The organism is Streptococcus oralis (assembly GCF_001578705.1).
Taxonomy (GTDB): domain Bacteria; phylum Bacillota; class Bacilli; order Lactobacillales; family Streptococcaceae; genus Streptococcus; species Streptococcus oralis_J.
In genome coordinates this window covers 476,784-520,949 of record NZ_KQ969037.1, presented here as the reverse complement: position 1 = coordinate 520,949, position 44,166 = coordinate 476,784, and the positions used below count along the sequence as shown (strand labels likewise).

The following is a 44,166-nucleotide window of genomic DNA, read 5'->3' as shown; positions in this document are numbered from 1 at the left end:
CCCAAATCTTTCCTAGTCCCGTTTTAAAGTGACTCAGAGGGCTTTTTTTGTTATAATAGAAAGGATCGTAATTATTAGAAAGAGGTCAGTATGAAAGAATTACAAACTGTACTGAAGAAGCGTTTTGCAATCGAATTTGCAGACAAAAACTTACTGGAAACGGCCTTTACTCATACGAGTTATGCCAATGAGCACCGCCTCTTAAAAATTTCACACAATGAGCGCTTGGAATTTTTAGGAGACGCTGTTCTGCAATTATTGATTTCAGAATATCTGTATAAAAAATATCCTAAGAAACCAGAGGGAGATTTGTCCAAGCTCCGTGCCATGATTGTCCGTGAGGAAAGTTTGGCTGGTTTTGCGCGTGATTGCCAGTTTGATCAGTTTATCAAGCTGGGTAAAGGAGAAGAAAAGTCTGGTGGGCGCAATCGTGACACCATTCTCGGTGATGCTTTTGAAGCCTTTCTGGGAGCGTTGCTTTTAGACAAGGATGTTTCTAGGGTAAAAGAGTTTATCTATCAGGTCATGATTCCCAAGGTTGAAGTAGGTGACTTTGAAATGATTAAGGATTACAAGACACACCTGCAAGAGTTGCTCCAGGTCAATGGGGATGTGGATATTCGCTACCAGGTGACTTCTGAGATGGGGCCTGCCCATGACAAGGTTTTTGATGTAGAAGTTCTAGTTGAGGGCAAGAGTATCGGAAAAGGTCAAGGCCGTTCTAAAAAATTAGCAGAGCAAGAGGCCGCAAAAAATGCCGTTGAAAAGGGGCTTGATTCATGTATTTAAAGGAAATTGAGATCCAAGGATTCAAGTCCTTTGCTGACAAGACCAAGGTCGTCTTTGACCAAGGTGTGACAGCTGTCGTTGGGCCAAATGGTTCTGGGAAGTCAAATATCACAGAAAGTCTGCGATGGGCCTTGGGTGAATCTAGTGTCAAAAGCCTTCGTGGTGGTAAGATGCCCGACGTTATCTTTGCTGGAACTGAAAGTCGTAAGCCGCTCAATTATGCCTCTGTTGTCGTGACCTTGGATAATGAAGATGGTTTTATCAAGGATGCAGGGCAAGTCATTAAGGTAGAACGCCATATCTACCGTAGTGGAGATAGCGAGTATCGAATTGATGGCAAGAAAGTCCGTCTGCGTGATGTACACGACCTTTTCTTGGACACCGGTTTGGGACGGGATTCCTTCTCCATCATTTCCCAAGGGAAAGTTGAGGAGATTTTTAATTCCAAGCCAGAGGAACGCCGTGCTATTTTTGAAGAAGCAGCTGGAGTTTTAAAATACAAGACTCGTCGAAAAGAGACAGAGAGCAAACTGCAACAAACTCAAGACAATCTAGATCGCTTAGAGGACATTATCTATGAGTTGGACAATCAAATCAAGCCTCTTGCAAAACAAGCCGAGAATGCTCGCAAGTTTCTCGACTTGGATGGTCAACGCAAGGCAATTTACTTGGATGTTTTGGTCGCTCAGATCAAGGAAAACAAGGCTGAACTAGAGCTGACAGAAGAAGAGCTAACGCAAGTTCAGGAACTCTTGACTAGCTATTACCAAAAGCGTGAAGAGTTAGAAGAGGAAAATCAAAGTCTTAAAAAGAAACGCCAAGATCTCCAAGCTGAAATGGCTAAAGACCAAGGGAGCTTAATGGATTTGACTAGTTTGATTAGTGACATAGAGCGAAAACTAGCCCTTTCAAAACTGGAATTTGAGCAAGTTGCCCTTAATCAACAAGAAGCACAAGCCCGTTTGGCGACTTTGGAAGATAAGAGAAAGGCTCTAAGTAAGGAGAAGTCTGAAAAAGAAGCGAACTTGGCACATTTAGAGGAAAATCTAGCTGAAAATAACAAGGAACTCAATCGTTTAGAAGCAGAATTGCTAGCTTTTTCAGATGATCCTGACCAGATGATTGAGCTCTTGCGTGAACGCTTTGTCGCTCTTTTACAGGAAGAAGCGGATGTCTCAAACCAACTGACCCGCATCGAGAATGAACTAGAGAACAGCCGTCAGCTATCTCAAAAACAAGCAGATCAACTTGAAAAACTGAAAGAACAACTGGCTACAGCTAAAGAAAAGGCGAGTCAGCAAGAGGCTGAGCTTGAAACTGCTAAGGAGCAGGTTCAGAAATTATTGTCAGACTACCAAACTAGTGCCAAGGAACAAGAGGAGCAGAAAGCTTCTTACCAAGCCCAGCAGAGCCAACTCTTTGACCGTCTGGACGCTCTTAAAAACAAGCAGGCTAGAGCCCAAAGCTTAGAAAACATTCTAAGAAATCATAGTAATTTTTATGCGGGTGTTAAGAGTGTTCTTCAAGAAAAAGACCGTCTTGGTGGGATCATTGGTGCAGTCAGTGAACATTTGACCTTTGATGTGCATTATCAAACTGCCTTGGAGATTGCGCTTGGAGCTAGCAGTCAGCATATCATCGTAGAAGATGAAAACGCGGCAACTAAGGCAATTGATTTCCTAAAACGTAACAGAGCTGGTCGTGCGACCTTCCTTCCGTTGACGACTATCAAGGCTCGTACGATTTCTAGTCAGAATCAAGATGCTATCGCTGCAAGTCCAGGATTTCTGGGAATGGCAGATGAGTTGGTGTCGTTTGATAAGAGACTAGAAGCCATTTTCAAGAACTTGCTAGCCACAACGGCTATCTTTGATACTGTAGAACATGCGCGTGCCGCAGCTCGTCAAGTTCGCTATCAGGTTCGCATGGTGACACTGGATGGGACAGAGTTGCGTACAGGTGGTTCCTATGCAGGTGGTGCCAATCGTCAAAATAACAGTATTTTCATCAAGCCAGAACTGAAGCAATTACAAAAAGAAATTGCTGAAGAAGAAGCTAGTCTGCGGTCAGAAGAGGCGACTTTGAAGACCTTGCAAGATGAGATGGCAGTATTGACAGAAAGATTAGAATCCATCAAATCTCAGGGTGAGCAAGCTCGTATTCAGGAGCAAGGCTTGTATCTTGCTTATCAACAAACCAATCAGCAGATCGAAGAACTGGAAACGCTTTGGAAACTCCAAGAAGAGGAATTAAATCGTCTTTCTGAAGGAGATTGGCAAGCGGACAAGGAAAAATGCCAAGAGCGCCTTGCTACTATTGCCAGTGAAAAGCAAAATCTAGAAGCTGAGATTGAAGAGATTAAGTCTAACAAAAACGCTATTCAAGAACGATATCAAAACTTGCAGGAACAGATTTCTCAAGCGCGCTTGCTTAAGTCCGAACTGCAAGGACAAAAGCGGTACGAAGTGGCTGATATTGAACGCTTAGGCAAGGAACTGGATAGTCTGGATATCGAACAAGAGGAGATTCAGCGCCTCCTCCAAGAAAAGGTTGATAATCTTGAGAAAGTGGATACGGATTTGCTAAGCCAGCAGGTGGAAGAGGCCCAAACTCAGAAAACAAACCTCCAACAAGGTCTGATTCGCAAGCAGTTTGAGTTGGATGATATAGAGGGTCAACTGGAAGATATTGCCAGTCATTTGGATCAGGCTCGCCAGCAGAACGAAGAGTGGATTCGCAAACAAACACGTGCTGAAGCTAAGAAGGAAAAGGTCAGCGAACGCTTGCGCTATCTACAAGCTCAATTAACAGACCAGTACCAGATCAGTTACACAGAGGCGCTAGAAAAGGCTCATGAACTGGAAAATCTCAATCTGGCGGAGCAAGAGGTTAAGGATTTAGAGAAGGCTATTCGCTCGCTGGGTCCTGTCAACTTGGAAGCTATTGACCAGTACGAAGAAGTTCACAGCCGTCTGGATTTCCTAAATAGCCAGCGAGATGATATTTTGTCAGCGAAAAATCTGCTTCTTGAGACTATCACAGAGATGAATGATGAGGTTAAGGAACGCTTCAAATCAACCTTTGAGGCTATTCGTGAGTCCTTTAAAGTGACCTTTAGACAGATGTTTGGCGGAGGTCAGGCGGACTTGATATTGACTGAGGGAGATCTTTTAACCGCTGGTGTGGAGATTTCTGTCCAACCACCAGGTAAAAAAATCCAATCTCTCAACCTCATGAGTGGTGGGGAAAAAGCCCTATCTGCTCTGGCTTTGCTCTTCTCAATCATCCGAGTTAAGACTATTCCTTTCGTCATCTTGGACGAGGTAGAGGCGGCGCTGGACGAAGCCAATGTCAAGCGTTTTGGGGATTACCTCAACCGCTTTGACAAGGATAGTCAGTTTATCGTCGTAACCCACCGTAAGGGGACGATGGCGGCAGCGGACTCTATCTATGGAGTTACCATGCAAGAATCAGGTGTTTCTAAGATTGTTTCGGTTAAGTTAAAAGACTTGGAAGAAACAGTAGACTAGTTACCAAATGATAGCATCTCTTAGGAGGTGCTATTTTTTAAAACTAAAGCCCTAAATTTTCTCTTAAGGTCAGTTCAGGAGCAAAAAACGACATTTGGGATTTCCTCTTAGCGAAAAGGCTTTCTCTATGATATAATAGTTTCATGATTACAACAGTACCTATTAAGAACGAAAAAGATATTGCAGTACCGGGAAAAACAGTCCTTGTACTAGGTTATTTTGATGGCATCCACAAAGGGCATCAGAAACTTTTTGAAGTAGCCAGCAAGGCTTCAATGAAGGATTATCTGCCAGTTGTCGTGATGACCTTTACAGAGTCGCCAAAACTTGCCTTGCAACCTTACCAACCTGAGCTCATGCTCCATATCGTCAATCACGAAGAACGGGAGCACAAGATGAAGTGGCATGGAGTAGAGGCTCTCTTCTTACTTGACTTTAGTAGCAAATTTGCTAGTTTAACGGGTCAAGAGTTCTTTGATACCTATATCAAGGCTTTAAAACCAGCGATTATCGTAGCAGGATTTGACTATACCTTTGGTTCTGATAAGAAAACTGCAGATGACTTGAAGGACTATTTTGATGGAGAAATCATCATTGTTCCTCCAGTCGAGGACGAAAAGGGAAAGATTAGTTCCACACGGATTCGCCAAGCTATTCTTGATGGAGATGTAAAGGAAGTCAATCATCTGCTCGGCACTCCGCTTCCATCTCGTGGGATGGTCGTTCATGGAAATGCACGTGGGCGTACTATCGGTTATCCAACAGCCAATTTGGTCCTAAGAGACCGAACTTACATGCCAGCGGACGGTGTTTACGTAGTCGATGTGGAAGTGCAGCGTCAGAGATATCGTGGCATGGCAAGTGTTGGGAAAAATGTTACTTTCGATGGAGAAGAACCACGTTTTGAAGTCAATATTTTCGACTTTTCAGACGATATTTACGGTGAGACAGTCATGGTCTACTGGCTGGACCGTGTTCGAGATATGGTCAAATTTGACTCCGTAGAGGAACTGGTAGACCAACTCCAGAAAGACGAAGAGATTGCTCGGAACTGGAAGGATGGAGAGTAGAAAAGTTTAAAAAAGTGAACCATATTTTGTGTTTGCTTTTTTATTTTTGAAAGAAATTTTTATAGCGAGAAACATAATTGAAGCTTGATTGAAAATCTGTTAAAATAGTGATATTCATAACTTTAAAAACCAAAGAAAAGAGACTATATGATTACAGGTGAATTAAAAAGTAAAATCGATCAACTGTGGGAAATGCTGTGGACTGAAGGAAATGCAAATCCTCTAACAAATATTGAACAATTGACTTATCTTCTGTTTATGAAGGATTTGGATAGTGTTGAACTTGGACGCGAAAGCGATGCTGAGTTTTTAGGGATTTCTTATGAGGGAATTTTTCCAAAAGACAAACCTGAATACCGTTGGTCGACTTTTAAAAATATAGGAGATGCTCAGGAAGTTTATCGTTTAATGACCCAGGAGATTTTTCCATTTATTAAGAATCTTAAGGGTGATACTGACGATACAGCTTTTTCACGTTATATGCGTGAAGCCATCTTTCAAATTAATAAACCAGCTACGCTCCAAAAGGTGATTTCCATATTAGATGAATTTCCAACCAGAGGCTCAGGCATAGACTTTGATAGTGACACACAGGGGATTAATGATATTGGCGACATCTATGAATATCTGCTATCAAAATTGTCAACCGCAGGTAAAAATGGACAATTTCGTACACCTCGTCACATCATCGATATGATGGTTGAGTTAATGCAACCAACTATCAAGGATATTGTCTCAGATCCTGCTATGGGGTCTGCGGGTTTCTTAGTATCTGCTAGCCGTTACTTAAAGCGTAAGAAAGATGAATGGGAAACCAATCCAGATAATATCAAACATTTTCATAACAATATGTTTCATGGAAATGATACGGATACAACTATGCTGAGACTTGGTGCAATGAACATGATGCTACATGGAGTGGAAAATCCACAAATTAGTTATCTTGACTCACTATCTCAAGATAATGAAGAAGCAGATAAGTACACTCTAGTTTTAGCAAATCCTCCATTTAAAGGGTCACTTGACTACGATTCAACTTCAAATGATCTCCTTGCGACTGTAAAAACCAAAAAGACAGAATTGCTTTTCCTTGCTCTTTTCTTGCGTACCTTGAAACCAGGGGGACGTGCAGCGGTTATTGTACCTGATGGTGTCCTCTTTGGTTCCTCTAAAGCCCATAAAGGAATTCGTCAGGAAATTGTAGAGAATCATAAATTAGATGCTGTAATATCAATGCCAAGTGGCGTTTTCAAACCTTATGCTGGAGTTTCAACTGCCATTCTCATCTTTACAAAAACTGGAAATGGTGGAACGGATAAGGTCTGGTTTTACGATATGAAAGCAGATGGTTTAAGTTTGGATGATAAACGACAACCGATCAGTGACAATGATATTCCAGATATTATTCAACGTTTCCATCAACTTGAAAACGAAGCAGAACGTAAGAGAACGGACCAGTCTTTCTTTGTTCCAGTTGATGAGATAAAGGATAATGATTATGATTTATCGATCAATAAATACAAAGAAATCGAGTATGAAAAAGTTGAGTATGAACCAACAGAAGTTATCTTAAAGAAAATCAATGATCTAGAAAAAGAAATTCAAGCTGGCTTGGCAGAGTTAGAAGAATTACTCAAGTAGGGAGATGGATGTATGAAAAAAGTGAAGTTGGGGGAAGTGGCTACTTTTATTAATGGATATGCTTTTAAACCTCAAGATTGGTCATCTGAAGGAAAAGAGATTATCAGAATACAGAATTTGACTAAAACTTCAAAAGAGACAAATTATTATTCGGGTACGATTGATAAAAAATACATTATTGAAGATGGTGACATTCTTATTTCTTGGTCGGGTACATTAGGAGTTTTTCAGTGGTGTGGAAAATCCGCAGTGTTAAATCAGCATATTTTTAAAGTGGTTTTCGATAAGATAGATATCGATAAATCATATTTTAAATATGTTGTTGAAAAAGGTTTGCAAGATGCTGTAAAACACACTCATGGTTCCACAATGAAACATTTAACAAAAAAATATTTTGATAATATTTTGGTTTCATATACAAATTTGAAAGAGCAACAAAGAATTGCAAGTGAACTAGATTTGTTAAGCAAGCTGATTTTAAGGAGACAAGAACAACTTAAAGAGCTTAATCTACTCGTCAAATCCCGATTTAACGAGATGTTTGGGGATCCTATAAATAATGACAAGAAATTTGCAGTGAAAACGGGACAGCAGTGTTTTAAATTTTCAAGTGGAAAATTTCTTGATAAAAATGATAGAGTTTTTGAAGGTTACCCTGCCTATGGTGGAAATGGTATTGCTTGGAAAAGTCGAAATTATTTAATTGATAATTCAACTATTATCATTGGTCGTGTAGGTGCATATTGTGGTAATGTAAGAACTACTCACGGTAAGGTATGGATAAGTGACAATGCTATATATATAAAAGAGTTTAAAAATTTAGATTTTAACCTTGTATTTTTATTAGAATTAATGAAAGTAATTGATTTTAGTAGATTTGCTGATTTCTCAGGTCAACCAAAGATAACTCAAAAACCATTAGAAAAACAGAAATATATCCTCCCCCCTCTAGCCCTCCAAAACGAATTCGCGGACTTTGTTGCTCAAGTCGACAAATCACAATTGGCAATTCAAAAATCTCTGGAAGAATTGGAAACCTTGAAAAAATCACTTATGCAGGAATATTTCGGTTAAGCTCTGAGATGAAATAGCAGTTTTACACTATCATTGTAATTACCGTAATTATTTGTTATAATACTTCAAAGGAGGAAATCAGATGGTCGTAAAAACAAGAAAACAAGGAAATTCAATCACCATTACGATTCCAAGCGAGTTCAATATTCCAAGTGGTGTTAAATACGAAGCGAAATTGTTACCAAGCGGTGAAATTATCTTTACTCCTGAAGAATTGAATCATCAGGTCTCTTATGTTTCTGATGATGCCTTTAACTTAAAATTGGATACAATTTTTGATGAATACGACGATGTTTTCAAAGCTTTGGTGGAAAAATGACAGTCTATCTAACAGAAAAGCAAATTGAAAAAATCAATGCTTTAGTAATTCAACGGTATTCTCCAAAGGAGCAAATTCAAACAGTTAGTCCTTCAGCGTTAAATATGATTGTGAACTTACCAGAACAATTTGTTTTTGGCAAACCTCTTTATCCAACAATTTTTGATAAAGCAACAATATTATTTGTCCAATTGATAAAGAAGCATGTTTTTGCCAACGCCAATAAACGAACGGCCTTCTTTGTTTTGGTGAAGTTTTTACAATTAAATGGTTATCACTTTACTGTTTCCGTGGAAGAAGCGGTTGATATGTGCGTGACTATAGCGGTAGAAGCTTTAACTGATGAAAAAATGATAAACTACTCTAAATGGATTTCTGAACATTCTATCAGAGAAAAGGTCAAAAAGTAAGATAGTATGCTGGATTAAAATGAGCATAAGAAAATAAATGAACAGGCAATATTAGAATTCTGTAATGCAGAAACTGATATTGCCTCTTTTTATTGATGAGTAATAATGAAAGTGAGAATTTATGGAATCAAAAGTTACAATTATCATACAAGAAATGTTACCACTTTTAAACAATGAACAATTACTAGCATTGAGAGAGAGTTTAGAACGCCATCTAGTGGATGGAAAAAAGCAGCAAAAGTATTCGAATAATTATCTGTTGCAACTATTCATCACTGCTAAGCAGGTGGAGGGCTGTAGCGCAAAAACAATACGTTATTATCAGAGAACAATTGAAAATTTGTTTCATCATATTAAGGAGTCTGTGACACAACTGACAACAGATGATTTAAGGAGTTATCTAGCAAATTATCAGTCTGAAAAGGACTGTAGTAAGGCGAATTTGGACAATATTCGGCGTATATTGTCCTCTTTTTTTGCTTGGCTTGAGCAAGAGGAATATATCATCAAGAATCCTATTCGAAGGATTAAAAAAATTAAAACAGAACAAACTGTGAAAGAAACTTATACGGACGAACATCTGGAAATTATGAGAGATAATTGTGAAAATTTAAGAGATTTGGCAATGATTGACCTACTAGCATCAACAGGTATGCGTGTAGGAGAACTGGTCCAGTTGAATCGTTCTGATATTGATTTTGAAAACAGAGAGTGCGTTGTTTTTGGAAAAGGAAAAAAAGAAAGACCCGTATATTTTGATGCTCGTACGAAAATTCATTTAAGAAACTATCTCAATGATAGAAAAGATAGTCATCCAGCTCTTTTTGTAACGCTACTTGGAAAAGCCCAGAGACTTGGAATTGCTGGTGTCGAGATTCGATTGAGAAAGTTAGGACAAAAACTTGGAATACAAAAGGTTCATCCACATAAATTCAGAAGAACCCTAGCGACAAAGGCTATTGATAAAGGAATGCCTATTGAGCAAGTCCAAAAACTACTCGGTCACAGCAAAATTGATACAACTCTGGCCTATGCCATGGTTAACCAAAGCAATGTCAAACATTCACACCAAAAATTCATCTCTTAACTGCAAATCCCGATATTCCGAGGAGGTGGTTGCGTGAAGAAAGTGAAGTTATGTGATCTTGGGAAAATTATTACAGGAAATACACCTAGTAAAAAAATATTAGAATTTTATGATAGCAATGATATCCCTTTTATAAAACCAGATGACTTTAAAACTATAGATGAAATTTCGTCATCAAAAGGGAATAAAAATTATATATCTGAGAATGCACGAAACAATGCAAGAATTGCCCCCAAAAATTCAGTATTAGTAACTTGTATAGGTATAATTGGAAAAGTTATGATTTCTGAATCTGAATTATCATTTAATCAACAAATTAATGCAATTGTTCCGAATAAATTAATTTTATCTAAATATTTAGCATATTTATTGCTATATAATAAATCGAAATTAGATTTTATTTCCAACGCGCCCGTTGTCCCAATAATCAATAAAACTCAATTTTCGGAGTTTGAAGTTACGTTCCATGAGGATATTGATGTTCAAGAAAAGATTATACAAAATTTAGAGAATTTAGATAATCAGATTTTAAAAAGAAGACATCAATCTAAATTACTCTCAAACCTTGTAAAATCCCGATTTAACGAGATGTTTGGGGATCCTGTTCTGAATGAAATGGGTTGGGAAAAACATAGATTATCAAAATTAACATTAAAAATTGGTTCAGGGGCTACACCTAGAGGAGGAAGAGAAAGTTATGTCAACGAAGGGATAGCACTTATTAGAAGTATGAATGTATATGATGGTAAGTTTATTTTCAAAGATTTAGCTTATCTAACTAATGTTCAGGCTGAAAAATTAAATAATGTAATTGTTGAATCCGACGATGTTTTGCTAAATATTACAGGTGCATCTGTATCTCGTTGCTGTATTGTTCCTCAAAATATTTTGCCTGCGAGAGTTAATCAGCACGTTTCTATAATTCGTTGTAAAAAGCACTTATTATCACCAATATTTTTAAATCAACTTCTAATAACTTCAGAGTTTAAGAGTTTGTTACTGAAAATAGGAGAAAGTTCAGGCGCCACCCGTCAAGCGATAACAAAAAATCAGATTGAAGAATTATACATCCCCCTCCCCCCTCTTTCCCTCCAAAACGAGTTCGCAGACTTTGTGGCTCAGGTCGACAAATCACAATTTGCTTGTGGGATAGTTATAAAACTGTGGAGAAATAGCTTGAAATCTAGTATAATATAGCTATCTATTTATTCAAAGTGAGAGAAAAATGGGAAATTTTGATTTTCTTTTAAATAACGAAGAGTATGAATCTTTTTCAAAGCCTTGTATAGAAGCTGAAAATATGATTGCGACATCTACTGTGGCTACTGCTTTTATGGCGCGTCGTGCTTTGGAGCAGGCTGTTCATTGGATATATAGTCACGATTCATATTTAGAAGCTCCCTATCGTGCTACCTTATCTTCTTTGGTATGGGATGATGATTTTAGAGAGATTGTGGATCCTGAGCTCCACAGGCAGATTGTTCTTTTAATTCGATGGGGAAATCATGCTGCACATGGTGGAGAAATTAAGGAACGAGAAGCGATTTTGGCTTTGCATCATTTGTATCAGTTTGTCAATTTTATTGATTATTGCTACAGTAACGAGTTTGTGGAGCGTTATTTTGACGAGCAGTTATTGCCACTTTCAGCAAACATCAAGTTTCGAGAAACGCCACAATCTATGGCGAAATTACAAAACAGTTTGCCAGATCTTCCTGATTTCGATGAACAGATGGCTAGTCAGTCCTTGGCTGTTCAAGAGACTTATACTGAAAAACGTGAAACAGCAGCTCTACGGCAAGATGTATCTTTCCATATCGATCAACTATCTGAAGCAGAGACAAGAAAACTCTTTATTGACATCGATCTCCGTTTAGCAGGTTGGACATTTGAAGAAAACTGTCGTGTTGAGGTAGAAGTTCATGGTTTGAAACATGGTACAGGAACTGGATATTGTGATTATGTCCTTTATGGTAAAAATGGGAAAGTTCTAGCAATTGTTGAGGCCAAAAAGGCAGCTGTAAATCCAGAAGTGGGGGAGGTGCAGGTCAAGGAATATGCTGAAGCTCTTGAGAAACAAGTCGGCTATCGGCCAATTTGCTTTATTACCAATGGTCTAAAGCACTACATACTTGATGGTGTCAATCGTCGTCAGATTGCAGGGTTCTACTCTCAAGAAGAGTTGCAACTGTTGATGGACAGACGTCACTTGCAAAAACCACTCGAGGATATTTCTAGCAAAATTAGGGACGACATTTCTGGACGTCATTATCAGAAACATGCGATTACAAGTGTCTGTGAAGCATTCTCCAATAATCGTAGACAGGCACTCTTGGTTATGGCAACTGGTTCTGGGAAAACCCGTACAGCGGTTTCTCTAGTTGATATCCTATCGCGTCATAACTGGGTAAAAAATGTTCTTTTTTTAGCTGATAGAACTTCCCTAGTTAAGCAAGCTTATGATTCATTTAGGAAATTACTTCCAGATCTTTCAGTTTGTAATTTCTTAGAGGATAAAGATAGCGCTCGATCTAGTCGTATGGTTTTTTCAACCTATCCGACTATGATAGGAGCGATTAGTGATCAAGAAGAAGTAAACCAACGCCCCTTTACTGTTGGGCACTTTGATCTTATTATAATTGACGAATCTCACCGTTCTATTTATCAGAAATACAAATCAATTTTTGACTATTTTGATGCACGGATTGTAGGATTAACTGCCACCCCGCGTCAAGATTTAGATAAAAATACCTACGGTTTCTTTAACTTGGAGAATGGTGTTCCAACATATGCATACGATCTGGAAGAGGCTGTCAAAGATGGCTATTTAGTAGCTTATCATTCGATTGAAACCAAGTTGAAACTACCTACGGATGGTCTACATTACGATGATTTATCCCAAGACGAAAAAGAATATTTTGATAGCCAATTTGAAGATGGTAGTTCTGAAAAAGATATCGATCCTGCGGATTTTAATACCTCTATTTTCAATAGAAAAACAGTCGAAATTGTTTTAGATGAACTAATGACAAGAGGGATTCAGACAGCTTCAGGTGACGAAATTGGTAAAACCATTATTTTTGCTAAAAACCATCGACACGCTGAATACATCAGAGATATTTTTAACGAACGTTATTCAGAAAAAGGAAGCGATTATGCTCAAGTGATTGATTATAGCATTAAGCATTATCAAACCTTAATTGATGATTTTAAAATTAAGGAGAAATACCCTCAAATTGCAATTTCTGTTGATATGTTGGATACAGGTATTGATGTACCAGAGGTTGTCAATTTAATCTTTTTCAAGAAAGTGCGTTCTAAAACTAAATTTTGGCAGATGATTGGCCGTGGAACCCGTCTTTGTAAAGATTTATTTGGCCCTGAGCAGGATAAGGAAAATTTCTTGGTATTTGATTATGGTGATAATTTTGAATATTTCAAAGCTGATCCAAGAGCAGGAGATGGCCGTCACATTGTTTCTTTGACTCAACGTTTGTTTAACATCAAGGTGGATTTGATTCGAGAACTGCAGGGACTTCATTATCAAGATAATCAGTTTGCTAGAGAATACCGTCAACAACTCGTAACAGAACTTCACGGACGTATGGTGAATTTAAATGAGTTGGATTTTAGGGTTCGTATGGTCTTAGATACGGTTTATACTTATAGGAAGTTGGAAAATTGGCAAAATCTAACGACCGTCACAAGTGAAACAATCCAGAAAGATCTTTCTCCGCTTCTTTTTGAAGAAAATAAAGAGGATGAGATGGCGAGACGATTTGATTTATGGTTGTTTCAGATACAGTTAGGACAACTGTTAGCTAAGTCAGCAACTGTCCATATATCTCAAGTTATGAAAACAGCTAAGGCTCTTGCTAGGGTTGGCAATATACCACAGGTTTTTGCACAGGCTGAAATCATCAGGAAAGTACAAGAACCAGAATTTTGGGAAGAAGTTGATTTATCTGAGCTGGAAAAAATACGCTTTGCGCTTCGAGATTTACTACAGTTTTTGGATAAACCGGAACGCACTGTATATTATGTCAATTTTGATGATCACATTCTTTCCACTGTCCATGATACTAAGCCATATTTACAAGTCAATGACCTGCGATCTTATAATGAAAAAGTTGAACATTATTTGAAAACTCATCTAGATGATGAAGCAATTTCTAAGTTATACCATAATGAAAAATTGACCTCTCAAGATTTACTTGCACTTGAAACATTGCTATGGGAAAAATTAGGTAGCAAGTCAGATTACCAACAACATTATGAAAATAAGGCAATTCCTAGATTGGTTCGTGAGATTATTGGTTTAGATAGAGAGGCTGCCAATCAAGTTTTTTCTAAATTTCTATCGGATGAGAGTCTCAATGCCAAGCAAATTTCCTTTGTGAAATTGATTGTAGATTACATTGTAGAAAATGGTTGCTTGGAGACTAAAGTTTTAACACAAGAGCCGTTTAAATCGTATGGTTCAGTTCAACTACTCTTTCAACACCAACTCCCTATACTTCGTAATATTGTCCAAACAATTGAACTCATCAATGATCGAGCTGGAGAAGCAGCATAAATAATAAGAGGTTGTAGATGCAAACGCAAGAAGAAATGAATGTTCTGGTACCGGAAAAATTAGCAGAAATTGAGCGTGATTATGGTGTCACAGTTTTGTGGGCTATTGAGTCTGGTAGTCGTGCCTGGGGATTTGAGTCTCCTGATAGTGACTTTGATGTGCGATTTATCTACAAACACAAGCAAGATTTTTATCTCCATTTGAATGAACAGCGTGATGTTATTGAACTACCAATTGACGATACTTGGGATGTGAGTGGCTGGGATTTAGACAAGACTTTAAAACTCCTTTATAAGTCAAATCCAACACTGTTTGAATGGTTACAGTCGCCAATTGTTTATCAACAAACGAATTTTATCGAACGCATACGTCCTCTTGCAAACCAGTATTTTTCAGAGAAAAAAATGCTCTACCATTACTTGAATACTGCTAGAACTCAAATGAATAAGTATCTTTCTGGAGACAAGGTTAAACCTAAAAAGTATTTCTATGCGCTACGTCCTATTTTGGCTTGTCGTTGGATTGAAAAATACCATTCTGTTCCGCCAATTTTATTTGATGATTTGGTGAAAGAATTGCTTCCGTCTCAAATGAAGGAGCATGTTTTAAGATTGCTTGACATTAAGATAAACGGTCCTGAAGGTATGGAAATTGATCCGATTAAGCCAATTCAAGATTATATTTTAGATAATATCCAAGAGCTTGATGTATACGTTCAAAGCGTTACTGAGATGAAGAAAGACTGGAAAGCTCTAAATCAATTTTTCCTTGAAGAATTAAGTTACGACTGAGGTTGTTTATGGGTAAATGGACATGTAGATGCGGGCGAGCAATGGACAACCATAGAACACCCGATCCAAATGCTTTTTCAGTTTATTCGGATACGTTGTTTGAAGAAATTATGAATAAAGCTGACGACCATAATAAAATTTCTTATGATGATATTTCAGAAGCTTCTTTTTATATGTGGAAGTGCCCTGAGTGTGGAAGTTTCATGGTTTTTGGCGAAGACGATGATGAAGATCGCTTTACTTTTTATGAGCGCAAAGAAGTTGAAAAGGTCGAGCCTCTCTTTGATCCAGATCAAGAGCTAAATCTTGTTGTAGTTGAGTTTCAGGAGGGAGGGAATGGCTATACTTATATCTGCGATGACCCAAATATCCATATTGGGCACGCTGTTATTGTCCCAGTAGGGAAAGAAAATACTGAAAAAACTGCTTTAGTTGTACAGAAGTATCATGCCCTACCAAAGGATATCACCTTTCCTGTTGAAAAGTTAAAACGTATCATCCGTAGGTATTCACATTTCGACCCATTCACTTCGAAAATCGTTTGTAGAAATTTAATTAAGCTTGGAAGAATTCTTGATGCTTGCTCTAAAAATGCTAAACCTAACTCTCAGCAAACATATCATGGTATCAAAACTCCCTTAGGTTATTTCTGGTTAGAATTAAATGGAGTTCCAATTCCAATGAAAATCACACAGATTCAAGTCAAAGATAAAAAGTACCAAGTGGATGGCGCCCTTTATATAAAGCCTTTAGAGATTAACTGTAGAAGATTCTATGAGCTGGAATTATGTGCAGATTTTGATATTGATGCCTCGAGATGGGTCGATGTTCTCTCGGATGAAAATGTTTGGGGCAATAGCTGGGAACTAAATGGTCTTCAATTTGGTATTACTGCAGGGGAATCTCCAGAATTTGAAGACGAAGTTGCTGCAAGAAAATATAGTCGTATCCCACTTTATTATGACTGGCACCCTGAATTTGAAGATTATTATGGATTCAGTTTAGCTTGGAAAAAATACGAATCTGATAGCGATTTATCAATAGATTTCTATACAACGTAAGATGCAGGAGAATAAGCATGAATCAAGCATGGGAATTATTGTTTGAAGGCAAAATTGAAGAGGCTAAAAAATTAGTTGAAGCTGATTTTTCTTTGGAAACTTGCACTAATTTTAGTTTATTAAATTTGATGGGCTATATCTATCTTGAAGAGCAAAATTATAAGGAGTGCTTAAGTATCTACCAGCGTTATATTGACTTAGCCCGAATTAAAAGTGACCAAGAAAATGAACATGTTGGTTATCATCAGTTAGCGATGATTTACAGGGAAATGGGTCATTTTCAAAAAGCTCTACTCTATATCGATCAGGAAATGCAAATTATAAAAAAATATTTTCCCAATGATGCTTTGAAATTTTCTGTTAACAACTATGAACAAGGCTACCTTCGTTTAAAGTTGGGAAATCTAGAAGAGGCAGAAAGCTATATGCAAGAATCCCTAGATTTTGCTTTGACAACTGAGGACTTCATTGCCCAAGCCTGTTCCTATAGAGGGATGGGAGAGATTTATCTGAAGCAAGATTCAGTCAAATCACGAAATTATTTTTATCAATCTATTCAACTCTTTGAAAAAGCTGAGGATAAAATTGGAGCAGATGAGGTAAGAGCTTTGTTACAAAATGAGAAGTAGTCCAACTGAGCTGAAGAAAAACAGTAAAAAGCGGAGATTCATGGTGCAGAAAAGAGGCTAGTTCATAATTTCAACAACTGGAAGCTATGAAGTTTAACTGAAAAAATCCAGTTATGGGACTTAGTGCATTTATATTATGTCTTCATTTTACAGAAACCGAAAGTAAATAACTATTTTTAATATAAAATTTTGTCTTTTATCATATTTTTTTGAAAAAAGCTAGTAATTTGACTGAAAAAATTTGCAATTCTCCACAAGAAAATATATAATATAGTTGAGATGGAAAAACGTTTTTCAAAAGGAGGTGCACATTATGTTCTTAGGATTCTACTTCCGTTTTTGGTTCAGCATTTGGTGGCGTTAATAGAGGTTAGTGGTTGTTAAATTAAACTCAAATAGCTTTATGCCAGTAAGAAACTGAAATATTCAGTTTAATATGAGTTTTATTTTTTCTAGTAAATTAACGTTTTCTATCACAACTCTATTGCAGTTAAGCTATAATGTGTGATAATTGTCAACCCTATCTTATTAACATTTTTATGGTCTCGAGAAATCTTATTTCTTGGGACTTTTTCTATTGTTTGAAAGGTTGTGTGTTGATTTTGTTGAACTAGGAGAACAAAAAAGACAAGCTACTTTAAAAAGTAATTTGTCTGTTGTTGGGTCACTTTTTATTGAAACACACGATAAACGTAGGGATTTTCTGGTTTGTCTACTTTTGTGAAACTCTCAACTTCCAGTGTTGGGAGTTTTTGTTTGAGTTCTTTATGGTAGTGGAGAGTGAGAGTTCCTTTGGCAGTAATCCAGGTATTGTCAGGATACTGGCGTGAGTTTCCCTTAGTCAGGAGTCCATATACTCCAGAGTCGGCGATACAGTGGATGATTCCAAAGCGAAAGAGGAACTGGCTATCTGGATGGCTAGGATCGTTATAAACAAAGCCTGTAAACTCTATTTTTTTTCCTTCAAACTCTTGTGGATAGTCATAGAGAACTTCCATGACCTCCATATAGTTTTCATCTGTGACTTGAATGGTTGGCTGGGAGAGGTATTTATCAGCGGTAGTCCTCATTTCCTTTTCATAAGCAGATTTGGAAAAATAGGTACTGGTGTCGGGTTTGAGGTATTGACTGGATGTTCCTTCGCTTGCCTGAATAGCTGTATCGATTCCCTCAGCAAGTGGGAAATGATAGCCTTTGGCAGATACGGTTTTCGAGTCCAAACTTACTGTCGGAAAGGCAACTCCAATCAAGAGAGGCAGTGACAGTAAAAGGATGCTGATTTGTCTAGCTCGACGACTTTCCATATGGCTGTGTGAGTTGATTTTCTTAATCCAGATGTAGAATTGGACCAGAGCCAACAGAAGAGAAAGGACCATGGAGATATAGACTAGATAGGAATAGTGGAGGTTGATGTAGTGACTAAGCTTTCCAGATAGCTTGAGGTAAAGGGTCAGAGCAAAATAGCCCAGTAGAATGAAAAATCGAATCATGGCATCACCCCTATCATGTAAGAATAAAGCAAGACAAGCAGAGTCACGATGCTCATGAATTGCCAGATGAAGCGCGCTTTGAGATAGTGTTTCATCATTAGGAGATTTTTGATATCAAGCATGGGGCCAATGACCAGAAAGGCAAGGACTGGCGCTAGGCCGAAGCTCGAGAGGAGAGAAGCACCGATAAAGGCGTCCGCCTCGCTACAAAGAGAGAGGAGAAAGGCTAGAAACATGAGCAAGAGAATCGCAAGGACTGGACTAGCACTGATAGAGGTCAGGATCCGAGTCGGGACATAGACCTGCACGATAGCCGCAAAGAGACAACCAAAGACCAAATAACGCCCCATATCGAAAAACTCATCAATAGCCTGTATAAATACCTGAAAGACTTTTCTAGCAGGAGTCAAGTGTGAAAAGTCGTGTTCATGGCAAGCAATGGGATTTTCTTTTTGAATGGGTTCCTTCCAGAAAAATCCTAAGAAAATCCCCAGAACCAAAGCAATCACAATAGCTCCCAGAGTTCGCAAGAAGGCAAATTTTATTGAATTGCCAAAGGCAGAATATGTGGCGAAAAGAACGATAGGATTGATGATGGGAGCAGTCACCAGAAAGGGAACCGCTGTGTAGCTGGGCACTTTCTTTTCTAAAAAACGATTGATAATTGGAATGATTCCACACTCGCAGGATGGAAAGAGAAAGCCAATGAAGGTACCAAAAAAGATCCTCCCCCAACGATTGCGAGGGAGAAACTCATAGACCTTGTCAGGTGTGATATAGACCTCAATCAATCCCGAAATGAGACTCCCAATCAAGACAAAAGGAAGGGCCTCAATCATGATGGAGAGAAGAATAGCCCCTGCTTGTAAGATACTAGGAGGAAGAGATTGGAAAACAGTCATCTATTTTTTATTCTCAACTTTTTCTTTTTTGTCTTTGTCATCTGGGAAAGTGACTTGTGTTAAGTCAGGAAGTTTTGCGAATTCTTCAAACATCTTGTCCAAGTCGTCGGTTTTTGTAAATTTAACAGCCATGGGCCTACCTCTTTTCTACATTCTACCTCTATTATACTATTATTTTGTGGAAAAGGGATTATTTTGATAATCAAAGATGCAAAAACAGGTAAGGCAAAACAAGGGCAGTTCCTTATGGTATAATAGGTTTATGGATAAAAAATATGAAAAAATTTCCCAAGATTTGGGTGTAACCTTAAAGCAAATCGATACCGTTCTAAGTTTGACGGCTGAAGGGGCGACAATTCCCTTCATCGCGCGTTACCGCAAGGACATGACTGGTAGTCTGGATGAGGTGGCGATTAAGGCTATTATCGACTTGGATAAAAGTCTGACAAATCTCAACGACCGTAAAGAAGCTGTCTTAGCTAAGATCCAAGAACAAGGCAAACTAACCAAGGAATTGGAAGAAGCTATCCTGACAGCTGAGAAATTAGCAGACGTAGAAGAACTCTATCTTCCTTATAAGGAAAAGCGTCGGACCAAGGCAACCATTGCCCGTGAAGCAGGACTCTTTCCTCTCGCCCGCTTGATTTTGCAGAATGTAGATGGCTTAGAGAAAGAAGCTGAGAAGTTTGTCTGTGAAGGATTTGCGACTGGTCCAGAAGCCCTATCTGGTGCGGTTGATATCTTGGTAGGAGCCCTATCCGAAGATGTGACCTTGCGTTCACTGACCTATCAGGAAGTGTTGAGACACTCTAAAATCACTTCGCAAGTCAAGGATGAAAGTCTCGATGAAAAACAAGTTTTTCAGATATATTACGATTTTTCAGAGACAGTTGGCAACATGCAGGGCTATCGTACCTTGGCACTCAATCGTGGGGAGAAACTAGGGGTTTTGAAGGTTGGCTTTGAACATGCGACGGATCGTATTCTTGCCTTCTTTGCTGCCCGTTTCAGGGTGAAAAATGCCTATATAGAAGAGGTTATCCAGCAATCTGTTAAGAAAAAAGTCTTGCCTGCTATCGAGCGCCGTGTTCGGACAGAATTGACTGAGAAGGCAGAAGAAGGAGCTATCCAACTCTTTTCTGACAATCTGCGCAATCTCCTCTTGGTTGCTCCGCTGAAAGGGCGCGTAGTTCTAGGATTCGACCCTGCCTTTCGTACAGGGGCTAAGCTAGCTGTCGTTGATGCAACAGGGAAAATGCTGACGACACAAGTCATTTATCCTGTTAAACCAGCCTCCGCTCGTCAGATTGAAGAAGCCAAGAAAGATTTGGCAGACTTGATTGGTCAATACAGCGTGGAAATCATTGCCATTGGAAATGGGACGGCCAGTCGGGAAAGCGAAGCCTTTGTTGCGGAAGTTCTGAAAGGTTTTCCAGAAGTCAGCTATGTTATCGTCAATGAAAGTGGTGCTTCTGTCTACTCTGCCAGTGAACTTGCTCGTCAGGAGTTTCCAGAATTAACTGTTGAAAAACGCTCTGCTATTTCTATCGCTCGTCGTTTGCAAGATCCCCTCGCTGAGTTGGTCAAAATCGATCCCAAGTCAATCGGTGTCGGTCAATACCAGCACGATGTCAGTCAGAAGAAACTGTCTGAAAGTCTGGACTTTGTCGTGGATACCGTGGTTAACCAAGTCGGTGTCAATATCAACACAGCCAGCCCAGCACTTCTCTCTCACGTGGCTGGACTTAATAAAACCATTTCTGAAAATATCGTCAAATACCGTGAGGAAGAAGGAAAAATCACTTCACGCGCCCAAATCAAAAAGGTTCCTCGTCTCGGTGCCAAAGCCTTTGAACAGGCTGCTGGTTTCCTCCGTATCCCAGAAAGTAGCAATATCCTCGACAATACAGGAGTTCACCCAGAAAACTACGCTGCCGTTAAGGAGCTCTTCAAACGTTTAAATATTAAAGACCTAAACGAAGAAGCCCAAAATAAACTTAAGTCCCTTTCAGTTAAGGAGATGTCGCAAGAACTGGATCTTGGCCCAGAAACCCTTAAAGATATCATTTCTGACCTTCTCAAACCAGGTCGAGATTTCCGTGACTCTTTTGATGCACCTGTTCTCCGTCAAGATGTACTGGATATCAAAGACTTAAAAGTCGGCCAGAAGCTTGAAGGTGTGGTGCGTAATGTCGTTGATTTCGGTGCCTTCGTTGATATCGGGATTCACGAAGACGGCTTGATCCATATTTCCCACATGAGTCGCAAATTTATCAAACATCCCAGCCAAGTGGTGTCTGTTGGAGATTTGGTAACGGTTTGGGTTAAGAAAATCGATACTGAACGTGAAAAAGTCAATCTGTCGCTCCTCGCTCCAGATGAATCTAACTGAGTACGTTCAGTCTGTTTCACTCGAAGACTTTGGTAGACCTTTTACCCATCAAGCCCAGTGGAATTCTCGTCTGCGTACGACAGGTGGGCGATTTTTCCCTAAGGATGGGCATTTGGATTTTAATCCTAAGATTTATAATGAACTAGGTTTGGAAGTCTTTCGCAAAATCGTGCGCCATGAGCTTTGTCACTATCACCTTTATTTTCAGAAAAAGGGGTATCGCCATAAGGACCGAGATTTCAAGGAACTTTTGAAAGAAGTGGATGGACTACGCTTTGTACCACCTTTGAGAGCCCAAAGTAGTTACCTAGTCTATCAGTGTCAATCCTGCCAGCAATCCTATCAACGAAAGAGGAAAATTAACACAAAACGCTATCGCTGTGGCGTATGCCGTGGTAAACTCGTCATCTTAAATCGGCCTAAGGACTGATGTTCTTGGTCCCGTTTTATGCTATACTACTTGTAAGAATACCGAAAGAGGAAACAATCATGAATACAAAATTTTATAAAATGAGACGAAATCGTATGGTGTCAGGAGTTTTAGCTGGTCTATCAGACAAGTGGAAACTTGATGTAACCCTAGTCCGCTTTCTCTTTACCATTTTTACCGTGGCAAATTTTGGAATTGGTGTGATAATCTACATCATTCTTGCCTCTATCCTGCCAACTAAGGAAGAAATCGAAGCAGAAATGTACGGAACAGGACCACGCAAACGCAAGGAAGCCCAAGCTATTGAAGACAATGATGGCTGGTTTTGGTGAGATTTAACAGGAAGTATTTATTATTTGCACTATGTTACTTAAAAGAAGCAGCATAAATGACTGAAAATCCCTTGTGGTTATTTAGCCACAAGGGATTTTGGTATTTAAGTATATTCTTTTCCATCTTGAGAGAGATGAATTACCTGATCAGCCATTTTCCAGATACTAGGATTATGAGTTGCGATGATAATTGTTCTATTAGCATTACGAAGTTCAAGGAGAATTTCCATAATTTCCTTGGAATTTTTTGGATCTAGCGAGGCGGTAGGCTCATCGGCTAAAATTAAAGGAGGATCTTTCAGGATAATCTTAGCAAGTGCTACGCGTTGAGCCTCGCCACCAGATAATTCATAGATTTTTTGGTTGAGGCTTAGATAATCTAGTCTGACAGCTTGTAATGCTTGAAGAAGAAGTCTCTCTTTTTCTTGTTTCTTGTTCTGTTTTTTGCCAATCAGTCCCAGCTCAAGGTTTTCTCGAATGGTCTGACTTTCTAATAATCCGAAGTTCTGGAAGAGATAACCTAGCTCGTTACGATAGAATTCCTCATTTTTTAGAGAAGTCAAAGACTTTCCTTTGTAAACGATTTCTCCTTTGTCGAAAGTCTCTAGTTTTGCAAGCATATTGAGCAAAGTGGTTTTTCCACAACCACTGTCTCCTATCAAAGCATACACTATACCACTTTGAAAATTCAGATTCAAGTCTGAAAAAATAATACGAGAACCAAATTGTTTCCAAATATGTTGTAATTCAATCATACTATCCTCCTTTGATAATGCTAACATAGGTTTTACTTTCCTTCTTATCACAGATTTTCAATAGAAGAACGGCTAAACTTGAAAAGCTGAAAAATAGGATCAGGGTAATCCAGATATTCTTAGAAATAATGAAAGCTAGACCACTTCCGAGAAAGAGAGCTATTATTTGAGAAGTGATATATCTACTGTGTAATTCAAAGAAATAATAGCCTGCGATTTTTTTCAAGAATATGGTTTTGCGAAAGGCTTCAAAATAGAGCAGATTTAAACTTGTAAACAGCAAAATTGAAGTCAAAATAGCAAACATAGTACTCGCTAAGTTACTAAAAATTTCTATTTTAATTTTTTGATTTAACTGGAGATAGGTTTCCCTAGCAGACGATAGCCCTGAGACCATATGATCAAGTTGATAGTGTTTCAAAAGTTCTTGTGTCTGGTGGAGGTCTGTAAAATAGAGATATTCTAGATTTGTAAACCAGAAGATGGAGGAAGCCTTGCCAAGTGCTTTAGGAGAAAGCACAAGAAAGATGGGATTTGATAACCATTGATCATAAGCAATATGGGCGGTATTATAGAGAAATACATCATTTTTTTGATTGGTATAAGCTATACTAACTTCGACAGTTTGATTAGACTTGCTACTGTATAATCGGTTGGTTAACTCTTGTTGCAAGATTGATTTTATATCTTTTTCATTTTTTTGTAGTTCTTCTGGGAGTATGGCAAGAATCTGTCCATCTTTGAGGGTGTTGATTTTTTGAAAGGTTTCTGATGTTAACTTTATACCTTCTTTTTTGAAGTAGTTAGGTGTTACATAGAGAATATTTTTTCCTTCCACACCATAAGGGTTATTTTCAGTTTCATTATGATTTGAGGTAGCTTGCTTAAGAGCTTGCTCAACTAGATTATGTTTAATAAGGAAGGCATTTTCTTTATCTATGGCATGCTGAATAAAGTCAAACCATTTATTAGCATTTGTTTGTAGTTCATCTGAATTTTTTATATGACTGGAACGCCCTGTTTGAAGATTGACAACATTGGAGCGTTGTTCCCAAGTAGCTTGTCCAGCCTCATTTTTCTCAAGGATATGATAGTAAGTAGACATTCGTCCAAATCCTACAATAACCAGTAGAATGGCAAGTACCTGACCAAAGTAGAGAATGCGTAGGATTGACTTGATTGGTAATTTTCCTTTGATGATAGAGAGGAGATGAACTTTTTTCAAAGAAATGGTAAAAAGAAGGGCAATTAGGAGGCTAAGTAAGAAAAGTAGGCTATTGTAAAGAATAAAAAGTATTCCTAAAAAAGTTTGAACCTCATAAGGATATCCTAGGGAAATGAGCAAGACACTTGCTATCAGCAAAGCAGGTAGACCAAAAAGAAGGATATCAAGTCCGTCTCTTGCGAGAGAACGAAAGAAGAGATAGCTCAGCCGCTCTCCAGAAATCAATCTAATCCCTGACTGAGAAAGAGATTGAATCTGACCGATAACAATTAAAGCTAAGAAAGTCAGCAAAAAGATTAACATACTGATGAGCTGATCAGGTTGGGTAAAGATGGCCAGTACGAAGGATACTCTGTCATTTTCAAATGCATTCGCTTTTTCTAGTCCAAGTTCTTTCAGATGAGTAGCCAATTCTTGACTAGTTAGGGATCCGCTGATAATATTGTAGTTGTTGAGAAGATCGCTCTTGTGAATGCTTTCTTGACTTGCTGGAGGCATCCAGTCTGGGAGTTGCCCATCTCCAAAAGCTTCGTAGAGAGTTCTTGATTTTCCATCACTATCTACTTCCCAAATGGTTCTTGCGATAAGACTATTATGTTCTTTAGCAAGACTATTTAATTTTTCCTTAACGGTAGAATAATCTGCTTGCCCGCTTAATACTGCTGCACCTGGGAACAGGATTTGTGGAAGAGAGTCTTTCCAAAAGGACAGAGTGGCAATGAGGAAGAAAGTTAAAAGAAGATTGCTGATGAAGAGAAAAACACGTTTCATAGGAACCTCTTTCTAAAAAAGAGGGAGCTGAACCTCCCTCCTTATAGCAGTGATACGAATGATAGTTTAGCACCTTTAAAAATAATTAGCAGAAAGCCAATTCTTTTACAAGATGTCAAAGAAAGCCTTTTCATAATTTAATTTTACTATTATTTTAAGGATAAAACAAGCAATACCATGGCTTTTTATAGTAGCCATTTTCAAAAATATTCCTCAATCTTACAAAAATGTAAGATTAAAGTCTCTTTTGTAAGGTTAGGTTATGGCAAGTCGTCTTTTTTTGCGATAAACTAGACTCATAAAGAACAAAGGAGTAAAACCATGAAAAGAATCTTACATAAGAAAAGAAGAAGACCAAGTCAAAAAGATATCGAGCGTGTTCAACTGGGGTGCGCTATGATGCAAGCACAGTTTCAATTAATGGGATATTAAGAAGGAGAAAATCATGACACTTTTAGATGTAAAACACGTTCAAAAAATTTATAAAACACGTTTTCAGGGCAACCAAGTAGAGGCCCTCAAGGACATTCACTTTACCGTAGAGAAGGGTGATTATGTTGCCATCATGGGAGAGTCTGGTTCTGGGAAATCAACCCTGCTCAACATCCTAGCTATGCTGGATAAACCAACTCGCGGGCAGGTTTACCTAAACGGAACAGACACAGCCACTATTAAAAATTCACAGGCTTCGAGTTTCCGTCGTGAGAAGTTGGGCTTTGTCTTCCAAGATTTTAACTTGCTAGATACCCTGTCTGTTAAGGACAATATCTTGCTTCCGCTAGTGTTATCTCGAAAACCTATCACTGAGATGATGAAGAAATTGGTGGTAACAGCTGAGAATTTGGGCATCAACCAATTGCAAGAGAAGTACCCTTACGAGATCTCTGGTGGGCAAAAACAGAGGGTAGCAGTAGCACGCGCCATCATCACTGAACCTGAAATTCTCCTTGCGGATGAGCCAACTGGGGCACTTGACTCCAAGTCATCTGCAGCTCTTCTAGATGTTTTTGATGAAATCAATGAACGAGGCCAAACCATTCTCATGGTGACCCACTCAACAGCGGCAGCCAGCAGGGCCAAGCGCGTTCTCTTTATCAAGGATGGAATTCTTTACAACCAAATCTACCGTGGAGACAAGACCGAACGTCAGATGTTCCAAGAAATATCTGATACTTTGACTGTTATGGCAAGCGAGGTGAATTAGTATGTTCCGATTAACCAATAAGTTAGCGGTTTCGAACTTAATCAAAAACCGCAAACTCTACTATCCCTTTGCTTTAGCTGTTCTCTTAGCTGTGACCATTACTTATCTTTTTTACTCTTTGTCACTTAATCCAAACATTGGCAAGATTCGAGGGGGAGAAACTATCTCTATGACCCTCGCTCTCGGAATGGTGGTTGTTACCATCGCTTCAGGGATTATTGTCCTTTATGCAAATAGTTTTGTTATGAAGAACCGCTCCAAGGAGTTGGGTGTATATGGTATGCTGGGGCTTGAAAAGCGCCATTTGATCAGTATGGTTTTTAAGGAGCTTCTTATTTTTGGTTCCTTAACCTTGACAGCTGGTCTCGGTCTAGGTGCTCTCTTTGATAAGCTAATCTTTGCCCTTCTTTTGAAGTTAATGAAAATGAAAGTGGAGCTCGTTTCGACCTTCCAACCAATAGTCTTTATCCTAGTTCTCATTGTCTTTGGGGCAATCTTCCTAGGTTTGATTTTTATCAATGCCTTTCGCATCGCACGCATGAATGCCCTTCAGCTCTCTCGTGAAAAAGCCAGTGGTGAGAAAAAAGGACGATTCTTAGGTTTTCAAACCATTCTAGGTCTAATCAGTCTAGCAGCTGGTTACTACCTAGCAATAACAGTCGAAAACCCACTTTCTGCTGTTCTAATTTTCTTCGTAGCAGTCTTGTTGGTAATCTTTGGTACCTATCTCTTGTTTAATGCAGGGATTACAGTTTTCCTACAAATCTTGAAGAAAAACAAGCGTTACTATTACCAACCTAACAACATGATTTCCGTGTCCAATCTCATTTTCCGCATGAAGAAAAATGCGGTTGGTCTAGCGACGATTGCTATTCTCTCAACCATGGTCTTGGTGACTATGTCTGCTACAACGAGCGTCTTTAAAGGCTCTGAAACTTTCAAGAAAGTCATGAATCCACATGATTTTGGAATTACAGGACAGAATGTTGAAAAAGAAGACATAAATAAACTCCTAGACCAGTATGCCAGCGATAAAGGATTGACTGTCACAAAGAAAGAAGTCCTTACATACAGTAACTTTGGTGTGGCAAACCAAGAAGGTACGAAATTGACAATCTTTGAGAAAGGTCAAAATCGTGTTCAACCGAAAACTATTTTTATGGTCTTTGATCAAAAAGACTATGAGAATATGACGGGGCAAAAACTTGCACTTTCAGGTAAGGAAGTCGGATTGTTTACTAAAAACAAAGAACTTCAAGGACAAAAAGAACTGACTCTAAATGACCAGACCTATACAATAAAGGAAGAAATCAAAAAAGATTTTATTCTTGAACATGTCCCAAATCAGTACAATACTCTAACTTCGGACTATAACTATTTGGTTGTTCCTGACTTGAAAGCCTTTCTAGAACAGCATCCTAACTCTTCCATCTTTAATCAATACTACGGTGGTATGAATGTAACGGCTAGTGAGGACGAGCAACTTAAAATTGCAGATGACTATTCAAAATTCGTTAACAACTTTAATAGAGAATTAAACAAAGAAGGAAGCTATGTTTACGGAAGTAATCTTGTTGATAGCAGTGCGCAGATGAGTGCTCTCTTTGGTGGAGTCTTCTTCATCGGTATCTTCCTCTCTATCATCTTTATGGTGGGAACAGTTCTTGTCATCTACTACAAACAAATCTCTGAAGGCTATGAAGACCGTGAACGCTTCATCATTTTGCAAAAAGTCGGTCTCGATCAAAAGCAAATCAAGCAAACCATTAATAAACAGGTCCTAACTGTTTTCTTCCTCCCATTGCTCTTTGCTTTCCTACACCTTGCCTTTGCCTATCATATGCTTAGCCTCATCCTAAAAGTCATTGGGGTACTAGATGCAACCATGATGTTGACTGTCACTTTGTCGATTTGTGCCATCTTCCTCATCGTCTATGTTTTAATCTTTATGATTACCTCAAGAAGCTATCGCAAGATTGTGCAAATGTAAAAAAGATACCTCGATGCTGGTCGAGGTATTTCTTTTATCTTAGATACTAAAGAGTTGTCCTAAGAGGAAGGTTACTCCCATGGTGAGAAGTCCGATACAGAGGTTACGGATCATAGCAGTTTTCGTAGGAGCTTTTCCTAATTTAGCACTGGTATAGCCGGTAATAAGAAGGGAAAGGGCCACGATAAAAACAGTAGCAGGGATGCGATAGTCACTTGGAAAGACGATAATGGAAAGCATAGGAGGAAGACTTCCCAGTACAAAGGCGATAAAGCTAGAGATAGCAGCATGCCAAGGGTTGGTAAACTCTTCGTACTCGATTCCATACTTTTCTTCGACCAAGGCTTTGAGGGGATTTTTTAAAAAGGCTTTGTTGGTCAAGAGTTGGGCGGACGTTTCACACTCACCATTTTGTAGGTAAGCTGCGTAGAGGGATTGTTTTGCAGATTCCATATCTTTATCCAAGAGTAATTGCTCTCTAGCGACAGCGGCTTCTTCCGTGTCTTTCTGAGTGGATACAGAGACATATTCGCCACCGGCCATAGAAAAAGCACCAGCTAGGATAGCAGCCAAACCTGATAAAAAGATAATCCAGATATTGCTTGTCGCACTGGCAACACCGATAACGACTCCAGCGATGGAAATAATCCCATCATTGGCACCCAGAACACCTGCACGCAGGATATTGAGTCGGCCTGCAAAGTTTGCATCAATTTCATGTTTTATTTCTGTCATAGTCATCTCCTTTCTCTCCATTATAGAGAAAAGAATAGTGGAATACAAACTTTTTAAACTATCTGAAAAAAGTTTTACGATTCTAATTTTTAGGCCCTTTTCTACTTTACCGAAAAATGCTACTTCAAATTCTCTAATATTAAATTTTCTGACAATTTATTGAAAAATTAAGGAAAGGATGTTATAATGGAACGTAAAATAAATTCAGGCTTCCTGAACCAATAGGAGTAAATAATGAAAAAATTAGGTGTTGTCCTTTTATCTTCTGCTTTGCTATTGACAGCATGTGCAGTCCGTTTTGAAAAATCAACCGAGACAAGTGATTCATCTAAGGTGACAGCTTTATCAGATGACAAACAAAAATTGCTTGATAAGGCAACCGCAGATTATAAGACCTTTGTCCAAGGACAAATTGATAAACTCTTAACAGATACAGAAGGCTTTGTCCAGCTTTTGAAAGACGGAAAACTGGAGGAAGCCAAGAAAGCTTATCCACTTGTTCGTATGGCTTATGAACGTTCAGAACCAATCGCTGAGAGTTTTGGTGAGTCAGATGTCAAGATTGACTTCCGTTTGGCAGACTATATGGATGAAAATAAGACCGAGGAAGGTTGGTCAGGTTTCCACCGTATCGAGCGTATCCTTTGGGAAGAAAACACAACTAAGGGGACCGAAAGTTATGGTGATCAGCTTGTCAATGATATCAAAGAGTTGAAGGCTAAGGTAGCGACTGTTGAAGTAGATCACAAGATTATGTTGACTGGAGCAGTTGACTTGCTCAATGAAGTAGCAACAAGCAAGATTACGGGTGAAGAGGAAATCTACTCTCATACAGATTTGTACGACTTCCGCGCTAATATCGAGGGAGCTGAAAAGATATTCCAACTCTTTAAACCTTTACTAGAAAAATCAGATGCTGCTTTAGTTAAAGAATTAGAAGCTGATTTCAAATCTGTTAATAGCTTGTTGGACAAACATATGACAGACAAGGAACACTATAAACTCTATACAGATTTGACAAAAGAAGATACCAAAGAATTGGCTGAAGCCGTGACAAAACTTGGTGAACCTCTATCACAAATGGGCAAATTTCTTGATGGAGAATAAGCAGTATGACTGATAAAGATGAAAAGTTTTTTGAGAAAAAAATGGACCGTCGAGAATTTCTAAAAAAAGCAGGGATTGGAGGGGCTGGTTTAGCGCTAGGGCTCTCTGGTGCTTCTGCTTTTTTCGCACCTAAGCTAGGAAATCAAGAAAAAATCTCGTACGGTAATGAAAAGATTGACTTTTATGGAAAACACCAAGCGGGTATTACGACCCCTATGCAGAAGAATATTTATTTTGTTGTCCTAGATTTGCATACGACAGATAAAGATAAGATTATTCAGCTATTTAAGGATTGGACAGATTATAGTAGTAAACTTGTAGAGGGAGAATTGGTCAAAAAAGATGGTCAGAATGCTCTTTTACCACCTAGTGACACTGGAGAAACCGTAGGGCTAAATCCTCATCGTTTAACGCTGACTTTTGGTGTGTCTGCAAGTTTCCTGAAAAAGATGAAATTAGAGCAAAAACGTCCTCAACTTTTTAAGGATTTACCACCCTTCCCAAAAGAGCAACTGCGTGAAAAATATACTGGGGGAGATATTGTTATCCAAGCCTGTGCAGATGACGAGCAAGTTGCTTTTCATGCTATTCGCAACCTTATCCGCAAAGGGAGAAATGCGGTGACTCTCCGTTGGAGCCAATCTGGATTTGCTGCTATTGGAGATCGTCTGGAGACACCACGTAACCTTTTTGGTTTTAAGGATGGGACAGCTAATGTGACCAAAGAGGAGGATTTTGATCGTGTTGTCTGGACTGACAGCAAGGACTGGATGCAAAATGGATCCTATATGGCTGTTCGCCGCATCCAAATGTTTCTTGATACTTGGGATCGAACCAACCTTGAAGAGCAAGAAAATACCTTTGGTCGCTACAAGGAAAGTGGCGCTCCCTTTGGAAAGAAGAATGAGTTTGATGAAGTGGATTTGAGTCTTTTACCAGATGATTCGCATGTTCGATTAGCTAAAGAGGTAGATAAGCCACTCTTGAGACGATCCTATTCATACTCGGATGGAATTGATGAAAAGACTGGACAATTTGACACAGGCTTACTCTTTATCTCTTTCCAGAAAGATCCAGACAATTTTGTCAAGGTTCAAACCAACCTCGGAGCTACAGACAAGATGAATGAGTATGTAACCCACATCGGTAGCGGTCTTTTTGCCTGCTTTAGTGGAGTAGAGAAAGGAGGCTATATTGGTCAGAAATTATTGGAAGACTAGTATTTGTTTTTTTGCTTTGTCTTTTCTCTTGTTAGCTATGTCTCCTGTTCGTGCAAAGGAAAGTCTGAGTTCTTATTTTGTAAAGATTACAGATGCCTCTCAGGCTTTAAAAAATGGAAATCAGGCAGAAGCCAAGGCCCTAGTTAGAGAAATGGCGACGGATTTTGAAAAAATAGAACATGCTGATTCAGATGCTGGAAAGGTTGTTAAGGAAAAACTTGCCCTGTCAGGAGAGATTAGTGAAGAAAATCTGACACAGATCTCCTCTGCCCTTCTAGCTTTTGAAAAAGAGCAAAATCCAATAGATCTGAATGCGGAGAAGGAAAAACTTGTCAGTCGCTTAAGACCACGTTTTGAGACTTTGGATAAGGCAATTTCTTCAAAAGATATAGAGCAAGTCCGAGAAGCCTATAAAAAAATGAATTCAACTTGGACACTCAATGAAAGTGTCGTCCGCGACAACAGTACAACTCATTATGGTCAAGTAGAAACTGCTATCTCTTTCTTACGCAGTAGTATTGAAATGGAGCCGACAGATTATGATGCTATCCAGTCTTCTTTTAATAACTTAAAAACTGCCATCGATAACTTCGTAGATGGCAAAGAAGTGGAGAAAAGTTCCTCCAATCTAAATCTCAAAGATGGCATTTCCCTTCTCAAAAAAGCCTTGGAAGAATTTAAAGCTGGAAACCCGACGGCAGGGACAGCTGCCATGAAAGAGTTTATTACTATATGGCCAACTGTTGAAGGTTCTGTTAGTACGACCAATCCTTCCCTCTACACCCGAGTCGAAAGCGAAAGTCCTGTAATCATGGTCAAGGGAAGTGAGAAGGAATATCAAGAAAAATTAGAAAAACTGATTGCGGATTTATCTCAAATTGATACGACTGCAAGCTACAATGCTTTTGATGCTATGCTCATTCTCTTACGTGAAGGAGTAGAGGCCCTCTTAATCGTCATGGCCTTGGTCACAACATTAAAAGCAGCCAAGATGCGTAAAGGAATCAAGTGGGTATACGGTGGGGCCCTAACAGGTATCGTTGCGAGTCTAGTGATTGCATTTATACTACAAATTGCCTTTCCTGCAGTAACATCAGGGGCCAATCGCGAAATCATCGAAGGATCTGTTGGTATTTTTGCAGTAGTGATGATGATTTTGATTGGTATCTGGCTTCACAGTAAATCCTCGATCAAAAAATGGAATGACTTTATGGATTCGCAGATGAAAACTGTGACCAAGACAGGTTCATTCATTTCCATGTTTGCTCTTAGTTTTCTAGCTGTTTTCCGTGAAGGGGCAGAGACCATTCTATTTTACGTAGGAATTTTACCGAGAATATCTCGTTTTGAGTTTATCCTAGGTATTTCTCTAGCCTTGTTAGTCTTGCTGATTATTGCATTTCTGATGAACAAGGCGAGTCAATTATTCCTACCTCATAAGGTCTTCTTCATATTGACGTGGATGATTTATGCTCTTGCCTTCAAGATGCTTGGAGTTAGTGTGCATGCTTTGCAGCTGACAAATATGGCACCAAATCACCTGCTATCAAGTTTCCCAACTATCGACCTATTGGGCATCTATCCAAGTTGGGAAAGTTTAGGAAGTCAGCTAGTCTTTTTGATAATTGTTTTGGTTGTCACATTGAGACAGGGTGAAAAGTAGATGGATACAAAAGAATTGACAATCGTTGAACATCTGATAGAATTTAGAAAGAGGTTCATTGCTGTTATAGCCTGCTTTTCTATAGTCTTTTGTGGAGCTTTATTGTTTGCTGATCAGCTTTATTACTACCTGACTCAGTCCTTTAATCAAAAGTTGATTGTATTAGGTCCAAATGACATTCTGTGGATTTATTTGCGCTTGGCGAGTCTAATGTCCTTTACCATTACGCTACCTTTTACAGTTTATCAGATTTGGAGTTTTATCAAACCAGGATTGAAAACAGAAGAAGCAAGAGCAATCTTTGTCTATATTCCAGCTAGTTTTATTTGCTTTCTACTTGGACTGGCCTTTGGATTCTACTTTGTGACACCAGCCTTACTTCAAGTGCTTTTAGGTCTTGGGGAAGGATTATTTGAAACTCAATTAACAGCGCAGAACTACTTAGCCTTTGTTTTTCAAACAACCCTACCCTTGGGTTTCATCTTTGAATTGCCTGTCATCATCGCTTTTTTAACGTCTATTGGCTTGATTGGACCAGGTTTCTTAGTTACCTATCGCCGTTATGCATACTTTATTTTATTGGTACTAGCTGTTATCTTGACACCTGCTGATTTTATCAGCGATCTAGCTATGACTGTTCCTTTAATCTCGCTCTATGAGCTTAGTATTGCAATTAGCAAGAGTATTGTAAAGAAAAAAATGAAAGGAGAAAAGAATGGGAATCTTACGTGATATCGGTGCTCCAGGATTGATTATCATTGTTTTAGGGGCACTCTTAATCTTTGGACCAAAACGGTTACCAGAACTTGGTGAATCAATCGGTAAAATGCTGTCTGAATTTAAAAAGGCAGTTAAAGGAGTTGGTGACCAAGATCAGGAAAAGTAATCTATTCCATAATCATACATAAAAACAAGAAAGTTAGGAACTGTAGCTGTCTAGGCCTAGGTGAGCAATTTCCTAGCTTTTTATTGTATTCTTAAAAATAATTTTAAGTTTTCTTTAAGGTTTGTATTATATTCTAAAGAACTCTATATTAACCGAATGTTGAGTAAAAAATATAGAGTGAAATCTAATTTTATTTCTCAAATTTTAGATAGATAGTTTTCTGTCTTTTCTTCATGATAAAGGCAGATTGTGATATAATAGATGATAATGAGTTTTTTAGAATAAACAAAGGAGAAAACATATGATCTATGCAGGAATTTTAGCCGGAGGAACTGGCACACGCATGGGAATCAGTAATTTACCGAAACAATTTTTAGAGTTGGGTGATCGTCCCATTTTAATCCACACAATCGAAAAATTTGTCTTGGAGCCAAGCATTGAAAAAATTGTGGTTGGGGTTCATGGAGACTGGGTGTCACACGCTGAGGACTTAGTTGACAAGTACCTCTCTCTCCACAAGGATCGTATCATTATTACCAAAGGTGGTGCTGATCGTAATAGCAGTATCGAGAAGATTATAGAAGCCATTGATACCTACCGTCCAATTACTCCGGAAGACATCGTGATTACCCACGACTCTGTTCGTCCATTTATTACACTTCGAATGATTCAGGACAATATCAAACTTGCCCAAAATCATGATGCGGTTGACACAGTAGTAGAAGCGGTTGATACCATTGTTGAAAGTACCAATGGTCAGTTTATCACGGATATTCCAAATCGTGCTCACCTCTATCAAGGTCAAACACCTCAAACCTTCCGATGCAAGGATTTCATGGACTTGTATGGATCCCTATCTGATAAAGAAAAGGAAATCCTAACAGATGCATGTAAGATTTTTGTTATCAAAGGGAAAGACGTTGCCCTAGCTAAAGGGGAATATTCAAACCTTAAAATCACAACGGTGACAGACTTGAAAATCGCGAAAAGCATGATTGAGAAAGACTAAGGCTATGATTAATCAAATTTATCAACTGACCAAACCAAAGTTTATTAATGTAAAATACCAAGAAGAGGACATTGATCAGGAAAATCACATCCTGATTCGTCCAAATTATATGGCGGTCTGTCATGCTGATCAACGTTACTATCAAGGGAAACGTGATCCAAAGATATTGGCTAAAAAGCTTCCTATGGCTATGATTCACGAGTCTTGTGGAACTGTTATTTCAGATCCAACTGGGACTTATGAAATCGGTCAAAAGGTAGTTATGGTCCCAAATCAACCGCCTATGCAGAGTGACAAGGAGTTCTACGAGAACTACATGACAGGAACCTACTTCCTATCTAGTGGTTATGATGGCTTTATGAGAGAATTTGTCTCTCTTCCAAAAGATCGTGTTGTCTCTTATAATGACATTGAGGACACAGTTGCAGCCATTACCGAGTTTGTGAGTGTGGGTATGCATGCTATGGATCGTTTCTTGAATCTCGCCCACAGCAAACGAGAGCGTATCGCAGTTATCGGAGATGGTAGTTTGGCTTTTGTGGTTGCCAATATTATCAATTACACTCTACCAGAAGCAGAGATTATCGTGATTGGTCGCCATTGGGAAAAACTGGAACTCTTCTCTTTTGCAAAAGAGTGCTACATCACGGATAATATTCCCGAGGATCTGACCTTTGATCATGGATTTGAATGTTGTGGTGGCGATGGAACAGGTCCCGCTATCAATGATTTGATTCGTTACATTCGCCCACAAGGAACGATCCTCATGATGGGAGTGAGCGAGTACAAGGTCAATATCAATACACGAGATGCTTTAGAAAAAGGTTTATTATTGGTTGGTTCGTCACGATCAGGACGGATTGATTTTGAAAATGCAATACAGATGATGGAAGTTAAAAAGTTTGCGAATCGTCTGAAAAATATCCTTTATATTGAAGAACCAGTGAGAGAAATCAAGGATGTTCACCGTGTCTTTGCCACCGACCTAAATACTGCTTTTAAAACAGTGTTCAAGTGGGAAGTGTAGAAGATGGAGGTAAATTGTGGAGAAACTCATCAAAGAAAAAATCTCTTCCTTGCTATCTGAGGAAGAGGGAGTCCTCAGTGTTGAACAACTGGGGGGCATGACCAATCAGAATTATTTGGTTAAAACAACTTCTAAACCCTATATCGTTAAATTTTTCGGGAAAGGGACTGAAAAGCTCATCAATCGTCAAGATGAAAAATACAATCTTGAATTGTTGAAAGACTTGAATCTTGATGTCAAAAATTATCTCTTTGATATAGAGTCTGGGATTAAGGTAAATGAGTACATCGAATCAGCAGTAACTCTTGATTCAACATCAATCAAGACCAAATTTGAAAAGATTGCCCCGATTCTACAGACCATTCATGCATCAGGCAAAGAACTAAGAGGAGAGTTTGCTCCTTTTGAGGAAATCAAAAAATACGAATCTTTGATTGAGGGAAATATCCCTTACGCCAACTATGAAGCTGTGAAAAAAGAAGTATTTTCACTAGAGAAAAGGTTGGCTGACTTAGGTGTTGACAGAAAGTCTTGTCATATCGATTTAGTTCCAGAAAACTTTATCGAGTCACCCCAAGGACGCATGTATTTGATCGACTGGGAATACTCTTCTATGAATGACCCGATGTGGGATTTGGCAGCTCTATTTTTAGAGTCTGAATTTACAAATCAGGAAGAAGAAGATTTCCTAACCTACTATGAGAGTGACAAAACTCCAGTATCTCGCGAGAAGATTCGAATCTATAAAATTTTGCAAGATACTATCTGGAGTTTGTGGACAGTGTACAAAGAAGATCAAGGCGCTGACTTTGGAGATTATGGTGTGAGTCGTTACAAAAGAGCTGTTGACGGTCTGACTTATTATGGAGGTTTGGATGAAGAATAAAAATGGTGTCTCTTTCGGTCTGCTCTCGGGTATCTTCTGGGGACTAGGTCTGACAATTAGTTCTTATATCTTTTCAATTTTTACCAATCTTTCCCCTTTTGTAGTGGCAGCGGCACATGACTTTTTGAGTATCTTTATTCTATTAGCTTTTCTTTTGGTAAAAGAAGGAAAAGTTCGACTTTCGATTTTTCTAAATATTCGAAATGTCAGTGTTATTATCGGAGCCTTGCTAGCTGGTCCTATTGGTATGCAGGCCAATCTTTATGCGGTTAAGTATATCGGTAGTTCTCTAGCTTCATCTGTATCAGCTATTTACCCAGCAGTTTCAGTTTTACTAGCTTTCTTCATTTTGAAACACAAGGTATCTAAGAATACTGTGTTTGGTATTCTGTTGATTATCGCTGGTATTATTGCCCAGACTTACAAAGTTGAGCAGGTCAATTCTTTTTATATCGGAATTCTTTGTGCCCTTGTCTGTGCCATTGCCTGGGGGAGTGAAAGTGTTCTCAGCTCCTATGCTATGGAAAGTGAATTAAGTGAGATTGAAGCCTTGTTAATCCGACAAGTAACCTCATTCTTGTCCTATCTTGTGATTGTGCTCTTTTCTCACCATTCATTTGCAGAAGTGGCAGATGGACAATTGTTTGGTCTATTGCTTATCTTTGCGGCCTTTGATATGATTTCCTACTTAGCTTATTATATCGCTATTAATCGCTTGCAACCCGCGAAAGCAACAGGTTTGAATGTGAGCTATGTAGTTTGGACTGTCTTATTTGCAGTTGTTTTCTTGGGTGCACCGCTAGATATGCTGACAATCATCACTTCACTTATTGTTATGGCTGGTGTTTATATTATTATTAAAGAATAAAGGAGATTCGTGTGAAAGCGATTATTTTAGCAGCGGGCTTAGGAACTCGTCTGCGCCCTATGACTGAAAATACCCCAAAAGCTTTGGTTAGGGTTAATCAAAAACCCTTGGTAGAATACCAAATCGAGTTTTTGAAAGAGAGAGGAATTGATGAGATTATCATCGTTGTCGGATACCTCAAAGAACAATTTGACTACCTAAAAGAAAAATATGGTGTTCGTTTAGTCTTCAATGACAAGTATGCTGATTACAACAACTTTTACTCACTTTATCTCGTTAAAGAAGACTTGGCTAACAGCTATGTGATTGATGCGGATAACTATCTTTTCAAAAATATGTTTAGAAACGATCTTAAACGTTCGACCTATTTCAGTGTTTATCGTGAAGACTGTGAGAATGAATGGTTCTTGGTTTATGGTGATGACTATAAAGTTCAAGACATCATCGTTGATAGCAAGGCTGGTCGTATTCTGAGCGGCGTATCATTCTGGGATGCTCCAACTGCAGAAAAGATTGTTGGTTTTATTGACAAAGCCTATGCAAGCGGCGAATTTGTTGATCTCTATTGGGACAATATGGTTAAGGATAATATCAAAGAATTAGATGTGTATGTCGAAGAATTAGAAGGCAACAGCATCTATGAAATCGATAGTGTTAAGGACTATCAAAAGCTAGAAGAAATTTTATCTTCCATTAACTAAATAGCATTAGAATTAGTAACAAAAAGACCCATTTTGGTCTTTTTTTGTTTGAAATGCACGAAAATAGAATTTAAAAAGATTGTTTGATAATGATTGCAATTAATTAACAAAACACAATCAACAAAAAAGAAACAAAATAAAACAAAAAGTATTGACAACGATTTCATATAGTGTTATACTTATAACGTAAAAGTTAATTGAAAGAAGGGAAACTGTTATGGGATTAGATCATTTCTTTGACAAAGACCTCGTGTTTTGCTTAGAAGCGGATAATCAAGAACAACTCTTTGATCAGGTAGCAACCTTATTGGAAGAACGAGAAATAGTAACTCCAACTTATCGTGAAGCCTTGATCACGCGTGAAAAGTCATTTCCAACTGGCTTAGATATGGAATTTCTGGGAAAGGACTTGCCAAATGTAGCGATTCCTCATACAGATATTGTTCATAATCTGGCTGAGAAAGTAGTGGTTGTTCGATTAGAGAAACCAGTAACTTTTCACAATATGATTGCTCCTGATAAGGAAGTGGAAGTATCTTTACTCTTCTTTATCATTAACAATTCAAGTTCGAGTCAAACAAATATTCTGGCTCAGTTGATGGACTTTTTCACAGGAAATGGACATCTAGAAGATTTATCAAAAATTTCTGAACCAGAAAAACTTTATGCTTATATAGCTGAAGCAACAGCTTAATCTTGCCTATTAAAAAAATAAAATCGGAGGAAATCCTAATGATTAAAATTCTCGCTGCCTGCGGTGCAGGTGTTAACTCAAGTCACCAAATTAAAAGTGCTCTTGAAGAAGAACTCGCAAATCGCGGTTACGATGTTCACTGTGATGCAGTTATGGTAAAAGATGTGAATGAAGACCTTATGAAAGGCTACGATATCTTTACACCAATCGCTGCAACAGATCTTGGCTTTGAACCAGGTATTCCAGTTATCGAAGCTGGACCAATCTTGTTCCGTATTCCAGCAATGAGCGCTCCTGTATTTGACAATATTGAGGCAGCTATCAAAGAACACGGACTAAGTTAATTATTATTTTGTAAGATTCCATAAAAATAAAGGGAGGAACTATTATGGATGTCATTATCGAACTAGCCAATAAGATTTTCAAGCCAGTCTTGGAAATGGGTGGTCCTATCATCATGCTGATCATCTTGACAGTATTGGCCTTACTATTTGGAGTGAAATTCTCCAAAGCGCTTGAAGGTGGTATCAAACTTGCCATCGCTCTTACTGGTATCGGTGCTATCATCGGTATGCTCAACGGAGCTTTCTCAGCATCTCTTGCGAAATTCGTTGAAAATACTGGTATTCAATTGAACATCACTGACGTTGGTTGGGCACCACTTGCTACGATCACTTGGGGATCTGCTTGGACACTTTACTTCTTGCTTGTAATGTTGATTGTCAACGTTGTGATGCTTGCAATGAAGAAAACGGACACACTTGACGTCGATATCTTTGATATCTGGCACTTGTCAATCACTGGTCTTTTGATCAAATGGTACGCAGACAACAATGGTGTTAGCCAAGGAGTTTCACTTTTCATCGCAACTGCAGCAGTTGTCCTTGTAGGTGTTTTGAAAATCATCAACTCTGACTTGATGAAACCAACATTCGACGACCTTCTTAACGCACCAAGTTCATCACCAATGACTTCAACTCACATGAACTACATGATGAACCCAGTTATCATGGTTTTGGATAAGATCTTTGATAAAGTATTGCCAGGTCTTGATAAATATGACTTTGACGCGGCAAAATTGAACAAGAAAATCGGTTTCTGGGGATCTAAATTCTTTATCGGTTTCATTCTTGGTATCGTTATTGGTTTGATGGGAACTCCACACCCAGTTGCTGGTGTAGAAGGAGCCGATAAATGGGAACTTGTTATTAAAGGTTGGTTGAGCCTTGGTTTGACTGCCGGTGTCTGCTTGGAGCTCTTCTCACTTATCGGATCTTGGTTTATCGCAGCCGTAGAACCACTTTCACAAGGTATTACAAACGTTGCTACTAAACGTCTTCAAGGACGTAAATTCAACATCGGTCTTGACTGGCCTTTCATCGCTGGTCGTGCTGAAATCTGGGCTTGTGCCAACGTACTTGCTCCAATCATGCTAGTAGAAGCAGTGCTTCTTTCAAACGTCGGAAATGGTATCTTGCCACTTGCAGGTATCATCGCTATGGGTGTGACTCCAGCTCTCTTGGTTGTTACACGTGGTAAATTGCTCCGTATGATCATCTTCGGAACACTCTTGTTGCCACTCTTCCTTCTTTCAGGTACTCTTATCGCTCCATTTGCAACTGAACTTGCTAAGGGTGTAGGTGCCTTCCCAGAAGGTGTGAGCCAAACTCAATTGATCACTCACTCAACTCTTGAAGGACCAATCGAAAAACTATTTGGTTGGGCAATCGGTAATGCTACAACAGGTGATATCAAAGCAATCCTTGGTGCAGCAGCCTTCCTTGTATTCTATGTAGGTATCTTTGCTTGGTATAGAAAACAAATGATCAAACGTAACGAAGAATACGCAGCAAATGCTAAATAATTCGCTCCTATAAAATGTAAATTGTGAAAACTAGGTTGTCAATTTCCGACATTGGGAGTGGCAACCTAGTTTTTTATATAAAAATCTAAAAATAGTTGGAGAATTTTATGGTAATTGAAGTAAAATCAGATCAGTTAACGGTTCAATTTAAAACCTTAGGTGGAGCTTTGTCATCTATCAAGGATCGAGATGGAATTGAGTACTTGTGGCAAGGAGATGCCACCTATTGGAGTGGGCAAGCTCCAGTACTTTTTCCAATCTGTGGCTCTTTGAGAGAGGATACAGCCTTCTATAGCCACGAAGATGGAACGGATACGAAAGGAAGCATTCCGCGTCATGGTTTAGTCCGTAAAAATGAATTTGAATTAATTGGTCAAACAGAAAACAGCGTAACCTTTGCTATCGAAGATGATGAGAATACTTATCAAAACTATCCTTATCATTTCCGTCTTGAAATCACTTATCTAGTGACCGGCAAGACTGTTCGTACTCAATACAAAGTCTTTAATAAAGAAACCAATAAAGTAATGCCATTCTTTATAGGAGGACATCCAGGATTTAATTGTCCTCTGCTAGATAGCGAAACTTATGAAGATTACTATTTAGAGTTTGAGAAAGAAGAGACTTGCTCTGTTCCACGTCCTTTCCCAGAAACAGGAATGTTGGATTTCCGAGATAGAAGTCCATGGTTGGATTCACAAAAGGAAGTGGATCTCAGTTACGATTTGTTTAGTGTTGATGCAGTGACTTTGGATGAGTTGCAATCCAGAACAATTGCCCTTCGTTCTCGTAAGCATGAGAAGGGATTAAAAGTACACTTCCAAGAGTTCTCAAATCTCATCATTTGGTCAACTCTAAATAAAGGTCCTTTCATCGCGTTTGAACCATGGTCTGGCTTGTCAACATCTCTTGAAGAAGGAGATCATTTAGAAGATAAGAAGAATGTTCGTCTCTTAGAATCAGGCAAAGTTGATCAGATTGGTTTTGATATTGAAATCTTTTAAATAAAAAATAAAACACAAAAACAAACATTAACTGTTGACTTTTTCCAAAAATAGGAGTATATTATGTTTGTAAACAACAAATGGTGTTTGTAACAAACAAATAATTGCTTGTTATATTCTCTTTCGCAGAGAAAGTTTGTTTCTAGGAAATTGATTTCCTGGACTTGGATAAGGTGTTATTCATCTCATTCAATCAAATTTGTCAATAAACTGCTAGAAAGTCTTTTGTAGGTAAACTGCTAGCTATAAAAGTCTTTACTGGCCTAGAAAAATAAAAAGGAGTAAACAATATGTCTATTGTTATCGGTGCAGATGCTGCAGGTTTGAGATTGAAAGAAGTTGTGAAAGACTTCTTGGAAAAAGAAAACTTCCACGTTGTGGATGTTACAGCTGAAGGTCAAGATTTTGTTGATGTGACTCTTGCTGTTGCTGCAGAAGTAAACAAAGAAGAACAAAACCTTGGTATCGTGATTGATGCCTATGGTGCTGGTCCATTCATGGTCGCAACTAAAATCAAAGGAATGGTTGCTGCTGAAGTTTCTGATGAACGTTCAGCCTATATGACTCGCGGCCACAACAACTCACGTATGATCACTATGGGTGCACAACTTGTTGGTGACGAATTGGCCAAAAACATCGCTAAAGGTTTTGTTAACGGTAAATACGACGGTGGACGTCACCAAATTCGTGTCGACATGTTGAACAAAATGTGCTAATTAGATTACAGTAAGAAAGGTAAGTTAAAAATGAGAATTGCAATTGGATGTGACCACATCGTAACAGATGAAAAAATGGCGGTTTCAGAATTCTTGAAATCAAAAGGACATGAAGTTATTGACTTTGGTACTTACGATCATGCTCGTACACACTACCCAATTTTTGGTAAAAAAGTAGGGGAAGCAGTTGTTAGCGGCCAAGCTGATCTTGGAGTATGTATCTGTGGTACTGGTGTTGGTATCAACAACGCTGTAAATAAAGTTCCAGGAGTTCGTTCTGCCTTGGTTCGTGATATGACAACAGCTCTTTATGCAAAAGAACAATTGAACGCCAACGTTATTGGTTTTGGTGGTAAAATCACTGGTGAATTGCTCATGTGCGATATCATTGAAGCTTTCATCAATGCTGAATACAAACCATCAGAAGAAAACAAAAAATTGATTGCGAAAATTGAGCACGTTGAAACTCACAATGCTCATCAAGCAGATGCAAACTTCTTTACAGAATTCCTTGAAAAATGGGATCGTGGTGAATACCACGACTAAGAGGTGACGCATGATTTTAACAGTCACAATGAATCCATCCATCGATATTTCTTATCCTTTGGATGAATTAAAAATTGACACTGTCAACCGTGTGGTGGACGTGACCAAGACAGCTGGTGGTAAAGGGCTCAATGTTACACGAGTGCTTTCAGAATTTGGTGATTCTGTTGCTGCTACTGGTTTGGTCGGTGGTAAACTTGGAGAGTTTTTAGTAGAGCATATCGACGATAAAGTAACGAAACGTTTCTTCTCAATTCAAGGAGAAACACGTAACTGTATTGCTATTCTACACGGAGACAACCAAACTGAAATTCTTGAGAAAGGACCTGAAGTTCTGGAACAAGAAGGTCAAGATTTCTTGGCTCATTTCGAGAATCTTCTTGATACTGTGGAAGTAGTAGCTATCTCTGGTAGCCTGCCAGCTGGTCTTCCAGTTGACTACTATGCGAGATTGGTAGAGCTTGCTAATCGCGCAGGAAAACCAGTTGTTCTAGACTGCTCAGGTGCAGCTCTTCAGGCTGTCCTTGAATCACCACATAAACCAACAGTAATTAAACCAAATAACGAAGAATTGTCTCAGCTTCTTGGGAAAGAAGTTTCTGAGGATTTGGATGAATTAAAAGAAGTTCTTCAAGAGCCTTTATTTGCAGGGATTGAGTGGATTATCGTTTCACTTGGTGCAAATGGTGCTTTTGCAAAACACGGTGATACTTTCTACAAGGTAGATATTCCGAGAATTCAAGTAGTTAATCCTGTCGGATCTGGAGATTCT

Annotated in this window: 41 protein-coding genes (1 of these 41 cut by a window edge); 35 read left to right on the top strand and 6 right to left on the bottom strand. The window is 38.7% G+C overall.

All coding sequences use genetic code 11. The annotated features are described in order from the left end of the window. Positions 1-90: 90 nt before the first annotated feature. The 13 genes from rnc to SORDD05_RS02465 all read left to right on the top strand — a co-directional run bounded on the left by rnc (position 91) and on the right by SORDD05_RS02465 (position 16,977). Positions 91-789, top strand: coding sequence for a ribonuclease III (rnc, locus tag SORDD05_RS02525; protein WP_061416950.1), 699 nt, complete (start codon positions 91-93; stop codon positions 787-789). Beyond that, entirely contained in the window at positions 780-4,319 is a 3,540-nt protein-coding gene (gene smc / locus SORDD05_RS02520; protein WP_061416949.1) for a chromosome segregation protein SMC, read from the top strand. The genes rnc and smc overlap by 10 nt, the downstream gene beginning before the upstream one ends. A gap of 143 nt (positions 4,320-4,462) precedes the next feature. After that, complete coding sequence (locus SORDD05_RS02515; RefSeq protein ID WP_061416948.1) at positions 4,463-5,389, top strand: bifunctional riboflavin kinase/FAD synthetase; 927 nt, start codon at positions 4,463-4,465, stop codon at positions 5,387-5,389. A gap of 147 nt (positions 5,390-5,536) precedes the next feature. Then, on the top strand, positions 5,537-7,030 hold the full coding sequence (locus SORDD05_RS02510; RefSeq protein WP_061416947.1) for a type I restriction-modification system subunit M: 1,494 nt from the start codon (positions 5,537-5,539) through the stop codon (positions 7,028-7,030). Between the two features lie 12 nt (positions 7,031-7,042). Then, on the top strand, positions 7,043-8,104 hold the full coding sequence (locus tag SORDD05_RS02505; protein ID WP_061416946.1) for a restriction endonuclease subunit S: 1,062 nt from the start codon (positions 7,043-7,045) through the stop codon (positions 8,102-8,104). 82 nt (positions 8,105-8,186) lie between these two features. Then, the gene (locus tag SORDD05_RS02500; RefSeq protein WP_061416945.1) at positions 8,187-8,423 is read left to right on the top strand and encodes a hypothetical protein; all 237 of its coding nucleotides are present in this window, start codon (positions 8,187-8,189) and stop codon (positions 8,421-8,423) included. Next, positions 8,420-8,833, top strand: coding sequence for a type II toxin-antitoxin system death-on-curing family toxin (locus SORDD05_RS02495; RefSeq protein ID WP_061416944.1), 414 nt, complete (start codon positions 8,420-8,422; stop codon positions 8,831-8,833). The genes SORDD05_RS02500 and SORDD05_RS02495 overlap by 4 nt, the downstream gene beginning before the upstream one ends. A gap of 121 nt (positions 8,834-8,954) precedes the next feature. Beyond that, positions 8,955-9,920 (top strand): site-specific tyrosine recombinase/integron integrase, encoded by a 966-nt coding sequence (gene xerA / locus SORDD05_RS02490; RefSeq protein ID WP_061416943.1) that lies wholly within the window; start codon positions 8,955-8,957, stop codon positions 9,918-9,920. A 33-nt stretch (positions 9,921-9,953) separates the two neighbouring features. Beyond that, on the top strand, positions 9,954-11,117 hold the full coding sequence (locus tag SORDD05_RS02485) for a restriction endonuclease subunit S (RefSeq protein ID WP_061416942.1): 1,164 nt from the start codon (positions 9,954-9,956) through the stop codon (positions 11,115-11,117). Between the two features lie 28 nt (positions 11,118-11,145). After that, complete coding sequence (locus SORDD05_RS02480) at positions 11,146-14,496, top strand: DEAD/DEAH box helicase family protein (protein ID WP_061416941.1); 3,351 nt, start codon at positions 11,146-11,148, stop codon at positions 14,494-14,496. Between the two features lie 17 nt (positions 14,497-14,513). Then, a complete protein-coding gene (locus SORDD05_RS02475; RefSeq protein WP_061416940.1) occupies positions 14,514-15,287 on the top strand; it encodes a nucleotidyltransferase domain-containing protein in 774 nt (257 codons plus the stop codon). Between the two features lie 8 nt (positions 15,288-15,295). Continuing rightward, positions 15,296-16,348: a hypothetical protein gene (locus SORDD05_RS02470; protein WP_061416939.1), complete on the top strand. Its 1,053-nt coding sequence runs from the start codon at positions 15,296-15,298 to the stop codon at positions 16,346-16,348. A 17-nt stretch (positions 16,349-16,365) separates the two neighbouring features. After that, positions 16,366-16,977 carry a tetratricopeptide repeat protein gene (locus tag SORDD05_RS02465; protein ID WP_061416938.1) on the top strand — a complete coding sequence of 204 codons (612 nt, stop codon included), beginning with the start codon at positions 16,366-16,368 and terminating at the stop codon, positions 16,975-16,977. A 671-nt stretch (positions 16,978-17,648) separates the two neighbouring features. Here SORDD05_RS02465 and SORDD05_RS02460 read toward each other — a convergent pair. Genes SORDD05_RS02460 through SORDD05_RS10325 form a run of 3 tightly spaced genes read right to left on the bottom strand, consistent with a single transcriptional unit; the run spans position 17,649 to position 19,501 of the window. Continuing rightward, positions 17,649-18,467, bottom strand: a complete 819-nt coding sequence (locus SORDD05_RS02460) for a TIGR03943 family putative permease subunit (protein WP_061416937.1) — start codon at positions 18,465-18,467, stop codon at positions 17,649-17,651. Next, positions 18,464-19,369 carry a permease gene (locus SORDD05_RS02455; protein WP_061416936.1) on the bottom strand — a complete coding sequence of 302 codons (906 nt, stop codon included), beginning with the start codon at positions 19,367-19,369 and terminating at the stop codon, positions 18,464-18,466. Before SORDD05_RS02455 ends, SORDD05_RS02460 begins: the two co-directional genes overlap by 4 nt. Then, the gene (locus tag SORDD05_RS10325; RefSeq protein ID WP_061416935.1) at positions 19,370-19,501 is read right to left on the bottom strand and encodes an SPJ_0845 family protein; all 132 of its coding nucleotides are present in this window, start codon (positions 19,499-19,501) and stop codon (positions 19,370-19,372) included. A gap of 130 nt (positions 19,502-19,631) precedes the next feature. Between SORDD05_RS10325 and SORDD05_RS02445 the strand changes: the two genes are divergently transcribed. From SORDD05_RS02445 to SORDD05_RS02435, 3 genes are read left to right on the top strand one after another with little or no spacing between them, the layout of a single operon-like run. Beyond that, on the top strand, positions 19,632-21,761 hold the full coding sequence (locus SORDD05_RS02445; RefSeq protein WP_061416934.1) for a Tex family protein: 2,130 nt from the start codon (positions 19,632-19,634) through the stop codon (positions 21,759-21,761). Next, a complete protein-coding gene (locus SORDD05_RS02440; RefSeq protein ID WP_061416933.1) occupies positions 21,748-22,191 on the top strand; it encodes a SprT family protein in 444 nt (147 codons plus the stop codon). The genes SORDD05_RS02445 and SORDD05_RS02440 overlap by 14 nt, the downstream gene beginning before the upstream one ends. A 59-nt stretch (positions 22,192-22,250) precedes the next feature. After that, positions 22,251-22,523 (top strand): PspC domain-containing protein, encoded by a 273-nt coding sequence (locus SORDD05_RS02435; protein ID WP_061416932.1) that lies wholly within the window; start codon positions 22,251-22,253, stop codon positions 22,521-22,523. A gap of 104 nt (positions 22,524-22,627) precedes the next feature. Here SORDD05_RS02435 and SORDD05_RS02430 read toward each other — a convergent pair whose 3' ends face one another. Both SORDD05_RS02430 and SORDD05_RS02425 read right to left on the bottom strand, forming a co-directional pair. Continuing rightward, on the bottom strand, positions 22,628-23,278 hold the full coding sequence (locus SORDD05_RS02430; RefSeq protein WP_061416931.1) for an ABC transporter ATP-binding protein: 651 nt from the start codon (positions 23,276-23,278) through the stop codon (positions 22,628-22,630). A 1-nt stretch (position 23,279) separates the two neighbouring features. After that, complete coding sequence (locus SORDD05_RS02425; protein ID WP_061416930.1) at positions 23,280-25,274, bottom strand: DUF1430 domain-containing protein; 1,995 nt, start codon at positions 25,272-25,274, stop codon at positions 23,280-23,282. 445 nt (positions 25,275-25,719) lie between these two features. On the opposite strand from SORDD05_RS02425, the gene SORDD05_RS02420 reads away from it, so the two are divergent. After that, entirely contained in the window at positions 25,720-26,478 is a 759-nt protein-coding gene (locus SORDD05_RS02420) for an ABC transporter ATP-binding protein (RefSeq protein ID WP_000173369.1), read from the top strand. A 1-nt stretch (position 26,479) separates the two neighbouring features. After that, the gene (locus SORDD05_RS02415; protein ID WP_061416929.1) at positions 26,480-28,468 is read left to right on the top strand and encodes an ABC transporter permease; all 1,989 of its coding nucleotides are present in this window, start codon (positions 26,480-26,482) and stop codon (positions 28,466-28,468) included. A gap of 39 nt (positions 28,469-28,507) precedes the next feature. On the opposite strand, the gene SORDD05_RS02410 is transcribed toward SORDD05_RS02415, so the two are convergent. Continuing rightward, positions 28,508-29,203: a VIT1/CCC1 transporter family protein gene (locus SORDD05_RS02410; RefSeq protein WP_061416928.1), complete on the bottom strand. Its 696-nt coding sequence runs from the start codon at positions 29,201-29,203 to the stop codon at positions 28,508-28,510. Between the two features lie 234 nt (positions 29,204-29,437). On the opposite strand from SORDD05_RS02410, the gene efeO reads away from it, so the two are divergent. From efeO to SORDD05_RS02325, 17 genes are all read left to right on the top strand, one after another. Next, a complete protein-coding gene (efeO, locus tag SORDD05_RS02405) occupies positions 29,438-30,310 on the top strand; it encodes an iron uptake system protein EfeO (protein WP_061416927.1) in 873 nt (290 codons plus the stop codon). Positions 30,311-30,315: 5 nt separating this feature from the next. Further along, entirely contained in the window at positions 30,316-31,530 is a 1,215-nt protein-coding gene (efeB, locus tag SORDD05_RS02400; RefSeq protein WP_061416926.1) for an iron uptake transporter deferrochelatase/peroxidase subunit, read from the top strand. After that, positions 31,505-33,193, top strand: a complete 1,689-nt coding sequence (locus SORDD05_RS02395) for an FTR1 family iron permease (RefSeq protein WP_061416925.1) — start codon at positions 31,505-31,507, stop codon at positions 33,191-33,193. The genes efeB and SORDD05_RS02395 overlap by 26 nt, the downstream gene beginning before the upstream one ends. Further along, positions 33,194-33,925, top strand: a complete 732-nt coding sequence (gene tatC, locus SORDD05_RS02390; protein ID WP_061416924.1) for a twin-arginine translocase subunit TatC — start codon at positions 33,194-33,196, stop codon at positions 33,923-33,925. Next, entirely contained in the window at positions 33,909-34,079 is a 171-nt protein-coding gene (locus tag SORDD05_RS02385) for a twin-arginine translocase TatA/TatE family subunit (protein WP_038805334.1), read from the top strand. The genes tatC and SORDD05_RS02385 overlap by 17 nt, the downstream gene beginning before the upstream one ends. Positions 34,080-34,380: 301 nt before the next feature. Then, positions 34,381-35,088, top strand: a complete 708-nt coding sequence (locus tag SORDD05_RS02380; RefSeq protein WP_061416923.1) for an IspD/TarI family cytidylyltransferase — start codon at positions 34,381-34,383, stop codon at positions 35,086-35,088. A 4-nt stretch (positions 35,089-35,092) separates the two neighbouring features. Further along, complete coding sequence (locus tag SORDD05_RS02375; protein ID WP_061416922.1) at positions 35,093-36,115, top strand: ribitol-5-phosphate dehydrogenase; 1,023 nt, start codon at positions 35,093-35,095, stop codon at positions 36,113-36,115. A 16-nt stretch (positions 36,116-36,131) separates the two neighbouring features. Next, entirely contained in the window at positions 36,132-37,001 is an 870-nt protein-coding gene (locus SORDD05_RS02370) for a phosphotransferase family protein (RefSeq protein WP_061416921.1), read from the top strand. Further along, positions 36,991-37,869, top strand: a complete 879-nt coding sequence (locus tag SORDD05_RS02365; protein WP_061416920.1) for a DMT family transporter — start codon at positions 36,991-36,993, stop codon at positions 37,867-37,869. The genes SORDD05_RS02370 and SORDD05_RS02365 overlap by 11 nt, the downstream gene beginning before the upstream one ends. Before the next feature lie 11 nt (positions 37,870-37,880). After that, positions 37,881-38,570: a sugar phosphate nucleotidyltransferase gene (locus tag SORDD05_RS02360; RefSeq protein ID WP_061416919.1), complete on the top strand. Its 690-nt coding sequence runs from the start codon at positions 37,881-37,883 to the stop codon at positions 38,568-38,570. A gap of 217 nt (positions 38,571-38,787) precedes the next feature. Next, positions 38,788-39,264 (top strand): PTS sugar transporter subunit IIA, encoded by a 477-nt coding sequence (locus tag SORDD05_RS02355; protein WP_061416918.1) that lies wholly within the window; start codon positions 38,788-38,790, stop codon positions 39,262-39,264. A gap of 38 nt (positions 39,265-39,302) precedes the next feature. Further along, positions 39,303-39,608 (top strand): PTS sugar transporter subunit IIB, encoded by a 306-nt coding sequence (locus SORDD05_RS02350; RefSeq protein ID WP_038805326.1) that lies wholly within the window; start codon positions 39,303-39,305, stop codon positions 39,606-39,608. Positions 39,609-39,652: 44 nt separating this feature from the next. Further along, the gene (locus SORDD05_RS02345; RefSeq protein WP_000382509.1) at positions 39,653-41,128 is read left to right on the top strand and encodes a PTS galactitol transporter subunit IIC; all 1,476 of its coding nucleotides are present in this window, start codon (positions 39,653-39,655) and stop codon (positions 41,126-41,128) included. 107 nt (positions 41,129-41,235) lie between these two features. Next, positions 41,236-42,132 (top strand): aldose 1-epimerase family protein, encoded by an 897-nt coding sequence (locus tag SORDD05_RS09775; protein WP_081102444.1) that lies wholly within the window; start codon positions 41,236-41,238, stop codon positions 42,130-42,132. A 290-nt stretch (positions 42,133-42,422) separates the two neighbouring features. Beyond that, positions 42,423-42,848 (top strand): galactose-6-phosphate isomerase subunit LacA, encoded by a 426-nt coding sequence (gene lacA, locus SORDD05_RS02335; RefSeq protein WP_000029277.1) that lies wholly within the window; start codon positions 42,423-42,425, stop codon positions 42,846-42,848. Between the two features lie 30 nt (positions 42,849-42,878). Next, positions 42,879-43,394, top strand: a complete 516-nt coding sequence (lacB, locus tag SORDD05_RS02330) for a galactose-6-phosphate isomerase subunit LacB (protein ID WP_045499324.1) — start codon at positions 42,879-42,881, stop codon at positions 43,392-43,394. Between the two features lie 10 nt (positions 43,395-43,404). Continuing rightward, positions 43,405-44,166, top strand: the 5' portion of a protein-coding gene (locus tag SORDD05_RS02325; protein WP_061416917.1) for a tagatose-6-phosphate kinase. It continues 168 nt past the right edge of the window; the window shows 762 of its 930 coding nt (coding positions 1-762); the start codon lies at positions 43,405-43,407; the stop codon falls past the right edge of the window.

Coding starts and splice junctions, on each gene's coding strand:
- rnc (WP_061416950.1), top strand. CDS start 91: ATGAAAGAATTACAAACTGTACTGAAGAAGCGTTTTGCAATCGAATTT.
- smc (WP_061416949.1), top strand. CDS start 780: ATGTATTTAAAGGAAATTGAGATCCAAGGATTCAAGTCCTTTGCTGAC.
- SORDD05_RS02515 (WP_061416948.1), top strand. CDS start 4,463: ATGATTACAACAGTACCTATTAAGAACGAAAAAGATATTGCAGTACCG.
- SORDD05_RS02510 (WP_061416947.1), top strand. CDS start 5,537: ATGATTACAGGTGAATTAAAAAGTAAAATCGATCAACTGTGGGAAATG.
- SORDD05_RS02505 (WP_061416946.1), top strand. CDS start 7,043: ATGAAAAAAGTGAAGTTGGGGGAAGTGGCTACTTTTATTAATGGATAT.
- SORDD05_RS02500 (WP_061416945.1), top strand. CDS start 8,187: ATGGTCGTAAAAACAAGAAAACAAGGAAATTCAATCACCATTACGATT.
- SORDD05_RS02495 (WP_061416944.1), top strand. CDS start 8,420: ATGACAGTCTATCTAACAGAAAAGCAAATTGAAAAAATCAATGCTTTA.
- xerA (WP_061416943.1), top strand. CDS start 8,955: ATGGAATCAAAAGTTACAATTATCATACAAGAAATGTTACCACTTTTA.
- SORDD05_RS02480 (WP_061416941.1), top strand. CDS start 11,146: ATGGGAAATTTTGATTTTCTTTTAAATAACGAAGAGTATGAATCTTTT.
- SORDD05_RS02475 (WP_061416940.1), top strand. CDS start 14,514: ATGCAAACGCAAGAAGAAATGAATGTTCTGGTACCGGAAAAATTAGCA.
- SORDD05_RS02470 (WP_061416939.1), top strand. CDS start 15,296: ATGGGTAAATGGACATGTAGATGCGGGCGAGCAATGGACAACCATAGA.
- SORDD05_RS02465 (WP_061416938.1), top strand. CDS start 16,366: ATGAATCAAGCATGGGAATTATTGTTTGAAGGCAAAATTGAAGAGGCT.
- SORDD05_RS02460 (WP_061416937.1), bottom strand. CDS start 18,467: ATGATTCGATTTTTCATTCTACTGGGCTATTTTGCTCTGACCCTTTAC.
- SORDD05_RS02455 (WP_061416936.1), bottom strand. CDS start 19,369: ATGACTGTTTTCCAATCTCTTCCTCCTAGTATCTTACAAGCAGGGGCT.
- SORDD05_RS10325 (WP_061416935.1), bottom strand. CDS start 19,501: ATGGCTGTTAAATTTACAAAAACCGACGACTTGGACAAGATGTTTGAA.
- SORDD05_RS02445 (WP_061416934.1), top strand. CDS start 19,632: ATGGATAAAAAATATGAAAAAATTTCCCAAGATTTGGGTGTAACCTTA.
- SORDD05_RS02440 (WP_061416933.1), top strand. CDS start 21,748: ATGAATCTAACTGAGTACGTTCAGTCTGTTTCACTCGAAGACTTTGGT.
- SORDD05_RS02435 (WP_061416932.1), top strand. CDS start 22,251: ATGAATACAAAATTTTATAAAATGAGACGAAATCGTATGGTGTCAGGA.
- SORDD05_RS02430 (WP_061416931.1), bottom strand. CDS start 23,278: ATGATTGAATTACAACATATTTGGAAACAATTTGGTTCTCGTATTATT.
- SORDD05_RS02425 (WP_061416930.1), bottom strand. CDS start 25,274: ATGAAACGTGTTTTTCTCTTCATCAGCAATCTTCTTTTAACTTTCTTC.
- SORDD05_RS02420 (WP_000173369.1), top strand. CDS start 25,720: ATGACACTTTTAGATGTAAAACACGTTCAAAAAATTTATAAAACACGT.
- SORDD05_RS02415 (WP_061416929.1), top strand. CDS start 26,480: ATGTTCCGATTAACCAATAAGTTAGCGGTTTCGAACTTAATCAAAAAC.
- SORDD05_RS02410 (WP_061416928.1), bottom strand. CDS start 29,203: ATGACAGAAATAAAACATGAAATTGATGCAAACTTTGCAGGCCGACTC.
- efeO (WP_061416927.1), top strand. CDS start 29,438: ATGAAAAAATTAGGTGTTGTCCTTTTATCTTCTGCTTTGCTATTGACA.
- efeB (WP_061416926.1), top strand. CDS start 30,316: ATGACTGATAAAGATGAAAAGTTTTTTGAGAAAAAAATGGACCGTCGA.
- tatC (WP_061416924.1), top strand. CDS start 33,194: ATGGATACAAAAGAATTGACAATCGTTGAACATCTGATAGAATTTAGA.
- SORDD05_RS02385 (WP_038805334.1), top strand. CDS start 33,909: ATGGGAATCTTACGTGATATCGGTGCTCCAGGATTGATTATCATTGTT.
- SORDD05_RS02380 (WP_061416923.1), top strand. CDS start 34,381: ATGATCTATGCAGGAATTTTAGCCGGAGGAACTGGCACACGCATGGGA.
- SORDD05_RS02375 (WP_061416922.1), top strand. CDS start 35,093: ATGATTAATCAAATTTATCAACTGACCAAACCAAAGTTTATTAATGTA.
- SORDD05_RS02365 (WP_061416920.1), top strand. CDS start 36,991: ATGAAGAATAAAAATGGTGTCTCTTTCGGTCTGCTCTCGGGTATCTTC.
- SORDD05_RS02355 (WP_061416918.1), top strand. CDS start 38,788: ATGGGATTAGATCATTTCTTTGACAAAGACCTCGTGTTTTGCTTAGAA.
- SORDD05_RS02350 (WP_038805326.1), top strand. CDS start 39,303: ATGATTAAAATTCTCGCTGCCTGCGGTGCAGGTGTTAACTCAAGTCAC.
- SORDD05_RS02345 (WP_000382509.1), top strand. CDS start 39,653: ATGGATGTCATTATCGAACTAGCCAATAAGATTTTCAAGCCAGTCTTG.
- SORDD05_RS09775 (WP_081102444.1), top strand. CDS start 41,236: ATGGTAATTGAAGTAAAATCAGATCAGTTAACGGTTCAATTTAAAACC.
- lacA (WP_000029277.1), top strand. CDS start 42,423: ATGTCTATTGTTATCGGTGCAGATGCTGCAGGTTTGAGATTGAAAGAA.
- lacB (WP_045499324.1), top strand. CDS start 42,879: ATGAGAATTGCAATTGGATGTGACCACATCGTAACAGATGAAAAAATG.